Annotated in this window: 46 protein-coding genes (1 of these 46 running past the window's edge); 32 read left to right on the forward strand and 14 right to left on the reverse strand. The window is 37.9% G+C overall.

All coding sequences use genetic code 11. From position 1 onward, the window contains the following. Positions 1–533 precede the first annotated feature (533 nt). The 7 genes from ACST15_RS11970 to ACST15_RS12000 all read left to right on the forward strand — a co-directional run bounded on the left by ACST15_RS11970 (position 534) and on the right by ACST15_RS12000 (position 9,049). Positions 534–743, forward strand: a complete 210-nt coding sequence (locus ACST15_RS11970; protein ID WP_459454895.1) for a response regulator transcription factor — start codon at positions 534–536, stop codon at positions 741–743. A gap of 46 nt (positions 744–789) precedes the next feature. Continuing rightward, complete coding sequence (locus ACST15_RS11975; protein ID WP_459454896.1) at positions 790–1,170, forward strand: hypothetical protein; 381 nt, start codon at positions 790–792, stop codon at positions 1,168–1,170. Positions 1,171–1,260: 90 nt separating this feature from the next. Further along, complete coding sequence (locus ACST15_RS11980) at positions 1,261–2,019, forward strand: GLPGLI family protein (protein ID WP_459454897.1); 759 nt, start codon at positions 1,261–1,263, stop codon at positions 2,017–2,019. A gap of 41 nt (positions 2,020–2,060) precedes the next feature. Further along, positions 2,061–4,637, forward strand: a complete 2,577-nt coding sequence (locus tag ACST15_RS11985; RefSeq protein WP_459454898.1) for a hypothetical protein — start codon at positions 2,061–2,063, stop codon at positions 4,635–4,637. A 690-nt stretch (positions 4,638–5,327) separates the two neighbouring features. Further along, a complete protein-coding gene (locus tag ACST15_RS11990) occupies positions 5,328–6,341 on the forward strand; it encodes a hypothetical protein (RefSeq protein ID WP_459454899.1) in 1,014 nt (337 codons plus the stop codon). Beyond that, positions 6,304–6,744: a MauE/DoxX family redox-associated membrane protein gene (locus tag ACST15_RS11995; protein ID WP_459454900.1), complete on the forward strand. Its 441-nt coding sequence runs from the start codon at positions 6,304–6,306 to the stop codon at positions 6,742–6,744. Before ACST15_RS11990 ends, ACST15_RS11995 begins: the two co-directional genes overlap by 38 nt. After that, positions 6,716–9,049: an outer membrane beta-barrel protein gene (locus tag ACST15_RS12000; RefSeq protein WP_459454901.1), complete on the forward strand. Its 2,334-nt coding sequence runs from the start codon at positions 6,716–6,718 to the stop codon at positions 9,047–9,049. The genes ACST15_RS11995 and ACST15_RS12000 overlap by 29 nt, the downstream gene beginning before the upstream one ends. 130 nt (positions 9,050–9,179) lie before the next feature. Here the strand turns inward: ACST15_RS12000 and pruA are convergent, their stop codons facing one another. Then, positions 9,180–10,805 carry an L-glutamate gamma-semialdehyde dehydrogenase gene (gene pruA / locus ACST15_RS12005; RefSeq protein ID WP_459454902.1) on the reverse strand — a complete coding sequence of 542 codons (1,626 nt, stop codon included), beginning with the start codon at positions 10,803–10,805 and terminating at the stop codon, positions 9,180–9,182. A gap of 49 nt (positions 10,806–10,854) precedes the next feature. Beyond that, positions 10,855–11,571, reverse strand: a complete 717-nt coding sequence (locus ACST15_RS12010; protein ID WP_459454903.1) for a ComEA family DNA-binding protein — start codon at positions 11,569–11,571, stop codon at positions 10,855–10,857. Positions 11,572–11,858: 287 nt separating this feature from the next. Here ACST15_RS12010 and rpoB point away from each other — a divergent pair, with 287 nt between their 5' ends. Both rpoB and rpoC read left to right on the forward strand, forming a co-directional pair. Further along, positions 11,859–15,734 carry a DNA-directed RNA polymerase subunit beta gene (gene rpoB / locus ACST15_RS12015; RefSeq protein ID WP_459454904.1) on the forward strand — a complete coding sequence of 1,292 codons (3,876 nt, stop codon included), beginning with the start codon at positions 11,859–11,861 and terminating at the stop codon, positions 15,732–15,734. Between the two features lie 61 nt (positions 15,735–15,795). After that, positions 15,796–20,124: a DNA-directed RNA polymerase subunit beta' gene (rpoC, locus tag ACST15_RS12020; protein WP_459454905.1), complete on the forward strand. Its 4,329-nt coding sequence runs from the start codon at positions 15,796–15,798 to the stop codon at positions 20,122–20,124. Between the two features lie 240 nt (positions 20,125–20,364). Here rpoC and ACST15_RS12025 read toward each other — a convergent pair whose 3' ends face one another. Continuing rightward, complete coding sequence (locus ACST15_RS12025; RefSeq protein WP_459454906.1) at positions 20,365–20,544, reverse strand: hypothetical protein; 180 nt, start codon at positions 20,542–20,544, stop codon at positions 20,365–20,367. 714 nt (positions 20,545–21,258) lie between these two features. Here ACST15_RS12025 and ACST15_RS12030 point away from each other — a divergent pair. From ACST15_RS12030 to ACST15_RS12055, 6 genes are all read left to right on the forward strand, one after another. After that, on the forward strand, positions 21,259–21,582 hold the full coding sequence (locus ACST15_RS12030; protein WP_459454907.1) for a DUF3467 domain-containing protein: 324 nt from the start codon (positions 21,259–21,261) through the stop codon (positions 21,580–21,582). A 108-nt stretch (positions 21,583–21,690) separates the two neighbouring features. After that, positions 21,691–23,151: a tagaturonate reductase gene (locus ACST15_RS12035; protein ID WP_459454908.1), complete on the forward strand. Its 1,461-nt coding sequence runs from the start codon at positions 21,691–21,693 to the stop codon at positions 23,149–23,151. A gap of 224 nt (positions 23,152–23,375) precedes the next feature. Beyond that, on the forward strand, positions 23,376–24,779 hold the full coding sequence (gene uxaC, locus ACST15_RS12040; RefSeq protein ID WP_459454909.1) for a glucuronate isomerase: 1,404 nt from the start codon (positions 23,376–23,378) through the stop codon (positions 24,777–24,779). 3 nt (positions 24,780–24,782) lie between these two features. Then, positions 24,783–25,793, forward strand: a complete 1,011-nt coding sequence (locus ACST15_RS12045) for a PfkB family carbohydrate kinase (RefSeq protein WP_459454910.1) — start codon at positions 24,783–24,785, stop codon at positions 25,791–25,793. A 2-nt stretch (positions 25,794–25,795) separates the two neighbouring features. Then, a complete protein-coding gene (locus ACST15_RS12050; protein ID WP_459454911.1) occupies positions 25,796–26,458 on the forward strand; it encodes a bifunctional 4-hydroxy-2-oxoglutarate aldolase/2-dehydro-3-deoxy-phosphogluconate aldolase in 663 nt (220 codons plus the stop codon). 21 nt (positions 26,459–26,479) lie between these two features. Continuing rightward, positions 26,480–27,757, forward strand: a complete 1,278-nt coding sequence (locus ACST15_RS12055) for an MFS transporter (RefSeq protein ID WP_459454912.1) — start codon at positions 26,480–26,482, stop codon at positions 27,755–27,757. A gap of 48 nt (positions 27,758–27,805) precedes the next feature. On the opposite strand, the gene coaBC is transcribed toward ACST15_RS12055, so the two are convergent. Beyond that, entirely contained in the window at positions 27,806–29,035 is a 1,230-nt protein-coding gene (coaBC, locus tag ACST15_RS12060; RefSeq protein ID WP_459454913.1) for a bifunctional phosphopantothenoylcysteine decarboxylase/phosphopantothenate--cysteine ligase CoaBC, read from the reverse strand. A 30-nt stretch (positions 29,036–29,065) separates the two neighbouring features. Between coaBC and panC the strand changes: the two genes are divergently transcribed. Next, positions 29,066–29,944, forward strand: a complete 879-nt coding sequence (gene panC, locus ACST15_RS12065; RefSeq protein ID WP_459454914.1) for a pantoate--beta-alanine ligase — start codon at positions 29,066–29,068, stop codon at positions 29,942–29,944. Further along, positions 29,922–30,737, forward strand: a complete 816-nt coding sequence (panB, locus tag ACST15_RS12070; protein ID WP_459454915.1) for a 3-methyl-2-oxobutanoate hydroxymethyltransferase — start codon at positions 29,922–29,924, stop codon at positions 30,735–30,737. The genes panC and panB overlap by 23 nt, the downstream gene beginning before the upstream one ends. On the opposite strand, the gene panD is transcribed toward panB, so the two are convergent. After that, on the reverse strand, positions 30,734–31,084 hold the full coding sequence (gene panD, locus ACST15_RS12075) for an aspartate 1-decarboxylase (RefSeq protein ID WP_459454916.1): 351 nt from the start codon (positions 31,082–31,084) through the stop codon (positions 30,734–30,736). The two genes, panB and panD, sit on opposite strands and share 4 nt — an antisense overlap. Positions 31,085–31,153: 69 nt before the next feature. On the opposite strand from panD, the gene ACST15_RS12080 reads away from it, so the two are divergent. The 5 genes from ACST15_RS12080 to ACST15_RS12100 all read left to right on the forward strand — a co-directional run bounded on the left by ACST15_RS12080 (position 31,154) and on the right by ACST15_RS12100 (position 35,766). Beyond that, entirely contained in the window at positions 31,154–31,903 is a 750-nt protein-coding gene (locus ACST15_RS12080; RefSeq protein WP_459454917.1) for a type III pantothenate kinase, read from the forward strand. A 288-nt stretch (positions 31,904–32,191) separates the two neighbouring features. Next, on the forward strand, positions 32,192–32,992 hold the full coding sequence (locus tag ACST15_RS12085; protein ID WP_459454918.1) for a UDP-2,3-diacylglucosamine diphosphatase: 801 nt from the start codon (positions 32,192–32,194) through the stop codon (positions 32,990–32,992). A gap of 1 nt (position 32,993) precedes the next feature. Beyond that, a complete protein-coding gene (locus tag ACST15_RS12090) occupies positions 32,994–34,181 on the forward strand; it encodes a glycosyltransferase family protein (protein ID WP_459454919.1) in 1,188 nt (395 codons plus the stop codon). An 83-nt stretch (positions 34,182–34,264) separates the two neighbouring features. Beyond that, positions 34,265–34,657, forward strand: coding sequence for a DMT family transporter (locus ACST15_RS12095; RefSeq protein ID WP_459454920.1), 393 nt, complete (start codon positions 34,265–34,267; stop codon positions 34,655–34,657). Positions 34,658–34,698: 41 nt separating this feature from the next. After that, complete coding sequence (locus ACST15_RS12100) at positions 34,699–35,766, forward strand: alkaline phosphatase (protein ID WP_459454921.1); 1,068 nt, start codon at positions 34,699–34,701, stop codon at positions 35,764–35,766. On the opposite strand, the gene ACST15_RS12105 is transcribed toward ACST15_RS12100, so the two are convergent. The 3 genes from ACST15_RS12105 to ACST15_RS12115 form a co-directional block, all read right to left on the reverse strand. Next, positions 35,757–36,197 (reverse strand): GNAT family N-acetyltransferase, encoded by a 441-nt coding sequence (locus ACST15_RS12105; RefSeq protein WP_459454922.1) that lies wholly within the window; start codon positions 36,195–36,197, stop codon positions 35,757–35,759. The two genes, ACST15_RS12100 and ACST15_RS12105, sit on opposite strands and share 10 nt — an antisense overlap. 281 nt (positions 36,198–36,478) lie before the next feature. Next, entirely contained in the window at positions 36,479–37,810 is a 1,332-nt protein-coding gene (locus tag ACST15_RS12110) for a T9SS C-terminal target domain-containing protein (RefSeq protein ID WP_459454923.1), read from the reverse strand. A 59-nt stretch (positions 37,811–37,869) separates the two neighbouring features. Continuing rightward, on the reverse strand, positions 37,870–40,662 hold the full coding sequence (locus ACST15_RS12115; RefSeq protein WP_459454924.1) for a TonB-dependent receptor: 2,793 nt from the start codon (positions 40,660–40,662) through the stop codon (positions 37,870–37,872). 302 nt (positions 40,663–40,964) lie between these two features. Between ACST15_RS12115 and ACST15_RS12120 the strand changes: the two genes are divergently transcribed. Further along, positions 40,965–41,318: a hypothetical protein gene (locus ACST15_RS12120; protein ID WP_459454925.1), complete on the forward strand. Its 354-nt coding sequence runs from the start codon at positions 40,965–40,967 to the stop codon at positions 41,316–41,318. 151 nt (positions 41,319–41,469) lie between these two features. Further along, entirely contained in the window at positions 41,470–43,746 is a 2,277-nt protein-coding gene (locus ACST15_RS12125; protein ID WP_459454926.1) for an ATP-dependent helicase, read from the forward strand. Position 43,747: 1 nt separating this feature from the next. Here ACST15_RS12125 and ACST15_RS12130 read toward each other — a convergent pair whose 3' ends face one another. The 5 genes from ACST15_RS12130 to mutY form a co-directional block, all read right to left on the reverse strand. After that, positions 43,748–44,689, reverse strand: coding sequence for a hypothetical protein (locus ACST15_RS12130; protein WP_459454927.1), 942 nt, complete (start codon positions 44,687–44,689; stop codon positions 43,748–43,750). Further along, entirely contained in the window at positions 44,686–45,642 is a 957-nt protein-coding gene (locus ACST15_RS12135) for a hypothetical protein (RefSeq protein WP_459454928.1), read from the reverse strand. Before ACST15_RS12135 ends, ACST15_RS12130 begins: the two co-directional genes overlap by 4 nt. Further along, entirely contained in the window at positions 45,626–46,984 is a 1,359-nt protein-coding gene (gene gldE / locus ACST15_RS12140; RefSeq protein ID WP_459454929.1) for a gliding motility-associated protein GldE, read from the reverse strand. The genes ACST15_RS12135 and gldE overlap by 17 nt, the downstream gene beginning before the upstream one ends. 76 nt (positions 46,985–47,060) lie before the next feature. After that, positions 47,061–47,525 carry a single-stranded DNA-binding protein gene (gene ssb / locus ACST15_RS12145; protein ID WP_459454930.1) on the reverse strand — a complete coding sequence of 155 codons (465 nt, stop codon included), beginning with the start codon at positions 47,523–47,525 and terminating at the stop codon, positions 47,061–47,063. Between the two features lie 49 nt (positions 47,526–47,574). Continuing rightward, positions 47,575–48,672, reverse strand: coding sequence for an A/G-specific adenine glycosylase (mutY, locus tag ACST15_RS12150; protein WP_459454931.1), 1,098 nt, complete (start codon positions 48,670–48,672; stop codon positions 47,575–47,577). A gap of 176 nt (positions 48,673–48,848) precedes the next feature. On the opposite strand from mutY, the gene ACST15_RS12155 reads away from it, so the two are divergent. From ACST15_RS12155 to ACST15_RS12190, 8 genes are all read left to right on the forward strand, one after another. After that, positions 48,849–49,142, forward strand: coding sequence for an HU family DNA-binding protein (locus ACST15_RS12155; protein WP_109321911.1), 294 nt, complete (start codon positions 48,849–48,851; stop codon positions 49,140–49,142). 25 nt (positions 49,143–49,167) lie between these two features. Beyond that, positions 49,168–50,034: a tetratricopeptide repeat protein gene (locus ACST15_RS12160; protein ID WP_459454932.1), complete on the forward strand. Its 867-nt coding sequence runs from the start codon at positions 49,168–49,170 to the stop codon at positions 50,032–50,034. 280 nt (positions 50,035–50,314) lie between these two features. Further along, complete coding sequence (locus ACST15_RS12165; RefSeq protein ID WP_459454933.1) at positions 50,315–51,871, forward strand: Rne/Rng family ribonuclease; 1,557 nt, start codon at positions 50,315–50,317, stop codon at positions 51,869–51,871. After that, the gene (locus ACST15_RS12170; RefSeq protein ID WP_459454934.1) at positions 51,849–53,075 is read left to right on the forward strand and encodes a tetratricopeptide repeat protein; all 1,227 of its coding nucleotides are present in this window, start codon (positions 51,849–51,851) and stop codon (positions 53,073–53,075) included. The genes ACST15_RS12165 and ACST15_RS12170 overlap by 23 nt, the downstream gene beginning before the upstream one ends. Before the next feature lie 88 nt (positions 53,076–53,163). Further along, a complete protein-coding gene (locus ACST15_RS12175; protein ID WP_459454935.1) occupies positions 53,164–54,621 on the forward strand; it encodes an inorganic phosphate transporter in 1,458 nt (485 codons plus the stop codon). 167 nt (positions 54,622–54,788) lie between these two features. Continuing rightward, entirely contained in the window at positions 54,789–55,415 is a 627-nt protein-coding gene (gene rsmG, locus ACST15_RS12180; protein WP_459454936.1) for a 16S rRNA (guanine(527)-N(7))-methyltransferase RsmG, read from the forward strand. 40 nt (positions 55,416–55,455) lie between these two features. Next, positions 55,456–56,442, forward strand: coding sequence for a glycosyltransferase family 2 protein (locus ACST15_RS12185; RefSeq protein ID WP_459454937.1), 987 nt, complete (start codon positions 55,456–55,458; stop codon positions 56,440–56,442). 1 nt (position 56,443) lies between these two features. After that, positions 56,444–57,172, forward strand: coding sequence for a DUF5672 family protein (locus ACST15_RS12190; protein WP_459454938.1), 729 nt, complete (start codon positions 56,444–56,446; stop codon positions 57,170–57,172). Here the strand turns inward: ACST15_RS12190 and ACST15_RS12195 are convergent. After that, positions 57,169–57,671, reverse strand: the 3' portion of a protein-coding gene (locus tag ACST15_RS12195) for a sugar phosphate isomerase/epimerase family protein (RefSeq protein ID WP_459454939.1). Its footprint extends 358 nt past the window's final position; the window shows 503 of its 861 coding nt (coding positions 359–861); its start codon lies beyond the right edge, outside the window — the gene reads right to left on this strand; the stop codon is at positions 57,169–57,171. The genes ACST15_RS12190 and ACST15_RS12195 overlap by 4 nt on opposite strands.

The following is a 57,671-nucleotide window of genomic DNA, read 5'->3' on the forward strand; positions in this document are numbered from 1 at the left end:
TTAGGCCTGCCGCTAGCGTTCATCCTGAGCCAGGATCAAACTCTCCATTGTAAATAATCTTTGGATGTTTGACTTTGCTCTTACTATTAAAATAAGAATTGTCATTATCCTTGTCTTGAATGCTATTTTTCTCTTCATAACCACTTTAAATGATTATGAACTTTTTCCTTTTATCAACACGTCAAAGAACTCTTTGTACTCAAGTTACCTACTCGCTTAAAAAAACTTAGACAAAAAAATTTGAACTCTTTTAAGTTCGCCTCTTTTTTTATCATCTACTTTATAAGCCTTTGGCCTTTCATACTTCGAACGACTGCCGTTGTAGTCGCTAAATCGGAGTGCAAAGATGTAGGTTTATTTTCCTTATTCCAAATCTAGATTCAAAAAAAATTCACTTTTATTGTCAAAGCCCCGATAATTCACTGAAAATCAAGTCGAAAAAATCCAAAGAAAATTTATCCCTCTAGACCTATTCCGTAATTTTTAATAATATTGACTCCAGAAAATACACTAACCCTAATCTATCATTCATCATGTCAAAGAATATCCAACAAGAGATTTTTACTCTCCGTGAACAAGCTATTATTACCCTGATTCAACAAGGACTAACATCTCAAGAGATTGCTCAAGATCTAGACATCTCTCTTCATACCACTAAAAAACATCGAGAAAACATTGCCCGAAAGATCGGTAGTCATGGCAAAATAGAATTCAGAAAAATCATTCGAAATATCAAAATGTAGCTTGGCAGAGGTTCTACCCCAGGCCTTAAAGTAAATTATCAACTTCTTGATTAAAGTAGGACTTCTTTCCCTACTATTCTCTTTTATTTTTCCAGCAGCTTTACACCATGTTTGCAAACATTGGTATTGCCCGAAAAACCAGAAAAGAGTAGGGATTGAAAAATTTATATCCATTCAAATGAACTTGACAAGAAATTACACAAAACTTTCAAAAGTATTGGCTGCTACAATTCTTATTGGGCTTACAGGCATATCCGCCAAATCCAATGGTACTAGTTTACATTTTACTAAATGTTGTACTGCCACCATAAAGCTTGAAAATAGGGAGAGTACAATATCTGTTACAAAATGTAGAACTACACTTATTGATGCTTGTGATGCTGCTTATAGAGAAGCACGAAAAGCCGCAATAGCTCTGGGGGAATAATTTACGAAAATGATGATTATCAGGGTAATCCTTTTTGATGATTATCCTGATAATGTTAATGAACAAATAATATTTTAATTCTAAATGAAAATGAGAACATTAGTCATAACTCTATTTTTCACCATTCTAATTGGAATAAAATGTCTAGCACAAAATTCAGAAATAAATATAGTTTATCAACTATTCAAAAACGGTGATATTATCCATTTCGATGTAAAAATATTGGATGATTTTTCAACTTATAAAGTTCAAGAAACAAAAGAAAATACCCCAAATGATTTTGTAATGAAAGTCACGACTCCAGGAAGTTACATCTTTGAAAAAATTAAAAAAGAAAATAAACTCTATTATTCTGAGCCAATCATGACAAAACGCTTTTATGTAGTTGATTCATTACATCCGATGAAATGGAGAATAAATAAGGAAATAAAATCAATTCTTGGCTATCCTTGTCAAAAGGCTCAAACACATTTCAGAGGTAGAGACTACATTGCCTATTTTACAAAAAAAATACCCGTAAATAATGGTCCATATAAGTTTGGGGGATTACCTGGATTAATTCTTGAAGTATATTCAACAGATGGAGAAATTAAATTTTTGACGAAAAGCATCAATTTTTCGAAAAACACAATTACCCATGTTCCCTCATATACAAAGTATTATGGTAAATACATTTCTCACCAAGATTTTGTTTCAACATATATAACTACTTGGAAAAACATTATTGCCAAGCTCAAATCAAGGGCTGAAGAGCATGTTCCTGGAGATGAAGACTACATCAAAAGCCATGAAATTGAAATCAAATATCCCGCATTACAGTTGGGAAGGGGAATAAATTTAAACGAATAGGTCATTATAATCGGATAATCAACCTGACTAAAATGCCTAACATGGGTAATTCATCCACAACATTTTTGGGGTTCCTCGGAATTGTATTTATAGGTATATCATTCACTTGTCCTGCACAAAATCCGAAAATAAATGCTAAAGTTTTGGATGGTAGAACAGGTAAAATGATACATCAGGGTATCGCTATCGTTGAGGATTCACTTGAAAACCACATTACTTTCACTCAAATAGAAAATGGATTTCTTTCTATTGAAATTCCTAGGAATATAAGTATGTGGTTGACGGTTAATTCCATAGGATATCAAAGCTATCGACAATATTTCCAACCTACTGAGGTAATCATGAACACCCATGTGATTTACCTACAAGCAGACACTACGTATCTGTTGGAAGAGGTTTTTGTAAAAGCAAAACCTATTTATCAAAATCAAGACACATTAACATACAAGGTTCAAGCACTCAAACTTCCCGGTGATCAAAAAATTGAAGATTTACTTAAGAGGTTGCCTGGAATTACGGTGGATGAATATTCAGGCAAAATAAAATACAAAAACAAAAGAATACAGACGGTGCTATTAGATGGGGAAAACTTGTTAGATCAAAATTATAGCCTAGCCACTAAAAACATTGCCATTGATGATATTGATGAAGTTCAAGCCATTGAACATTTTACCGAGAATTCAATCATTAATAGCTTGGGGAGCTCTGAGGAGGTCGCCATAAATTTAAAATTTAAGAAAAAATTTACCTTTTCAAATTCCAGTAGTATGGATGCAGGAATCATGGAAAGCTCAGTCAATGCACTTCAAATTAAAAATAACACATTGATTAGTACCCCCAAAATCAAAAGTATCTTCAATGGCTCATTTAACAATATCGGAAATAATAACACTAGCATAGAATTTTCTAATGTTAATTCTGATAACCCCGCCTACTCTTTTCTACCTGAAAAATTAATTCCCTTTAGTTCATCCTTTTTAAATTCGGATTTACAAAAAACGAATCGAAATAATCAACTTCAATTAGACTTCAATTCAATCTTTAAACTTCATAATAAGTTTAAAATTAAGGTAAACAGCGCTAGGTTAAAAGATAAATATTCCATTATCCAAGAAAACGTTAGTTCGATTAACTTGCCAAATCAATCCTTTAGCATATCTGATAATCGCCTTGAAAAAACCTTATCGGATTATTGGTTAAATTCTATTTATTCCAAATATCAAGCTTCTACAAGTTTAATTATTGAGTGGAAATACCAATATACCGATGCAACACTTCTGAATTCAACGGAACAAGTGATTAATTCAGCTATAGACTTTAACTCAAATCAAAATTTTCAACAGAGGGACCAATTAGCTGATGTTATTATCACTTCCAAAATAGGCCAAAATTCTGCTTTCATATATACCTTTCAAAGCCTCATTAATACCAATGATTATGATTTGAATTACTTATATAAGTTATCAAACCCAGTAGATAAATTTCAACTTATCAATCATCGGAACCATTTGACAAAAAACACAATTCAGTTGATACACGTTTTTATTCCTAAAATTTTAATTGCTGAAACTAAATTAGATGTAAATCAACTTAAGCAGACTATACTCAATTTCAGACCATCCAATTATTTCGAAAAATCCATTAATCTGTCTCAAACCTTAAAAGGTAAGCTTTCCAATCTGGAATATAATTTCTCCGTCAATCATGAAGAAAATAGAATAGAAAATAATGAGCACGTAAATAATTCCTCAAGGTTCAACTACTCATTTAAAACAAGTTTTCCGTTTTTAGGTCAATTTATAGAATATAGAAACTCAAAATCTAATAAATCAAACTACCGTAATTACATTTTAACCGATAGTGTTTTTTTAAATAGTCGATTTATTCGGCTTGATTCAAATCTAACCAATATCCCAATTTTACATACTCAGTCCATTAGCTTAGGGAATAACATTCAACATAATCTATACTATAATTTCAGTTATAGTCATTCCAAGCTGAACGGAGATTATTACCAGTCACAAGAAATTTCTGATTTGAATATTATACAAAAAAACATTTGGCTAGATCTTGCAAATGAAATGACCAATACTAAGCTTGAGGTAAACTATTTTGTCCAACCTCTTACCATTAATTTGAAAAGTATAGTTGAGGTCTCCGCCTATCGATTTCCTAATATCATTAACAATTCCCAACCAAGAATCAATCAATCTTCAACTTTTCATCTTGGAATGGGGTTCTCCACTGGTTTTTTAAAAGGTTTTTCCATCCAAAATATTTTTCATTCCTATTATAATGTAATTGAGAACAATAGCTCTTTGTTTGAAAATTTTACTTACCGAAACCAATTCCAATTATTCTTTCGATTAAAAAAACTAGCCTATCGATTTGATTGGCAATCTTTGCAATACAGCACTAATGCAGATCCATTGCATTTTTTGGATTTTTCAATTCTCTACCGTCCAGAAAAATTACCTTGGTCAATCACGCTTAGAGGAAATAACTTATTGAACTATACTCAAAAAACATTCGTCACCTTGTCGGACTACGCCACTTCTTCATATAGTAATCCACTATTGGGCAGGTCGATTCTACTCTCGATAGCATACAGCCTATAAACTAGAAAAAAAATAAAGCAGGCTTAAGACATAAAGCTTATTTCAAAGTCAAATCAAGCCTAATTCAATAGATCATAATTATCAACTTCTTGGATAAAATAGGACTTCTTTCCCTATAAAATACTTTTTGAGGTCCATTAGCTTTACATCAAGTTTGCAAGCCTTGGTGTCTCCCGAAAAACCAGAAAAGAGTAGGGGAAAAATTAATTTTTTTAAAAAAATGGAAATACATGAAAAAAAAATCGTTGCCATTCTTTCCCTAATGACCCTGACATTAGGTATGTCAATAACACTAAAAGGCCACGAAGAGACCGTTGCAACATGCAAAAAGGCAAATCAAACTTGTATGATAACGATTAGCCATGGAGAAGAAACTAAATACCCTGGATTATTAACAATTTAAATTCTTCAAAAAATACCTAATCTTTTAAATCTTATAACAATGAACAATTCTAAATTTCTAAAACTATCACTTCCAATTCTGAGTGTAATTATTCTAGGATGCATATTTACAAATGATGTTCGAGGTAAAGAAACACCTAATGCTAGTTGCAAAAAAGCAAATCAAGTTTGCATGGATTTACCATTTCCATATCCTGACCCTAATGGGATACTTGTTATTGTACTAGATTAAATAAATAAGAATGCTAGTCTCAAATGAACTAGCATTCTTTTCCAAAATAAATCCCAATGAAGTTTAAACGAATTTTAGCCGCTATTGTATCTGTCATTGTAATTATATTAGGTTATAGTTTACATCATTATTTAAAAACTAAAAAAACAGACTTCCTGTCCAATGGAGGCTTCAATAGAAACTATTTGCCAATTCAATCTGAATTGAAATTAGTTGCACCATCATTAGAAACATTATACCGATTTAGCCATTCAAGCAATACTAACTTCGCTATTGGATATTGCGACAAATCATTAGTTAAAATCACTTTTGAAAATGGTCTTTTAAAATTCACTCCAATTAACAATCTTCCTATATTCTCCAATTGTGAATACTTTGGCGATGACATAAACGAGAATATATACGTTCAAAATGTAAATAATGTAATTACTACAAGTGTAAAACTATTCCATGGGTTTGATAAACGGATAATAAGTAAAAAAGAGCAACTTGAAAAAGGCATTGAACCGGTAATTTTCAGAAACAATGAAATAATATGTGCGAGATTTCCAAAAGGGAAATGGCAATTCCGATTTCAAAATATCAGAAATCCAGTCGAAAATAATTTGAACTTTTTTAAGCTAATTGATCAAGGATCAATTAAACATTTCCCCTCTAACAACACATTTATTTACGTTTCTTTATTCACAAATGAAATAATTGAATTTGATTCAACATTCAATCTAATTCGCCAAGCAAAAACAATTGATACTATTAAATTAAAACCCAAAGCTAAGGAGATCAACAATAGCTTGATATTTTCATCTCCTCCAAGAGTCACAAATTATGATTTCTTCATTTCGAAAAAACAGTTATTTGTTCGATCTATCGTCAAGTCAAACCAAGAATCAGATTTTAAGAAAAAAATAGTTTTTGATATTTATGATATCAATAAAAGATTCAAGTATATCGGCTCTTTTTTCCTTAAGCACGAGAATGAAGATTATCCAACAGACATGCATCTACTAAATAATAACAATTTACTACTTCTATATGAAAACAGAATCGAAGTATTTAACATCACGATATAGCTCTATATTCCAGACAATTACCATTTTTTTTGATTTTTCAATTTACTTCTATTCAGGAGTAGATAAACTTGTTCATTTTGATCAGTTTATTATAAATTTTGGAAGGTCTCCATTTGCACCAACCAAGTTCTTATCTGAAACTGGAGCCATTGTTGTCATAATTGAAATAGGATTATCAATGTTGCTATTTATAAAAAGAGCTCGAAAAATAACTTTATTTTTTTTAGCCGGCTTATCGTTGATATTCACCATCTACATCTTACTTATGATAACTTACTCTCCTTCCCTTCCCTGCTCATGTGGAGGAATTGTGAGTTTTCTAAATTGGAACGAACACCTAGTACTAACAATATACCTAACCGCTAGTTCATTTTATGCAGCAATTATCCACGAAAACAATTAAATGTATTTTTCTAACTCTTTGCTTTCTCCAATTAACTTGTCAAGAAATTTTTGGACAAATTTCAATTCAAAAAAAGCACCAAGAATTGGAGTTCCGAATACTTGACTCACTTAATATGCATCCGATTCCATTTATGCAGTTTTTGATTAAGGAATTTAACCCCATAGGAGATTCTTTACGAAAAACTGGCATAACAAATGAAGCCGGTTTTGCCCAAATATCAATTACAAATTCCTCGAAAATCTATTTTGAAAGCATTTTATATTCAAAACACAGTGTTTTAACTAATGACTTAAAGACTGGAATTGTAAATAATATCTTACTAATTCCACTTAAAAATGAACTTAAAGAAATTGTAGTTAACGATCGACCACTCTATGGTGTAAATAAAATAGAATTTCGTGTTAAGAAAATCCACAAATCGCAAGCTCCCATAATACAGAATTTTCTTAAAACAATAAATGGAATAAGCCTACAATCAAGCGATGATAAATATCTTGGTAAAATCATTGTCTTTTACTTAGATGGAATAAAAATCGAATCAAAAATAATTAAGGAATCTGCGATAGAATCTTTTGAAAAACTTGAAATAATTAGTGCTTCAGATGGAGAATATTGGATGAAACCTTCTGAAGTAATCTTTAATTTCATATCGAAAAAACCTAAAACCCCTACTTTAGGTATACAAACAAATACTGAATTAGCAATTCTTTTTCCTTATTCAAGTCAAAATCTAGGCATTTACTATTTGGGGAAAAGATCTAGTTTTAGAGTTTCTACACTCCTTTATTCCTATGGTCAAAATGTTCAGAATAACTTAAATCAAGAAATTAACCAAATTAAATCACATTCTAAACAACTGCTTGAGACTACAACTACTCCAAATTTCAATACATTCATTTTCAACTATAACCTTGATAGCTTGACTACCATTTCATTCCACTTTGGATATCAAAATATTCACAATTCCCAAAATAGTAATTTCACTTTCAGCCCTTTGATTTCAGAAAGCTTAGACCAATTACAATCCGAAAGCAATAGACTGTATAATAAATCAAAAATTAGTAATTTGATATTGTTAAAACGTCAAAATCATAAATTATTTATCAGATATGATTACGGCAATTCTAATATCAAAAATCAATATCTTGATCCTAATGAATTAAATCAGGCCACCTATGAAAAATCAAATTCAACCTATATCAATTATGCAAATAGATTACAATTATCTAAACTCACTAAACTAAATACGACACTTTCTTGGGAAAATAAGAATTCTAATACCCAGTATAATTTCCAAAATGACAATTCGGTAGCATCATATTTTAATTCAAATTTTATTGGCCTAAGATCCATATTCGCCACTTCACTTAAAAATATTTCAATATTAATAGGAGGGCGATTAGATTTGATTAACCAAGAATTTGAGTCAAATTCGGCTAAATACCGTCACAAAAATAAGGTGAGATTTTTGCCAACTTTATCACTTCAATATGAATCTGAAAAGATTGGAAACTTTAATTTCAGTATAAACTCTGACTATATTTTGCCAGATATCAGCCAACTGGCTAGCTTTTCTAGAAGAATAGATCCATTTAAAAGTATAATGGGCAATAATATGTTAGATACTGAGAATAATATTGATCTAAGTCTAACACATATGATCAATATAAATCAACTTGAACTGTCTACCGAATTAGGATATCAAGAATCTGATAACCAATTAGGCTATTCTCCTTACAGAATTGAAAAAAATCAACTCATTTATAGTTATACCAATCTAGGAAAATCTAAAAATATGTCTTTCCAAATAAGTTCAAGTCTAGCATTAAGCAAATCCATAACTTGTCAGGTAAATTTGGCACAAAAATTTGCTCAATTCTATTTGAATCCAATTTGGGATTATTCAAATTTTAATTCTAATTGGTTACCTATTTTTTCTATTTCAAATTCGTGGGACTATCAAATATCAAGTAGATTTAGTGCTTCGCTAAATATGTATTTTGATAATTATTCATATGAATTCTTTGAAACCAAACAATATTTTTTACCTAATGCAGGTTTGACATTTAATGGTTCAATGGGGAGAGATTGGAATTTTTCAATGGTTTGGAATACCATATTTGCGAATGCAAATTTAGAAAAAACACATACGTCTCAACAGAATTACATATCAAACTCAAGCATAATTACGAATTATCGTTATGTTTCTATTTCCATCCAAAAATCATTTGGAAAAAAACAGAACAATGTACCAGAAAGTAGTACAGCTGATGAAGTTAAACGAAAATTCAAGACCATTTAAAAACTGAATTTTCAATTCACTCATCTATCCATGTAAATCATCAACTAATTGATATTGAATCCTAAACAAAAAATCGAAGCCAAATAGATTTACCAATTTGACTTCGATTTTTATTTTGAACTAAAAACACCTACCCCAAAAACGGATATCGAAAATCCGTCGGGGAAGAAAACACTTCTTTCACTGTTCTTGGAGAAACCCAACGCAATAAGTTCAAATAAGAACCTGCTTTATCATTTGTTCCAGAGGCTCTAGCCCCACCAAACGGCTGCTGACCAACTACCGCTCCCGTACATTTATCATTCAAATATAAATTTCCTGCTGCATGCTCCAAGACTTTAGCTGCCTCTGACAAAGCATAGGCATCTTGCGAGAATATTGCACCTGTTAATGCATAAGCCGAAGTTTGATCAACCAACTCTAAGGTATCTTTCCATTTTTCATCTGGATAAACATAAATCGTCAATACTGGCCCGAAAATCTCCTCTTCCATGGTGCGATAACGTGGATTACTCGTCAATAGGACGGTCGGCTCCACAAAATACCCCCGACTAGCATCAAAGCCTCCTCCTGCAATCAATTCTACTTCCGATGATTTTTTAGCTTCAATGATATAGGATGTAATCTTATCAAATGCTTTTTGATCAATGACTGCATTCACAAAATTGCCAAAATCCTCTGTCCCTCCTACTTTAATCTGGGCTAGTTCAGATTGCAACTCGCTTTTCACGGCTGACCATAAGGATGCTGGCACATAAGCTCTAGAAGCAGCTGAGCATTTTTGACCTTGATATTCAAATGCTCCACGAATCAATCCTGTCACTAAGGCCTTTACATCTGCTGAAGGATGAGCCACTACAAAATCTTTGCCTCCCGTTTCTCCCACAATCCTCGGATATGATTTATATTTAGCGATATTATTTCCTATATTCTGCCAAATGGTCTGAAACACTTTCGTAGAACCTGTAAAGTGGATACCCGCAAATTCCCGGTGGGAAAATACAACCTCCCCTGCTTCGGGTCCATCGGCAAAAACTAAATTAATAACACCCGCCGGCAATCCTGCTTCTTCTAATATTTGCATCAATAAGGCTGCAGAATAAATTTGCTGAGGGGCTGGTTTCCAAACTACTGTATTCCCCATCATGGCTGGAGCTGCTGGTAAATTACCCGCAATAGCCGTAAAATTGAAGGGCGTCAAGGCATATACAAAACCCTCTAAAGGTCTATATTCTAATCGGTTCCAAACTCCTGGTGAAGAAATCGGTTGATCTGCATAAATTTGAGCTGCATAATGGGCATTAAAGCGTAGAAAATCTACCCATTCACAAGCAGCATCTATTTCTGCCTGGTAAGCATTTTTTGATTGACCCAACATGGTTCTGGCATTCAATTCCATGCGGTATTTGTTGGCCGACAAATCAGCGGCCTTTAAAAAGATGGAAACGCGCTCTTGCCAAGTCAATGCTGCCCATGCTTTTTTAGCAGATAAAGCTGATTCAATGGCATCTGAAATTTCCTTTTTTCCTCCTTCGTAAAAATATCCTAAAATATGCTGGTGATCATGTGGACAAGTCATGGCTACTTTCTTAGCTCCTTGAACCGACTTCCCATGAATACGCATCGGAACCTCAACTTGCGTATTACGCAGATTTTGAAGCGTATCTTGTAATCTTTGACGCTCAGCACTACCTACTGCGTAGGCGTATATGGGCTCATTTGTAGGCTGGGGGACTCTAAAAAAACCAGTTGACATATCTTTATATAGTGAAGTGTAAATTTCAAACAAAAGTACAGCATATTTTTCAAGGTTCAAATGAAAGATAAGGACTAAGCTTTTGCCATACGACTTCATCTAGTTGTTGAACCTTTTTCAAATCTGCCCAATTTTGAAAAGGTCCATGTTGCTTGCGGTAGTTCAAAACCAAATTCGCTTGCCGGTACGGTAAATAAGGATGTCTAAATTCCTTCCATTCCGCCCTATTAATCAGCAAATATCGATAAACACCTTTCCCTAGTTGAAAGTGCTTTTGATGCTCATTGACCCAGCTACTATCCAAGCCATAAATTTCCTTCAATTGGGAAACTTGATAAAATCCCCCCAATTTTTCCCGGTAAGCAATGATTCTTTTGGCAAAGGCCGGACCTATCCCTGGCAAGGCAATCCATGCTAAAGAATCCGCTTCGTTGATATCGATTTGCCAATTTTGTTTTTTTTCTTTTTTGAATTCATGAGGGTAATCCATATTTGAAAAGCTAGAAAATTTATTTATTGGAAAAGTGGAGAATTGCTTCTTTTTAGAATAGGATACTTGATTTGCTTTTTCCATTTCAATCAAGGTTTTTGTCCAATAGGTCGGTTGAAAGGTTGCCATGACTTGTTGCCGACTAGCATATTCAATCCAGCGAGCGGTCAAATCCGCCAGGACTAAACAAATGAATAGACATAGCGTTCCTAGCATTTCGGACCTAGTCATGCCTAATATGAAGCGTAGGTAGTAATGAACTTTATTTTTCCACATGAAACTGATCATCATTTTGGCAAGAATAGTATTTTTTTGTGGAGGCTTCTAGCTAAGCTATTGTTTATTAGAAAATTATCAGTAATTTTGCAGGCTATTTTAGGATTAAAGCCCTCTGGGCAAATCCGAAGAGTGGTTCCGAAACAACTTTTCTTTTCGTAGGGAAATGGTCAAGGGACACCACTTCTTTTCATCTACGAGGCGTTCAGCTTGATTAATCTCTTCCAAATGGAGGAGAATTTGTGCCCCTAGGGCCATTATTCACATTAATTAAAACGTATAAAGCCTTGAGTAACATCACTGCCACCGGAAGACACAGCTTTGCGAAAACGCAGAGTGTGATCAATTATCCAGATTTTCTGGATATCCAAATCCAATCCTTCCAAGATTTCTTCCAGCTTGAAACTGCAGCTGAAAATCGCACGGACGAGGGTTTATTTAAAGTATTTGCTGAAAATTTTCCAATCGCGGATTCGCGTGAAAATTTCGTTCTTTCCTTTGTTGATTACTCAGTAGATCCACCGAAATATTCGGTAGATGAGTGTATTGACCGTGGATTAACCTATTCAGTGCCTTTAAAAGCCAAGTTGCGATTGATCTGTAATGACACAGACAACGAAGATTTCCAAACCATCGAACAAGAGGTTTTCTTGGGAAATATTCCGTACATGACAGAACGTGGGTCCTTTGTGATCAACGGAGCTGAGCGTGTTATTGTATCGCAATTACACCGTTCACCAGGGGTATTCTTCGCGCAATCGAAGCATACGAATGGAACGAAGTTGTATTCGGCTCGTATTATTCCATTCAAGGGTTCTTGGATTGAATTTGCTACGGACGTAAACAACGTCATGTATGCTTACATTGACCGTAAGAAAAAGTTTCCTGTAACAGTATTGCTTCGTGCCATTGGTTACGGAAATGACAAAGACATCTTAGATTTATTTGGTTTAGCTGAAGAAATCAAAGTTGATAAAAAAATCATCAAAGGTATCGTCGGTCGTCGTTTGGCTGCAAGGGTTCTAAAAACTTGGCAAGAAGACTTCGTAGATGAGGATACAGGTGAAGTAGTTTCAATTGACCGTAATGAAATCTTGATCGAGCGTGATACGGTTATTACGGAGAATGAAGTAGAAACGATTTTAGAATCAGGTTCTTCTACCGTTATTCTACATAAAGATGATGTGAACGTTTCAGACTATAACATCATTTATAACACATTACAAAAAGATACTTCCAACTCTGAAAAAGAGGCTGTAGAGGTTATTTATAAGCAATTACGTAACACGGATGCACCGGATGAGCAAACTGCTCGTGACATCATCCAAAACTTATTCTTCTCTGACAAGCGTTATGATTTAGGAGAGGTTGGTCGTTACCGTATCAATAAAAAGTTAGGCCATGACATCCCAATGGATGTGAAGGTATTAACGAAGGAAGATATTATTTCTATCGTGAAGTATTTGATCGGATTGATCAACTCTCGTGCGGTAGTCGATGATATTGACCACTTATCAAACCGTCGTGTTCGTACCGTAGGTGAGCAATTATATGCTCAGTTCGGAGTGGGTCTTGCTCGTATGGCTCGTACCATCAAGGAGCGTATGAACGTACGTGATAACGAAGATTTCAAACCTGTTGATTTGATCAACGCTCGTACTTTATCTTCGGTTATCAACTCATTCTTTGGAACCAATCAGCTTTCTCAGTTCATGGATCAAACAAATCCATTGGCTGAGATTACGCACAAAAGACGTATGTCTGCCCTAGGGCCAGGCGGTCTTTCTCGTGAAAGAGCTGGTTTTGAGGTTCGTGACGTTCACTACACGCACTACGGTCGTTTGTGTACCATTGAAACTCCCGAGGGACCTAACATTGGTTTGATTTCCTCACTTTGCGTTCACGCTAAAGTGAATTCCATGGGCTTTATTGAAACTCCTTACCGTGTCATTGATGGCGGAAAAGTGGATGTAAGTAGCCATGTTCAGTATTTGACTGCTGAGGAGGAAGATGGCAAGAACATTGTTCAAGCTAATGCTCCTATTGATATTAAGTCAGGTAAATTCTTATCTGATCGTGTTAAGGCTCGTTTTGAGGGTGACTTCCCATTGGTTAATCCATCCGAAGCACAATTCATGGACGTAGCTCCTAACCAGATTGTTTCGGTAGCTGCTTCTATGATTCCATTCTTGGAGCATGATGATGCTAACCGTGCCTTGATGGGATCTAACATGCAACGTCAAGCGGTACCTTTATTAAGACCAGAAGCTCCGATTGTAGGAACTGGTTTAGAGCACCGTGTGGCCATTGACTCAAGAACTTTAGTAGTAGCTGAAGGAGATGGTGTTATTGAATATGTAGATGCATTGAAGATTGTAGTAAATTATGATCAAACGGAAGATGAAAAAGTCATCAGTTTTGATGGTTCTTCTAAAACCTACAAATTGATCAAGTTCCGTAGAACGAACCAAGATACCACGATCAACTTGAAGCCAATTGTTTTCAAAGGAGAGCGCGTTACGAAAGGACAAGCACTTTGCGAAGGATATGCGACTCAAGGAGGAGAATTAGCTTTAGGACGTAACATGAAAGTGGCATTTATGCCATGGCAAGGTTACAACTTTGAAGATGCGATCGTAATCTCAGAGAAAGTAGTTCGTGATGATATCTTTACTTCGATTCACATTGAAGAGTTTGAATTAGAGGTACGTGATACAAAACGTGGTGAAGAAGAATTAACTTCTGAAATCCCGAACGTATCGGAAGAGACTGTTCGTAACTTGGATGAAAACGGCGTTGTTCGTGTAGGATCTGAAGTTAAAGAAGGTGATATTTTAATTGGTAAGATTACTCCTAAAGGAGAATCAGACCCAACTCCAGAGGAAAAATTATTACGTGCCATCTTTGGTGACAAAGCAGGTGATGTGAAAGATGCTTCTAAGAAAGCACCTCCATCATTAAAAGGTGTGGTAATCGACACGAAGTTATTCTCTCGTCCTAAGAAGGATAAAGAAGAGCGTGAGAAGTCGAAAGCGGAGTTGAAAAAAGTGATGAAGCAGTACGGCAAAGATTTATTAGACATTCGTCGTATCATGATTGACAAGACAGTAGCCTTGTTAAATGGTAAAACATCTAATGGAATCAAGCACAAATTCGGAACAGTGATTGTTGAGAAGGGTGTTAAATTCAGTGCTAAAAACATTGAAGAATTATTATTCCCTGACAAGAACTTGTATCGCGATGAGAGCACATATGCAGTACCAGAGGAAGCTAATTTACTGTCTGATTTGATCGTAGAAGAAGCTACTGCTGATGCAGAATTAAATGCTCGCTTCTTACAATTGATCAAGAACTATAACATTCGTCGTAATGAAATCGCTGGTCGATTCAAGCGTGAGCGTTTCGTGTTAGAAGTAGGTGATGAATTACCTGCAGGTATCGTGAAATTGGCGAAAGTATATGTAGCTAAGAAACGTAAGTTGAAAGTAGGAGATAAAATGGCGGGTCGTCACGGTAATAAGGGTGTTGTAGCTCGTATTGTACGTGAGGAAGACATGCCATTCTTGGAAGATGGAACGCCAGTAGATATCGTATTGAATCCACTAGGAGTACCTTCTCGTATGAACTTAGGTCAGATTTACGAAACGGTATTAGGTTGGGCTGGACAAAAATTAGGTAAGCGCTATGCGACACCAATCTTTGACGGTGGAACTGAGGCTGAAGTAGCTGCTGAGTTGACTCTAGCTGGTTTACCAGATTGGGGCCGTACGTATTTATACAATGGTTTGACGGGTGATAAATTTGATCAACCAGTAACAGTAGGTATCATTTACATGCTGAAATTGGGCCACTTAGTGGATGATAAGATGCACGCTCGTTCGATTGGACCATACTCATTGATTACGCAACAACCATTGGGTGGTAAAGCTCAATTCGGAGGTCAGCGTTTCGGTGAGATGGAGGTATGGGCGCTTGAGGCCTTCGGAGCAGCGAATATCTTGCAAGAGATTTTGACTGTTAAATCCGATGACGTTATCGGCCGTGCTAAAGCATACGAAGCCATCGTAAAAGGTGAAAATATGCCAAAACCAAATATTCCAGAGTCATTCAATGTATTGATTCATGAATTACGTGGTTTAGCATTAGAAATCACCCTAGAGTAAACATACATAGGGCTGACAACAGCCCTTAACTAACATCATTTTCCAAAAAAATTAAACGAAAATGTCATTTAAAAAGACTAGAAAGCTGAATAGCGACTTCCAAAAGGTGACCATTTCATTGGCCTCCCCTGAGTCGATCTTAGAAGGTTCAAATGGTGAAGTAACCCAACCGGAAACCATCAACTATAGAACGTACAAGCCTGAAATGGGTGGATTGTTCTGTGAGAGAATCTTTGGACCTACCAAAGATTGGGAATGTCACTGTGGAAAATATAAGCGTATTCGTTACAAGGGCATCATTTGCGACCGCTGTGGTGTTGAGGTAACTGAGAAAAAAGTACGTCGTGAGCGTATGGGCCACATCGAATTGGTGGTTCCAGTAGCGCATATTTGGTACTTCCGTAGCTTACCCAACAAAATTGGTTACATGCTTGGATTATCAACTAAGAAATTAGATCAAGTTATCTATTATGAAAGATACGTGGTTGTTCAAGCCGGTATGTATGCTGAAGAAGGAAAGATAGGTTCTCAATACCTTGATTTCTTAACTGAAGACGAATACCTGGATATCTTGGATAAGTTACCTCGTGAGAATCAACATTTGCCGGATGAAGATCCGCAGAAATTCATCGCGAAGATGGGTGCTGATGCCTTGAACATGTTGTTATCACGCATCAACTTAGACGAATTATCAGCAGACTTACGTCACTCGGCAGATACTGAATCTTCACAACAGCGTAAGGCGGAAGCTTTAAAGCGTTTGAAGGTTGTTGAAGCATTCCGTGAATCAGTTGGCCGTATTGATAACCGTCCAGAATGGATGATCATCAAAATGGTTCCAGTTATTCCACCAGAATTGCGTCCATTAGTGCCATTGGATGGAGGTCGTTTCGCGACTTCAGATTTGAACGATTTATACCGTCGTGTAATCATCCGTAATAACCGTTTGAAGCGTTTGATCGAGATCAAAGCTCCAGAAGTTATTTTACGTAATGAGAAGCGTATGTTACAAGAGGCTGTTGACTCCTTGTTTGACAACTCTCGTAAAGTCAATGCGGTTCGTTCAGAAGGTAACCGTGCTTTGAAATCCCTTTCAGATATGTTGAAAGGAAAGCAAGGTCGTTTCCGTCAAAACTTATTAGGAAAGCGTGTTGACTACTCAGGTCGTTCGGTAATTGTGGTTGGACCAGAATTAAAAATGCATGAGTGTGGTCTTCCAAAAGACATGGCAGCTGAGTTATTCAAGCCATTTGTTATCCGTAAGTTGATCGAACGTGGTATTGTTAAAACAGTTAAATCTGCGAAGAAAATCGTTGATCGCAAAGATCCAGTGGTTTGGGATATTTTGGAAAATGTCATGAAGGGTCACCCGGTATTATTAAACCGTGCTCCTACTTTGCACCGTTTGGGTATCCAAGCGTTCCAACCTAAATTAATTGAAGGAAAAGCGATTCAATTACACCCATTGACCTGTACGGCATTTAACGCCGACTTTGATGGTGACCAGATGGCGGTTCACGTTCCACTAGGACATGAAGCGATTTTGGAAGCCTCTTTGTTGATGTTAGCCTCTCATAACATCCTTAACCCTGCGAATGGAGCACCTATCACGGTACCTTCACAAGATATGGTTCTTGGATTATATTATGTAACGAAGGGAAGAAAATCGACCGAAACGCATAAAGTAGATGGTGAAGGCCGTCGTTTCTATGGTTTTGAAGAAGTGGTGATTGCTTTGAACGAAAAGAAATTATCTAAACATGCGAACATCGTGGTAAAAGCGAATGTACGTAAGGAAGATGGTTCTTTAGTAAGTGAAATGGTTGAGACAGTAGCGGGTCGCGTATTGTTCAACCTTTGCGTACCAGAGCAAGTAGGTTACATTAATGAATTGTTGACTAAGAAGAAATTGCAGCAAATCATTTCTCAAGTTCACAAGATTTGTGGAATGGCTCGTACTGCGCAGTTCTTGGATGATATCAAAGATTTAGGATTCCAACAAGCCTTCCACGGCGGATTGTCGATGGGTATTGGTGACGTTCAAATTCCAGAGGAGAAAGCACATTTAGTGAAGAAAGCTCAGGAAGATGTACAAGCAGTTTGGGATAACTACTTAATGGGTTTAATCACGGATAACGAGCGTTACAATGCTGTTATTGATATCTGGACAAAAGTGAACTCGAAAATTACCGAGACATTGATGAAGCAGATGGAAGAGGATAACCAAGGATTCAATGCGATCTATATGATGATGCACTCTGGAGCCCGTGGTTCTCGTGAGCAAATCCGTCAGTTGGGTGGTATGCGTGGTTTGATGGCTAAGCCACAGAAGAACTTACAAGGTTCGGTAGGTGAAATCATCGAAAACCCAATCCTTTCTAACTTTAAAGAAGGTCTAGACGTATTAGAGTACTTCATTTCAACTCACGGTGCGCGTAAAGGTTTGGCAGATACTGCCTTGAAAACAGCCGATGCGGGTTATTTGACTCGTCGTTTACATGACGTAGCACAAGATGTGATTGTGAATGAAGAAGATTGCGGTACCTTACGTGGTATTCAGGTATTCCCATTGAAAGATAATGAGGAGATCATTGAGCCATTATCAGAGCGTATCTTGGGTCGTGTGTCAGTACATGATGTATATGATCCTATCAGCAATGAATTGATTGTAGCTTCTGGTGATGAAATCACGGAAATTGCAGCTAACAAAATAGATGAAACAGCGATTGAATCCGTTGAGATTCGTTCGGTATTAACTTGTGAAACTAGAAATGGGGTTTGTGCGAAATGTTACGGACGTAACTTAGCTACAGGCCACATGGTGGGTCAAGGTGAAGCTGTTGGTGTGATTGCATCTCAGTCGATCGGTGAGCCAGGTACACAATTAACATTACGTACATTCCACGTGGGTGGTACTGCTCAAAACGTTTCCTTAGATGCTAGCGTAAAAGCTAAGTTTGACGGGGTGATTAATTTTGAAGAGGTTCGTACAGTAAGTTCAACTGATTCAGAAGGAAATCCAGTAGAAATCGTTATGGGTCGTTCAGGTGAGGTTCAGATTATCAACCCGGCTAACAAGCAGTTGTTGATTTCTAGCAATATCCCTTACGGTTCTGTGATTCGCGTGAAAGATGGTCAAACCATCAAGAAAGGTGAAGAGATTTGTGCATGGGATCCTTACAATGCGGTAATCTTATCTGAAGCTGAAGGTAAAGTGGTGTTTGAATCGATTGAGGAGAACAATACGTACAAAGAAGAAGCTGATGAGCAAACAGGCTTACGTGAGAAGGTAATTATCGAATCGAAAGATAAGACGAAGAACCCATCCGTATTGGTTGTGGCTAAAGGCAAAGAAGACTTGGTATATAACGTTCCAGTAGGTGCTCGTTTGGCGATTGATGAAGGAGACAAAATCAAAGCTGGACAGATCATCGCGAAGATTCCACGTGCAGCGGGTAAAACTCGTGACATTACGGGAGGTCTTCCACGTGTTACTGAGTTATTTGAGGCGCGTAACCCATCTAACCCGGCGGTAGTTTCGGAGATTGACGGTGTTATTTCATATGGTATCATCAAGCGTGGTAACCGTGAGATTATTGTTACTCCAAAAGAAGGAACAGAGCGTAAGTACTTGGTGCCATTGACTAAGTTTATCTTGGTACAAAACAATGACTTCGTACGTGCTGGAACGCCATTATCTGACGGAGCTATAACGCCATCGGATATCTTATCAATCAAAGGACCAACAGCGGTACAAGAATACTTAGTAAATGAAATCCAAGATGTATACCGCTTACAAGGGGTAAAAATCAACGATAAGCATATTGAGTGTATCGTTCGTCAAATGATGCAGAAAGTTGAAATTCTTGATCCAGGTGATACCCAGTTCTTACAGGGCCAAAACGTAGATCGTTTTGCATTCCGTGAGGAGAATGACCAGATTATGGACAAGAAAGTCATTACGGATGCAGGTGATTCAGATAAGTATAAGCCAGGTATGATTATCTCTGCTCGTGCTTTACGCGATGAAAACTCTTCATTGAAGCGTAGAGACATGAAAGTGATGAAAGTACGTGATGCTCACGCGGCAGTATCTTCTGCTAATTTGCAAGGTATTACGCAAGCATCCTTGGGAACTGAATCATTCATCTCGGCGGCTTCCTTCCAGGAAACTACGAAGGTATTGTCTGAGGCTTCGATTCGTGCGAAACAAGATACATTGGATGGCTTGAAGGAGAATGTGATTGTTGGACACTTGATTCCTGCGGGAACGGGAGTTCGCAGATACAAGGACTTCATTGTTACTCCAGTAGATGAGTTAAAACAATTAGAAGCCAAAGTAGCAGCTAGCGAAGCGGAAGTTGCCACTAAGGTTTCAGTTGAAAACTAGTCTAATTTAGAATTAATCAAAAGCCCCTTCAGGAAACTGAGGGGGCTTTTTTTATGATAATGAAATTTTAGTGGGAGAAAATTTAATTTTCTATAGTAAAATATAAAAAATACCACCACAAAAACCCAAATGGCCTTGAAAACCAAAGAAATATCCCATAGCATATAATCACTACCGTAGCCCAGCGGGACTTTTGAAAAATCAGCGGGTAGCGATCATTTTCTACCACCATGATGATAATTAAATGGAGAATAAAATCGCCAAGGCTACTAAGACATAGCGCGTATCTACCCAAAAATAAGTGAAGGGTATCCAATCCAAAGTCTTGATAAAATCTACTAAGGTGCCCATGCAAGACACCAACACGATAAAGAAATTCATGTACCAAGAGGTCCAACGAAAGCGAAGTAAATTTTCCATAAGTTTTCCTTTTAAAGTAAACTCAGCACTATTCCCGCCAAGTGTAATGAATTCTTTTCCATCGCTTCTGTTCATTTCCTTTAACCTTATTGGATTTTTTACCAATAATTAAATATCCAGACTGGTGTATGATTGGATTAATAAAATCAAGTCTTTCCTCCCTTTTATTGATTTTAAAATTCATCAAGGGGCTTGGGAGCAGCAACTTTCTTGAATGAGCTGTACTATCCGAAAAATAAAAAAACAGGACTAGCGTAATGATGATTATATCCAAAACCCCAAAAGTATTCTTTCCCATTATCTGTTGCTTGTAAACACGTAAATCTTACCTTCCATCAACTCTTTTTTTATCTCTTTGTATTTGAGGGCAATCAAGAGTGCCATGCACGTAAATGCGACGATAAGTAATTTTCCAATGAAATTTTTCATGTGATTAAAGGTTAGGCTGTAAATCAAAAAACTGCTTAAAAAAATTCTGCATTAAATAGTTGAACAAATTTGTCTATTTGCTGATGAAAGTTTCTTGCGAAAAAGCAAGAAATGAGATTTACATGAACGAATATCAATTATATGATATAAATAGGAAGGCACTTGCTTAGCTTTTTAAACTTAAATTACATTGGCATATATCAATCAAATTATACTAGGTAAAAGATGCTTATACGCACATTATTCCTAATAATTCTTTAAATTTAAGCTTCCTATTTTAATGCTATGAAAAATCCCAATCCAGAAGAAAATCAGTTGAACATTGAATTACCAGAAGAAATTGCTGAAGGAGCTTATGTTAACCTGGCGCTGATAGCTCATTCTCCTTCAGAATTTGTCATGGACTTTATTCGTATTTTGCCTGGTATTCCGAAAGGAAAGGTGAAGTCCCGGATCGTCATGTCCCCTGATCATGCTCAACGTTTATTGATGGCTCTTCAGGAAAATATTCAACGCTATGAAGAGGCATTTGGTCCCATTGCTAAGGATTTAGATAACCCTGGTTTTCAATTTCCGATGAACTATAATGGCCCCATAGGCGAAGCGTAAACGTTTGCGGAATCATTCCTTTAAAATAGAGCTTAAATTTTCTACATCTATTGGGTAAATACCCCTACTTTTCTGCTTTAGAAAGGTATATTAACCTTTTTTATATTAATGGCCATGCCCATTCTCAACCAACAATTAGTCAGTCAAGGAGCAATTAGTACACAGCTTCCCCTGCAATATCCCTCTCCGGAAGTATTTAGCTATCCAGAGAAAATTCTTCAATTTGGAACAGGTGTTCTGTTGCGTGGTCTATGCGATTACTTCGTTGATAAAGCCAATCGAAATGGCGTTTTTAAAGGGCGTGTTGTTTTGGTAAAATCAACCTCAAAAGGAGGAGCGGATGCTTTCGAAGCACAAGATGGATTGTTTACACATTGTATCAAAGGAATTGATGAAGGGAAAGAAGTGGAAGAATATTTGATTAATTCTTCTATTTCCCGAACATTGACCGCCTCTAAAGAATGGGATGCCATTGTGGCCTGCGCTAGCAGTCCTGATATGCAAATTATCATTTCCAATACCACGGAAGTTGGTATACAATATGTTGCCGGTGATGCTATCTCAGGTGGCTGTCCTAGCTCTTTCCCTGCTAAATTATTAGCCTTCCTTTATGCTCGTTGGCAGCATTTTGGCGGCACTAAAGAATCAGGCATGGTGATTATTCCCACTGAATTAATCATCAACAATGGTGATGTATTGAAAGATATTGTCCTAAAACTAGCCCAGGACCATCAGCTTCCTGAAGAATTCATGCAATGGATTCAAAGTGCCAACCATTTTTGTAATTCATTAGTCGATCGCATTGTGCCTGGAGCTCCTGATGCAGCTACAAGCTCAGCTATCTGTGAACAATTAGGCTATCAAGATTCCTTAGTTATTATCTCTGAGGTGTATCGTTTATGGGCTATTCAAGGTGGAGCAGAAGTTAAAAAAATCTTAGGTTTTGCTTCGGCAGATGCAGGAGTGGTAATTGCTGAGGACATAGAAATTTACCGCGAATTAAAACTTCGCCTGTTGAACGGTACCCATACCCTCATGTGTGGAATGTCTTACCTCTTAGGATTCCGTTTGGTGAAAGATGTAATGAGCAATTCCTATTTGAGCAAATTGGTCATGAACCTAATGCTGACCGAATTGGCACACTCCATTCCCTACAAAATGGATTTTAAAATAGCCGATCGCTTTGGGCGTTCTGTTTTGGACCGTTTTAAGAATCCGTTCATCAACCATAAGTTGATTGATATTACGGTTCAGTATACCACCAAAATGAGAATGCGTAATATTCCATTATTGGTCAATTATTACCAAATATTTGGCAAAGCACCTGAACTTTTTGCCATGGGTTTTGCTGCCTATTTACAGTTCATGCATGCAGTAAAAGTAGAGGATGGTAAATATTTTGGAGAATGTAATGGGGAGTTTTATCCGATCCAATGCGACTATGCCGCTTATTTTTTCGAGGCATGGAAGGACTTAAATCTAACAACATTATTGGCAGATGAGAAAATCTGGGGGCATAATTTAAGTGCTTTGCCAGGCTTTGAAGATGCGGTGAAGAAATATTTATAAGGAAGAATGTAGAATGAAGAATGAAGAATGAAGAATGTAGAATGTAGAATGAAGAATGTAGAATGTAGAATGTAGAATGTAGAATGTAGAATGTAGAATGAAGGATTAAGGTATCTGGGATTGGGGAATTCGGTTGGGTTACTAGAAAAATGCTTCTACGAAAGTAAAGTTCCACCCAAAAAATTCTACATTCTACATTCTACATTCTACCATAATTAATTAGTATGAAAGCTTTTTTAAACGAAGATTTTTTATTGCAGTCGAGCACGGCGCAAACATTATACCATCAATATGCGGCACAAATGCCCATCATTGATTACCATAACCATTTGGTTCCGCAGCAAATAGCAGAAGACAAGCAATTTGATAATATCACGCAAATCTGGCTATATGGTGACCATTATAAATGGAGAGCCATGCGGGCACATGGGGTAAATGAACGCTACATCACGGGAGACGCAAGTGATGAAGAAAAATTCATGAAATGGGCTGAAACAGTTCCCTATACCATGCGTAACCCTCTATATCATTGGACTCACTTGGAACTACAACGCTATTTTGGTGTGACGGAAGTCTTGAATGCTGAATCGGGAAAGCGTATTTATGATCATTGTTCTGCCCTGTTACGCAGTAAAGAATATTCGGTTCGCAATCTCTTGAGAAAAATGAATGTGAAGGCACTTTGTACGACTGATGATCCCATCGATAATTTAGCCTATCATCAAGCCATTGCGGCGAGTGGTTTCGAAATTAAAGTATTACCTACTTTCCGCCCAGATAAAGCCATGGCAGTGGATGATGAATTAAGTTTCATTGAATACATCAATGCCCTAAGTGAGGTCACCGGCAAAGCAATTAATCACCTACAAGATTTCAAAGATGCAATTCAAGAACGCCACGATTTCTTCCATTCAGTAGGCTGCCGTTTGAGTGATCATGGCCTAGAACATATCTATGCAGAAGACTATACAGAAGAAGAAATAGAATTGATATTTACCCGCCTGCATTCGGGTAAAACCATCAATAAAAAAGAGAAATGGCAGTTTAAGTCAGCCATGCTGGTGTTTTTTGCACATTTAGATCATGCCAAAGGATGGACACAGCAGTTTCATTTGGGTGCCTTACGAAATAATAATAACCGACTTTTAAGTAGTTTAGGGCCTGATACAGGTTTTGATTCCATCGGGGATTTTGAACAAGCTAAATCTTTGTCGAAATTTTTAAATACCCTGGATACCACCAATCAACTGGCCAAAACTATTTTATACAACTTGAATCCAAGAGATAATGAATTGTTTGCGACCATGACGGGGAATTTCCAAGATGGAACGATTGTCGGGAAGATCCAATTCGGTTCAGGTTGGTGGTTTTTAGATCAAAAAGACGGCATGGAAAAGCAAATCAATGCTTTGTCGAATATGGGATTGTTAAGTCATTTTGTAGGTATGCTTACGGATTCTCGCAGTTTCCTTTCATTCCCAAGACATGAGTATTTTAGAAGAATACTTTGTAATTTGTTAGGTCAAGATGTAGAAAATGGCGAATTGCCAGCAGATATGGATTGGTTAGGCAAATTGGTGAAAGACATTTCTTATATCAATGCCTCCCAGTTTTTTAATTTTGAATAAAGCATGAAAAAAGTAGTTACGTTTGGAGAAATCATGGGGCGACTAAGTCCTCCAGGATATGGGAGAATAGTACAGGCGCAATCGCTGAACTTAACCTTTGGCGGTGGAGAGGCAAATGTTTCTGCGGCTTTGGCGCATTTGGGAATACCCGCTGCCCATGTGACCAGATTTCCAGATCACGAAATGGGCCACGCTGCCACTTCCTATTTCAGAAAAGTAGGGGTTGATATGCAGTATGTTCAATATGGTGGTAATCGTTTGGGATTGTATTTCACGGAATTTGGAGCAGCGATGCGCCCAAGTAAAGTGGTTTATGACCGAGCAGATTCCTCCTTCGCTCACCTTGATCCTAAAGAATTTAATTGGAAAGAAATACTAAAAGAAGCCCAATGGTTCCATTGGACGGGCATTAGTCCTGCTATATCTGAATCAGCTGCACAGGCTTGTCGGGAAGCTATCAAGACGGCAAACGATTTAGGTATTACGGTTTCTGCCGACGTCAATTACCGTAAAAACTTATGGCAATATGGCAAAACAGTACAAGAAGTGATGCCTGATTTAATTGCAGGATGTGATATCATTGTTTGTGGAAAAGGGGATGCCGAAGACATTTTGAACATTGTTCCGGATGGCAGTACCAAAAGTGGTTGGGAGTCCATTTGTAAGCAAATCATGGCCAATTTTCCTCGAATTAAAAAGATTATCAATACAAAAAGAGGTCAAATTTCTGCCTCTCAAAATACCTTGTCGGCCGCTTCATACAACGGGAAACAAGTATTAAAATCAGAAACAGTAGAAATTAGTCAAATTGTAGATAGAATTGGCGGGGGAGATGCTTTTATGGCTGGGTACATTTATGGGAATTTAATCCTAAAAGATGAAGCTAAGTCATTGTCCTTTGCCGTAGCTGCTTCCGCATTAAAACACACCATTGAGGGGGATATTAATTTAGCCAACCTAGATGAAATAGAAACCGTCATGAAGGGAGACCTGACAGGACGACTAAAACGATAACCATGGCAAGAAATTCTTCCGAAGTTGTATACCAACGCATTCAAGAGACACCCATTGTCCCATTATTTTTTAATGCTGATTTATCCATCGCAACTAGCGTATTAAAGGCTTGTTATGATGGAGGAATCCGTGTTTTTGAATTTACCAATCGTGGTAAAGAGGCTCCTTATATTTTTGCGAAAGCCATGGAATATGTGGAAAAGGAATGCCCTGATTTAGTCTTGGGAATTGGAACAATTTACGATGCCAAGCAGGCGAATGAATTCATTCAAATGGGAGCTGATTTTATGTTACAGCCTTTCACGACAGAAGCGGTTGGTGAGGTTTGTGGTAAACATGATATTCCATGGATGCCTGGAGCTATGACCCTAACTGAAATTCGTCAAGCTGAAATATGGGGAGCCAAAATTGTTAAAATATTCCCAGGTAATGTGGTGGGTCCAGCTTTTGTGAAGGCGTTGAAAGGCCCTATGCCTAATACCCAAATCATGGTAACTGGTGGAGTAGAGCCAAATAAAGAGAGCTTGAGCACGTGGTTTAATGCAGGTGCTGCTGCGGTAGGTATGGGATCTCAATTATTCCCGGCAGATTTGATTGCTAAAAAAGATTATCAAGCTATAGAACAAATGATTGCCCAATTAATAACAACTTACCGGGAACTGTAACCCAAACAAAACCTCATACTTATGGAAATAGGAAAATACCGTTGGAAAATTTGCGCATTGCTTTTCTTTGCCACGACCATCAACTACCTCGATAGGCAGGTGATTGGTTTATTAAAGCCGGTTCTGGAAGATCAATTCAATTGGTCAGAGACCGATTATTCCAACATTGTCATTACATTCCAAGCGGCTTATGCTATCAGCTTACTCGGTTTTGGTGGTATTATTGACCGTATCGGAACAAAATTAGGCTATTCGATTTCCATTGTAGTTTGGAGTATAGCGGCCATGTTACATGCATTGGCAACTGGGACCATGAGCTTTGCCTTCATGCGCGGATTATTAGGTTTGGGAGAAGCAGGTAACTTTCCTGCCGCAATCAAAACCGTAGCGGAATGGTTTCCTAAAAATGAAAGAGCTTTGGCCACGGGAATATTTAATTCGGGTGCCAACATCGGTGCAGTAGCAGCCCCCATTTTAGTGCCTTGGATTTTAGGCGTTTATGGTTGGGAGATGGCATTTATCGCGACAGGAGCAATTGGATTTATCTGGTTGATTTTTTGGTGGTTATACTATGAAGTTCCGTCCAAGCACAAAGAATTATCAAAAGCAGAATTTGATTATATACACGCAGATAAAGAAGAGAAAGACGAGAATCAAGAGCCAGTTAAATGGGCAAGGTTATTTGGCTTCCGCCAAACTTGGGCATTTTTCTTTGGGAAAATGTTAACAGATCCAATCTGGTGGTTTTTCCTTTTCTGGTTACCTTCTTATTTCTCCGAGCGTTTCCAATTAGACTTAAAAAAACCAAGTTTGGAATTGATCATCGTTTATACAGCTACCACGGTAGGTAGTATTGGGGGTGGATGGTTATCCGGAAAATTAATTAACCTAGGCTGGCCTTCATTTCGTGCAAGAAAAATCACCATGCTTGGTTTTGCCTTAGCCGTAGTACCTATTATGTTAGCCCGCTATTGCGATAATATTTGGCAGGCCGTGGCCTTAATATCCTTGGCTGCAGCTTCTCATCAGGCTTGGAGTGCCAATATTTATTCGATCGCCACAGACATGTTCCCAAAGAAAGCTGTTAGCTCAGTGATTGGAATAGGTGGAATGGCTGGATCCGTGGGGGGTATTTTCTTCCCAATGATTGTCGGATCCTTATTAGATAAATATAAGTTATTAGGTAATATCAATGATGGTTATAATATCATCTTCTTACTTTGTGGAAGCGCCTATGTATTGGCTTGGTTAATCATTTATTCATTGGCCCCTAAATTGGAAACGGCTAATATAGACTAATCCAAAATAAATTTCATCAAGCGTGCTGAGCTTATCGGCACGCTTTTTTTATGTCCATTTTTGGAACAAATCCACTAGGTCATGAGCCAGTTCATCCTTGTGTTTTAAGCCAAAGGAATAGGTCTCTCCTAAGGCTGTATAAACAGTAACTTGATTCGTATTTGTGCCAAATCCTGCACCAGGCACCTTTAAGGAATTTAATACGATGGCATCTATTTTTTTACGATGAAGTTTTTCTAGGGCGTTTGCCTCCTCATTTTCTGTTTCCAGAGCAAAACCTATCAAATGCTGATCGGGCCGTTTTTGGGATCCCAAAGTTGCCAAAATATCATGGGTCTTTTCTAAATTTATCGTTAAGGTATTTTCCTTTTTCTTGATTTTCTCCTCAGCCCTGTTTGCTGGTCGATAGTCTGCTACCGCAGCTGCCATGACAGTCCAATCAGAAGAAGGAAATTCTCGTAAGCAAGCCTCTTCCATTTCCTTGGCAGAAGTAACAGGAATCCATTGAATACCTGAAAAGGTTGGTTTCAAAGCCATTGGACCCGCAATGACGGTCACCTCCGCGCCTTGTAAATAAAAAGCCTCCGCCAAGGCAATACCCATTTTCCCAGAAGAGTGGTTGGATATATACCGAACAGGATCAATGGCCTCTTGGGTAGGCCCTGCACTTATCAATACCTTTTTCCCTTGCCATCCCCTACCCCTACCTATATTTTCAATTAAAGCAGCTACTATCTCTTCCGGTTCAGCCATTCGACCTTCTCCATGTAAACCACTGGCTAAAAAACCTGTATTTACAGATAGAATTTGATTCCCAAAGGATTGTAGCTTCGCCAGATTTTGCTGGGTGGAAGGATGTTTATACATGTCCTCATCCATGGCAGGCGCAATGAAGATAGGACAACGGGCAGATAAATAAGTAGCCAAAACGATGTTGTCACAAAGGCCATTGGCCATTTTACCTATGGTATGACATGTAGCAGGGGCAATGACATAAGCATCTGCCCAAAGGCCTAATTCCACATGATTATTCCAAACATTATTTTCATGAAAATCAATCCAAACGGGATGATTGGAAAAGGTAGATAAGACCAAAGGTGAAACAAAATCTTTAGCAGATTGCGACATTACTACACGTACCTCAGCCCCATTTTTTTTCAAAAGACGAACTAACAGTATGGCTTTATAGGCAGCAATACTGGCACTAATTCCTACAATGATTTTTTTACCCTGTAACATAGCATTGGAAAAGGTCGGCAAGTAACGAAATTTGCTCAAAATAAGGTAATTTTAAGCCCAAATTTGACCATGAAGATATTTGAAACAAAACTAGCCCTGCAAGATTTCATCGATGAATGTCGGTCGAAAAACGCTAGCATTGGATTCGTTCCTACCATGGGAGCATTGCATGAGGGGCATATGTCACTTATCAAAAAATCCAAAGAAAGCGGAGCTATTACGGTGTGCAGTATTTTTGTAAATCCAACCCAATTCAATGACCCAAAGGATTTTGAAAAATATCCCAAAACGATTCAAGAAGACTTAGAAAAGCTTGAAATAGCGGGTTGTGAGCTTGTTTTTCTCCCTAGCGTAGCCGAGATGTATCCACAAGGAATGAATCAATTGCCCCAATATCCATTAGGTCGATTGGAGGAACTGTGGGAAGGAGCTCATCGTCCAGGACATTTTCAAGGAGTTTGTGTGATTGTTCATCGCCTGTTAGAAGCGGTTCGTCCGGATATTCTGTTTATGGGAAGTAAGGATTTTCAACAAGTAGCAGTCATCCAACACTTAATAGCAAACTATTCATTTGAACCGCCAATAAAATTGATCTCCTGCGAAACCATTCGTGAGGCCAGTGGATTAGCCATGAGTAGTAGAAATGTCCGACTTAGTGAGGAACAAAAAAAACAGGCACTAGCTATTTATCAAGGCTTTGATATTATTCGAACCGCTTTGGCAAAGCAAGCGCAAGTAAGTATCGCTACCTTGGAGAAAAACTTTGAGCAACAACTACTTGATGCGGGATTTGACTCGGTAGATTATATTGCTTTTGCTGACCCTAACACATTAGAACCAATTACTGATCTCTCTCAAACCTTTGTTGTTTTAGTAGCTGCCTTTATCGGGGGTGTTCGCCTAATCGACAATCAACTATTTACTCATGAGCTATTTAAAAGAGTTTAAAAAAATCACCACACAAAGTCTTCAAATCATGAAAAAGCAAGGAGAGAAAATCTCCATGCTGACCTGTTATGATTTTTCTATGGCCAAACTTTTGGATCAATCAGGGGTGGATGTTTTACTGGTGGGCGACAGTGCCAGCAATGTAATGGCTGGACATGAAACAACTTTACCCATTACATTGGAACAAATGATTTATCATGCTCAATGTGTAGTTAGAGGTACAGATAGGGCATTGGTGTTGGTGGATTTGCCCTTTGGTTCCTATCAATCCAATAGTGAAATTGCATTGTCCTCAGCTATTCGAATCATGAAAGAAACGGGAGCACATGCCATAAAGTTAGAAGGGGGTCAAGAAGTGATTGAAAGCATCAAAAAAATTGTGAAGGCCGGAATACCTGTCATGGGGCACCTTGGTTTAACGCCACAAAGTATCTATCAATTTGGTTCTTATGGGGTTAGGGCCAAGGAAGAAGATGAAGCAAATTTATTAATAGAAGAAGCCAAAATGCTAGAAGAAGCAGGTTGTTTTGGCCTTGTATTAGAAAAAATACCAGCTGCATTAGCGAGGCAAGTGAGTGAAAGTTTACATATCCCCACCATAGGCATAGGGGCTGGAAAACATTGCGATGGGCAAGTATTGGTTATGCATGATATGTTGGGAATCAACACCGAGTTTAAACCCAGGTTTTTGCGCCGTTATTTAAATTTGGGAGAATTAATCCCCCAAGCTGTGAAAAACTATGTCGCGGATGTAAAAAACCAAGATTTCCCGAATGAGGCAGAGTCCTATTAAGCTAAACGATTTTGGGCGTTAGGAAACACAACGGTTGGCTGAAAGGTTTTTGCGGCTTCAAAGTCCATCAAGGCATATGAAATAATGATGACTATATCCCCCACAACCGCTTTTCTGGCTGCAGGACCATTAAGGCAAATGATACCGGAGCCTCGTTCCCCTTTTATCAAATAGGTTTCAATTCGTTCTCCATTATTGACATTGACTACTTGAATTTTTTCATGTTCCAGCATGTTAGCAGCATCCATTAGGTCTGCATCCATGGTTAAACTTCCTACATAGTCAATATTGGCTTCTGTAACGGTGGCACGATGCACCTTTGATTTTAATATTTGTATTTGATACACCTTGTTGGTTTTTGAGAGTGTGCAAATTTACGAAAAAGAAATATTTAACTTTGTTAACTAATCAAATGAATGATGGTACTTTGCTTGGATTTCGGTAATTCTTCTTTAAAATATGTGTGGTTTGAGGCTGAGAAAATAAGGCACACGGGAACCATAGCAGTAGCTAATAAGGAATCAATATCAAATATTTGCCAAGGCCACAAAATCGAGTCCATCATTTTAAGTAGCGTCATAGATGTTCCTGCTGACCTAGTTAATTTCTTAAAGAGGATCGCTCCATTTCACCAGCTTAATGCTTCTTCATCTAGTTTGGTTAATTATTCTAAATATGATAAGTCGACCTTGGGGGTGGACCGTATAGCATTGGCAGAAGGGGCCCACATGCTTTATCCAGATCAGGCACATATGACAATTTGTTTGGGAACCTGCATCACTTATAATTGGGTCCTTGATGGTTTTTTTACATCAGGGGCAATAAGTCCTGGGCTGATGATGAGGGCAAAATCCATGCATGATTATACGGCTCATTTACCTATGATTAGCCCTCAAATGGACTTCCCCCTATTGGCTAACTCGACCTACGGGAATTTATTGGCTGGTACGATGTTTGGGATGTTATTAGAAATTCAAGGTTATATTACAGAAATAAGAAAAATCAAACCTTCCGCTAAAATTCTCCTTTGTGGCGGCGATGCCCCTTACTTTATTGAACGACTTAAAGGATTAGGTGTTCAATATGAGGCTAACCTAATTTGGAAAGGTTTAGCGGGATTGGGGAAATTAAATTTAGGGCTTTCCAGCAACGCTGTCAAGGTTTAAAACCTTGACAGCGTTAGGCAAATCTACTATTTTTCAATTCATATTCACTCCAGTTTGTTGATAAAATCAACTATTAAACCGGTAGTTTATTTTATTAAAAAATTACCAATAAACAGATTGGATTAGATGTTTAAAAAAGCAAAATTGGCTTGAGGGAACCAACGCTGTCAAGGTTTAAAACCTTGACAGCGTTAAGAATTTTAAGCTAACATTTAACCAAAGCTTAACTCCCTCCTAACATAAGCCTCTGCCAATCCACGTAGTTTTGATACAGAAAAACTACGCAATATGAGCGTTTCCTACCAACCCACTTACAAGACCATCGTTATTTCCGATTTACATTTAGGAAGTAAGGGTGCCAAGGCCAAAGAGGTTAACGAATTCTTAAAGGCCTATTCCTGCCACCAACTCATTCTTAATGGGGATATCATAGATGGCTGGCAATTAAAAAAAGGAGGCGAATGGAAGAAAAAACATACCGGGTTCTTCCGGGCCGTATTGAAAATGATGGATAAGTGGGATACGGAGGTAATATATCTTAGAGGTAATCATGATGATTTTTTAGACCAAATAATTCCCTTAAAAATTGGAAAACAGTTTTCCATTCGCCGAGACTATACCCTAAAATCATTTGGGAAAAAATACTTTATCACACATGGCGACATATTTGATAGTATCACTAGCCAAATGAAGTGGCTTGCCTATTTAGGAGACATTGGATATACTTTTTTATTATGGGTAAATAAATGGTACAATTACCACCGTCAAAGACAAGGCAAGCCCTATTATTCATTGTCACAGACCATCAAACAAAAGGTTAAAGCAGCCGTCAATTTCATCTCCGATTTTGAGGAAAAACTCGTCGAACTAGCCATTGCCCAAGAGGCAGATGGTATTATCTGTGGGCATATTCATAAAGCAGAAATCAAACAAATCAACGGGATTTCCTATATGAATTCCGGGGATTGGGTTGAATCATTAAGCGCCTTGGTAGAGACACATCAAGGAGAATGGCTTCTACTTCAGTATCCTGATTTTGATTTAAAATCAGAATTAAAAGAAATCTTACATGATCAAATGACCCTCTAATATGGGAAAGTTTATATTTACGGTTCAAGGGGAAGGAAGAGGTCATCTGACCCAAGCCATTTCACTAAGTCAAATCGCTCAAGAGGCGGGTCACGAAATCATTGCTTACGCGGTGGGATCTACTAACATGCGTACTATCCCCCGTTTTTTTACGGATTTCATTGGGGACAAACCCCTTTTGCAATATGAAAGCCCTTCGCTTTGTTATGGAAATGGGAAAGCGGTTCAAGTGGGAAAAACAGCCCTACAAGCATTTCTTAAATTTAGAACTTATTGGAAAAGTGCCAGTGAATTAGCCGCATTTATTGAGCAATACCAACCAGATGGCATTGTCAACTTTTACGAATCCATTACCGGATTATATCAATGGAGAAACAGGTCTAAAATGCCCTGTATGTCCATTGGGCATCAATATTTATTATTAAATCGCCATTTTGAGAGTATCCCTGAAAAAAAATTAGACCAATTTTTCCTGAATTTAAATACTCAAATTACAGCGATTGGTTCCAAGAAAAAACTAGGTCTTTCCTTTCTTCCTTTAGAAAATGACCCACAAAGAAATATCGAAGTTATACCCCCACTGCTAAGGAAAGAAGTAAAAGATTTGCAGGCAAAACAAGGGGGAAATTGGTTAGCATATCTGACACACTATCGATTAGCCGAAGATATCATGTCTTGGTCTATACAAAATCCAGCTATTAGGTTAGATTGTTTTTGGGATCATCCAAAACACAAAGAAGTATATCAATTTTCGGAAAATTTAACCTTTCATCCCATCAATGCGGAAAAGTATCTAGAAAAAATGTCCGAATGCGCTGGTCTAATTTCTACTGCGGGCTTCGAATCGATTGCTGAGGCTATGTATTTAACCAAACCAACCATGATGGTTCCTGTTCCCAACCATATCGAACAGATGATCAATGCCTTTGACGCATCTAATGCAGGAGCTGGAATAGCCACTAAAACATTCGACTTAAATCAATTCAAAAATTATCAACAAAAGCATCATACCGATTACACCAACTATCAAAATTGGATTCAAGAATCTCCCCGATTAATGGACTTTCATTTGAGAGAACTTATTCAATCTAGCCCAGTTCAAAAAGGTGATTGGAAGTCTATTTTTTCGAAGCGAATCAATTGGACTTTGCCTAAAAATAATGGTGGGCTTTCCTTTCCTAGGGCCTAAAATCAGGCAACTCTTCTGCTTAAAAATAGAATTTCTAGGCTAAAGCTTAGTTATTGGTATTCGATTTTAGGAACTTTACCCTATTGTCTACATCCCATATGATTAAACCTTGGATTTACCTATTAATCGCTTCCATTTTTGAAACAGGATGGACTTTTTCATTAAAGTACATGAGCTTTGGAAGGTTGAAAGATGCTTTTCAACAGTATCCCCTTTGGTCTAAAGGCTTTGGAGTTGAGTTCTTCCCTTTACTTGGTTATATATTTTTTGGTGTAGCCAACATTTATTGCTTGTCGGTAGCATTTAAAGATATTCCAACCGCAACTGCCTTAGCCGTTTGGACGGCATGTTCCCTGATTTTAGTCAAGCTGTTTGATGTGTTTTATTTTAAAACTCCTACCAACCTCACGGAGGTATTTTTCATGAGTTTAATTGTAATAGGCATCATTGGCTTAAAAAAATTTGCGGCCAGTTGATCTACATTTAAATTATTTTAAATTTTTACCCTATTTAGCGTATGAAAAAAATATATTTCCTTTTCTCCTTAATTTTTCTCTCAACTACATTATTGGGGCAAAAACCTCGTATTAAAAACATTATTTTTTTAATTGGAGATGGAATGGGCGTTAGTCAAATTTATGCTGGCCTAACCGCTAATAAAGGTCATCTGGCATTAGAAAGAATTCGACATATTGGATTTCATAAAAACCAAGCTAGTGATAATTATGTGACGGATTCAGCAGCTGGAGCATCGGCCTTTTCAACGGGAAAAAAAACCTATAATGGCGCTATTGGTGTGGATGCCACTCAAACTCCTCAGGTAACGCTTTTGGAATTGGCAGAGAAAAAAGGGCTCGCCACCGGTTTGGTCAGTACGGCAGATATTACCGATGCTACCCCAGCCGCCTTCATAGCACATCAAATCAAGCGGAACATGCATGATGAAATTGCCAAAGATTTTCTAAAAACCGATGTGGAAATAGTCGTAGGAGGCGGTAGAAAAAGCTTTGACCAAAGAAAAGATGGACAAAATTTACTGGATTCACTCAAAGCTAAAAAATACCAAATCGTGGAAACTATAGCTGAAATGAATCAGATTAAAAAAGGGAAGTTTTACTACCTCTATGCACCTGGAGATCCTATTAAATTCAGTGAAGGTAGAGGTGAGGTCTTATTGGATGCGACTAAAAAATCCTTGGAATTGCTTTCTAAGAACAAAAAAGGATTTTTTGTGATGATTGAAGGTGGGCAAATTGATTGGGGTGGCCATGCCAATGATGCCAATTATGCTGTCACAGAAATGGTCGATTTCAATAAGAGTATTGCAGCAGCCTTAGATTTTGCGGAAAAAGATAAAGAAACCTTGGTAGTCATAACTGCGGATCATGAAACTGGAGGCATGGCACTACTCGGTGGGGACATGACAACTGGCGAGGTAAAAGCCTCTTTTATTACGAAAGGACATACCGGACAAATGGTGCCAGTATTTGCTTTTGGTCCAGGTTCAGAGGTTTTTCAAGGTATTTACCAGAATACAGCCATTTTTGACAAAATGAAAGCCGCTTTACGCCTATCTCAAAAATAGATCGTAAACTTTTCATGTGAATTTTTAAAGCCCATTGCTTCATAAAAAGCATGGGCTTTTTTTCTTCGTTTATTCGAGGTCACTTCAATCGATTTCACGTCCTTGTCCTTCAGCTCAGATTGAAGCGCCTCAATTAACAAGCTCCCCAATCCTCTACCTTGATAACTGGCAGTAACTATCAATTCTTGAATTTCATACACCATTCCCTCATGATGCAATAGGTTTTGTCCTATTGCGCTTAAAAATCCTAAAACAGATTTAGTTGAATTTTCAATAACTAATAAAATAATATTACTGTTGATTAAATATCCTTCTAAAATTTGTTGAAATACAATTGGATTAAATTGCCTATTCTCTAATTCCTCTAACAATGATAAAATTTCCCTCGCATCCTCCAATGTACCTCTCCTAATTAGAAATTCTCCTTTCATATGTTTACAATTTTTGTAAACATACTAATCTTCAATTAATTAAGACTTTTAATTTTCAGAATCCCCACTCAGAAAGGTACAGTTTACCAAGAAATTGATACAATAGTCTAAATAATAAATCGTTCTGTCTGCGCCCAGCTACGCAACGCTGTCAAGGTTCCAAACCTTGCCAGCGTTAAGAAAGCGCAGGCAGTTTTTCTATAATTCCCTATTACTCCAATAAACAAGAAATGCCGAAAGGAATCCTTTCGGCATTTTCTGAATTACACCAATATAAAATCTTAGTAATCTGTATTTTGTGGATCCCAATTTGTCCAACCCTCAGTCCAATCTGTAGTTCCAAAGGCTCCAATATTAGTATTTGCCTCAAAACCAGCAGGTAAGCTAACTCCCGCTCCCAATAATTTAGAAGTGGATGTCAAGGCTAAACTTGGCTTTCCTTGTAGACGATTATAGCCCGCTGTTAAACCTAAGGTTTCTGCTGCTACACCAAACTGGTTTTTGCGTGATGCATCTTTCAACAAAGTTTCATCACCAGTTACGATAGGCTTCAACATGCCTGTTACTACTAATCCTGAAAGAACATTCTTACCAGTTACAAAATTATTTTGAGACGCAGTACCCTCTAACTCTAAACCACCTTTAGCTACCCATCCACCTACAAACAAACTATTAATAACTGAAATAGCTGAATTTCTTCTAATTCGCATAGCTGAACGATATTTTTTATCAACCGTTCCATCAGCAATAAACGCACTCACATTGGCAAACTTGGCACTTGTCTGAGGCGTAGCATCTGATCCTGCCGCATCATTATCTGATTCAAATGCATTACTATCTGAGCAAGAACATTGATCCGCTACTTGTGGGTCACGAATGGATAAAGCATATTGAACATTACCACTATATCCCCAGTCCGTATCAAAATCATCATCTAAATTTCTATAGGACACCAAGTGCTTTGCGTTTACATTACCGCCAAACCACTCAAATGCATCATCTCCATTGTATGAAACCTGTACATAATCTATCTCCGTTCCTGATCCTACTCCGCCTAAAGTCAATCCATTGATTTCCTTATCTGTTTCAAAGGCAATTCCAGCAAATTCAATACGTACATATTTTAAAACACCTGAATTATCCGTATCAACTGTTCCTCCAAATGTAGACACGTTTTCTCCCTCAATCGTTGCTGGCGTTTTATTCACACGTGCATTGCCCAACATAATTAAACCACCCCAATCACCATAATTTCTAGAACCTTTTGCCTGTGCCGAAGTAAATACGATAGGCTTAGCTGCCGTTCCTCTAGCAATTAATTTAGCTCCTGGTTTAATAATTAAGGTACCTTTAGTGATTTTATCCCCCAAGATAATGGTACCTGGCTCTACCGTTAAAATCGCACCAGATTCTACATATACGAATCCTTTTAACAAATATTTTTCAGACTCTTTCCAAGTAGTATTAGCTGTGATTTTTCCTGTAACCTCCACTACCTTGCGGTTTGTAGGGGCAGGGACTGTAATTTCTACCTCTGAATCGTTTTTTGTACAAGCCGACAATCCTATGGCAGCTGTAAGCAAACAAGCGAAAATGACACGTAATTTTTGCATGAATTTGTTTATTATATGTTTTTAATTGTTACTACTTATCATTTTTCCTTGTGCCCTCACTAAAACTTCATGGTAATTCCCATGGTAAAATAGCTACCACGGTGATACTCTTGGTATACACCATCCTTGTCAGAAATTTCACCATCGCGGTTAGTATCCTGCACTAAAGAAAACTTCTGGTTTAATAAATCTTGAATCGCCAATTTAAAATCAATCTTTTGTGTCAATGCTTTCGTAATATTGATATCAACCACATTTCTAGGCATTTCATAAATGTCCGCCGACAATTGACTATCACCAATGACGAAGATTCGCTTACCAATCACATTATATAATACATTGGCCTGCCATCCTTTATCCGCATTCTCATAAAATATACCTGCATTAATTAAATAAGGCGACTGGCCCTGAAGATTACGGTTCAACATATTGTCAGACTGTCCCGCACGAACATTACTATTGATCAATGCTGCGTTGAATAATGCTACCCAATTCGGTGCTAATTGCTTTCTAATTTCTAATTCCACTCCAGTACTAGTAGCCTCTGTCGCATTATCTACTGTAAAGGCCACTGTACTACCATTGTAGAATACCTTTGACTCAATAGGATTCAAGAACTTTTTGTAAAATACCGCTACTGAAATCAGTTCTGATTTAGACGGATATAGTTCATATCTTACATCAAAATTATTGATAGTCGCATTTAATAATTTTGTCTTATCAGCTCTTGGGATAAATCCAGTACGAGTAACATCGTACACGAAGTCATAGTAAGTAAATGGCGCTAACTCGCGAAATTCCGGGCGGTTTACCGTAGAGCTATAAGCAAAACGTAATAAGTTTTTTGTAGTAAAGTTATAGGCCACGTTCAACGATGGAAGTGGACTAAATACCGGATTTGTTACTTTAATTGGCACCCCTGAACCTCTTTCTTTACTTTGCAATTCTTGGTTATTATACTCTCCTCTTAAACCGATAGTTGCATTTAATTTATCCCCAATCGGTAAATACAATTGAGTATAAGCAGCTCCAAAAGTATTTTGCGCAGTATATTTATCTTCAAAGTTAGTTCCTACTCCATAGTAGATGGAGTTCCCTCCTAAATTACTTGGGTTAAAGAAGCTAGCAGGATCTTGTTTCAATAATGAATTATCTGAGGACAAACGATTGGGATTAGTAATACCATACCAACGGTTTGAAAATGCTCTCTCTTTGTATTCGGTATAAATACCCGCACGGAAAGTCGTTCTTAATTTTTCGTCTTCATTTTCCTTCAGAATACGTTCAAAATCTACCCTTGTGGTGTAAATAAACTCCTCTACCTGAGAGAATGAACGAGCTGATTGCTGTAAAGTAGGGCTGTCTGATTGCTGTAAATCAAAGGTAAATGGACCCGTAGAATTTCTCTCTCTACTTCTCGTATATCTTCTGTAATCAGGCTCTGTTCTATAAGTATATCCTAAACCTGTGATCCATTTCAATTTACTAGTTGCCGACAATTCATGTGTTCCACTCAACTGGCCAGAATAGATGGATCGTTGCTCGTAGCGGAATGAGGCATTATTCAAATCAACGTTCTCATTATAACCATTACGGAAAACTGTTTCTTTAATTCCTATTTGGTTGAATAAATTGCGGAACTCTAACTTATTGTTCGGATTTAAAATCAAGGCCCAATTGGACATCATACCAATTCGAACATTTTGCGACAAAGATTGATCCTGGTAATATTTCTCTGTATCTCCCAAGAAAGTAAATCTTCTCTGCTGCATCTGGAAGGCCTGATTGGTATTGGAATAATTCACATACGAAAAGTTCGTCAGCTCCTTATCTCCCATAAACCAGCGGTGAGCAAAATTTAAATTTCCCCTAAAATCAGGTAATACGTTTTTATCTTCTACTTGATAAAAGGCAGGTAAATTTCTAAAGTGCGAAATAACGGCTTCCGTATTTCCCGCTGTAGCAATACTATTTCTGGATGGGAATCCCGCTGGCAACTGACGTCCGCCATCATCATATCCTAACCAATCTGTTTTACCTCCTACATAAGACATGGCCTTTTGTGCTGTTGTTCCTGAGCGATAACTCGTAGAAAAGCTAGCCGAAAATGAATTACCATCTGGAACCGTTTTGGTATAAATCTTGATGGCTCCTCCACCTAAATCACCCGGCAAATCAGAAGATGCTGATTTAAAAATCAACATACGATCGATGATTGAACTAGGAATTAAATCAAATGAAAAAGCCTTCGAATCTACCTCCGTGGATGGAGTAATGATATCATTTACCAGTACCGTGTTATAACGTTCATTTAAACCTCTAACCACCACAAATCTTTCATCGAATATTGAAACACCAGGAATTCTACGAACCACCGCAGAGGCATCTCTATCTTGTGTTTTTTGAATCTGCTGTCCTGAAATACCCACCGCAATTTGCTGCAATTGTCTCGTTTCAGTTAATACTGCTACTTCCGATGTAGTAATTTTTTGAGCCTTAACCACGACGTTGGCTAGGGTTTTATTGTCCTCTTGTAAGGAAACCGTAATGATGGTCTCTTTTCCTGACTCAACACGAACATTAGGAATTTGTTGAGATTGGTATCCCACCGAACTAACCACCAATTTATAAATTCCCGCAGGAACTGATGTTAATTCAAAATTTCCTTCAATACCCGTACTAGCTCCTATGGTCAACCCTTCTAGACGAATGGTTGCTCCAATAACCGGCTCCTTAGAAACAGGGTCTGAAATAGTCCCTTTAATCTTTCCTACTTGGCCAAAAGTATGGCCAAAAGACGCCAACGATACAAAAACGATTAATAAACTTCTAAATAATTGGTGCGTATTCATTTGCATTTATATTGATTACGGCACAAAATTACCTGCATTCAATAGGCTCATGGTTAACACGGTATTATCTATATGTTTCCTTATTGTTAAATAATTCCAAAAAATTTAACGATTTCGTAACATTGAAAATAAAATATAACTATTCAGAGAAATATAATTTTTTTAATAGGAATTTTCTAAAAAAAGTGAAATTTTTTGCCCTATTAATTTGGAGTTAACATGAAAAGTCTAGTTTTGACCCAACAAACGGAAATACTCCGCCTAAGAATTTATTAATCAAGCATTTAACATTAATCAACATTATGAAAAATTTCATCACCAAAAACGCCTTAGCCGCTTTCGTCGTAGCCGCGATTCTGTCTGTTTCGTCTGCCAATGCCGCAGAATTTGCACTTCCTGTCAGTATTGACCAAGTAGGTAAATTAAAATTCCTAGTTAGTTCAGAAAATAATTCGCCCTTGTTCGTTGTCATCTATGATGAGGACAATAACCAAATAAGCCGAGAATCACTTAGTGCCAAGAAATTATTTAATTTTTCCAACCTAAATGACGGCCTCTATAAAATGGTTATTCTTGATTCACGTAAAAACATCATCAAATCCAAGACCTTCAATATTTTAACTGAAACCCGAAGAGATTTGATTGCCATCCAGTAAGCAAAATCATCCCAAACCGAAAAAGGCGCTGCGGCGCCTTTTTTTGTTTTCATCCAAAATACCCTCCCAAAAAATAAGTTATAATACCAAGGCCCTGCTCAAAAATTCGTAAATTTAATTTCTGTTTTTTCCCATCAATTAAATTTCCCTTATGGATTATTTGGCTGGCTTGAATGAGCCCCAACGACAAGCTGTTTTACACACGGAAGGCCCATTAATGATAATCGCTGGAGCTGGCTCTGGTAAAACCCGCGTATTAACCTACCGCACGGCTCACCTGATTCAACAAGGGGTAGATCCATTCCAAATATTACTCCTAACCTTTACGAATAAGGCCGCTGGCGAAATGCGCCATCGTATTGAAACTGTGATTGGTAAAGATGCCAAAAATATTTGGATGGGAACTTTTCACTCCGTATTTGCCAAAATCTTACGTTTTGAAGGGGAAAAATTGGGCTATACCTCCAATTTCTCCATTTACGATACCGATGATTCCAAATCCTTATTGCGCACTATCATCAAAGAACAAAATCTAGACGACAAGGTATATAAAGTCAATTTAGTTTTGAATCGTATTTCTGGGGCTAAAAACAGATTAATTAGCCCTGAACAATACTTAAACAGTGCCATCCTGAATGAGGAGGATCGCATGGCTAGAATCCCCAAAATGGGCGAAATTTATCGAACCTATTGCATTCGTTGCTTTCAAGCCAATGCCATGGATTTTGATGATTTATTATATCAAACCAATATTCTTTTTAGGGATCATTTAGATGTATTAAATAAATACCAGCATAAATTCAAACATGTGATGGTAGATGAGTTTCAAGATACCAACGTTTCTCAGTACCTATTAACGAAGAAACTAGCTGCCGTACACCGTAATATTTGCGTGGTGGGTGATGATGCTCAAAGCATATATGCATTTCGTGGAGCCAATATCCAAAATATCTTGAATTTTGAAAGGGACTATTCAGACCTAACTACCATTAAATTGGAGGAGAATTACCGATCAACCAAAAATATTGTGGCTGTCGCAAATTCCATTATTTCTCGAAATAAAAACCAACTTGAAAAGAATGTTTTTACTTCCAATGAGATTGGGGATCAAATAGAAATTATCCGAGCCGGAAGCGATAATGAAGAAGGTCGAATGATTGCCTCCACCATTTTTGAAACTAAACAAAAAGAAGGTTTACATTGGTCTGATTTTGCCATTTTATACCGTACAAACGCTCAATCACGTTCTTTTGAGGAATCCCTGCGTCGGCTAAATATCAAATACCGCATTGTAGGAGGTCTTTCTTTCTACCAAAGAAAGGAAATCAAGGATGTGCTTGGATACCTACGTTTTGTTGTCAATCAACAAGATGAAGAGGCTTTCAAACGCATTATCAATCTTCCTAAAAGAGGGATTGGTGATACCACCATAGCCAAAATTGCTGTGACTGCCGCAGAAAACAGTTGCTCCATTTGGGACGTCATTTCAAATATCCAAACGTTCCAAGGTGCTAGAGGTACTGCCGCCATTGAAAACTTCGCGGATTTGATTAAATCATTTAAAATAATGGCGGAAGTAGAGCATAAAGATGCCTATGAAATAGCCAATCACGTGGCCAAGGCATCTGGACTCCTTCGTGAACTTTATGAAGATAAAACCGTAGAAGGCCTAGCTCGATATCAAAACTTACAAGAATTACTCAATGCCATCAAACAGTTTGTCGATGACCCTGAAAATGAGGATAAATCATTGGCTACTTTTCTTCAATCTGTGTCATTATTAACGAATGCCGACACGCAAGAAGACCCCAATGACCGCGATAAGGTGACTTTGATGACAGTACACTCTGCCAAAGGCCTAGAATTTAAACACGTTTTTTTGGTGGGTTTAGAAGAGGATTTGTTCCCCAGCCAAATGATGTTACAAAGTCAAGCTGATTTGGAAGAGGAACGTCGACTTTTCTATGTAGCTGTTACCCGAGCAGAAAAGAAATTGATGATTTCCTATGCAGAATCGCGGTATCAATTTGGTCGACTAAAATCCTGTGAGCCGAGTAGATTCCTAGATGAGATCGATAGCGCCTATTTGAAAATGGCTAAAACGCCAGGCAAAAAGGAAGTTCAGGCTTTCAGACCCGTTCAAAAAACAGGATTTGTTTCCAGTTCAACTAGCCCATCAGCAGCCCAATTGATTCAAAAGCCTAAGCAAAACTCCAATTACCAGCATGTGGCTTCTAGTAATTTCGTGCCCACTGACCCTTTAAAATTAGAGGCGGGCCAACAAGTAGAGCATCAAAAATTTGGCTTTGGGCTAATCAAAAAAATCGAAATAAATGGCGCCGAAAGAAAGGCGATTATTAATTTTGAAAAAGGGGTAGGAGAAAAGACCTTACTGTTAAGTTTCGCCAAATTAATGGTGAAAGCCTAACTTATTTCTTGGGGGTGAAATACACATGTACAGGTCCTGGAGAGCTAGCAACCTCAGAAATGGTGTAAAAACCATCGGCTTGATGGGAAAAAGCCAGGGCTTCCCCTTGAGGTTCTAATTTGCTTGGAACAATTTTTGGTGGACGCTTTAAGGCTTCGCCTAAACTTTCATGCTTTCCCTTTTTCCAATAGTAAACCTCCAAATAATTACGGATAATTACCTCCTGATTATTGCTAGCCACATCTCCAGCGGTGATATTATACAATTGTTTCAAGATAGCAAGGTCTGAACTTGGTTCCGAAAAGTTCAACTTTCTAACAAAATCTGCCTCCACAATCCCAGAACTTTTAAAACTATTGGCACGGATACGAAACAAGCTTTTACGATCCTCTTGCTTGCTAATTAAATACATATCTCCATTCAACTGATCCACCAAAAGGCACTCCATATCCTTAGATCCATCAGGTAATTTAAATTCCAATTTCTCTACTTTCTTAATGATTCTTGTCACCATATTGGAGCCTCGAATATCAAATTCCTTGAACCGATAAATAAAATAAGAGTCGTACTCCTGCTTATTGTCGCCCGTATCGGCTACATAGATGTATGATTCACGCGGATTTTTATACCAATAAGCCAAATCTTCCCAATCACGGTTATGGGCTCCTTGCAGTAGAAATTCAACCTTACCCGTACCGTATCTGTCAATTAAGAAAATCCGATTTAAATCTTGGGAATCATTGACTACCCAGAATAATTCTAGATTCAGACGACTAGCAACCATTCCAGATGCCTCATCAATTTCGATATTCTCTAATACCCCCTCATCGACAGTCGCTGAAAAATTGGTTTTAGCCATTTGCGCATCGATGATATAGAGCGACTGGCATGCCCAAACGATTAAGGCAAGAACCACTAAACGAATCCAGTTAATTAATTTCACTTTCGTTTATAAAAATAAAGACGAACAGGTGAACTTCCTTTTTCTGAAATGGTATAATACCCTCCTCCATCTGCAGCAAAAGCTATTCCTTCTCCTTGATATTCCGTAGGGTTTCCTACATAAGGAACAGTTTTATGAGCTCTAGCTAAAGCTTCTGGGATCGTTTCATTGGCTTTTCTTTTCCAATAATAGCATTCAATGTAATTTTTAATTAAAATCTCCGAGTTATCGGGAGAAACATCCCCTGCGGTAATGTAATAGGCTGTTACGATTTTATCTATGGTGGAAAAGGGTACCGAAACGCCCAGTTCCTGAACAAATTCTGCCTTGACATTCGCTTGATTGGTAAAACTACCCGCCGGAATTTTATAGAGTCTTTTTCTATTTTCTCTTTTTGATATGATAAAAACATCCTTGGATTTTTGATCTACCAACAAACATTCCATATCTCGAGAGCCATCGGGCAAGGTGAATGTCAATTTCTGAACGCCCGTTATGCTGGCATTATTGATGGAGGAAACATTTGGTTCATTAAACCAATAAATTGCATAGGAAGCTTGATTGGCATTATTATCTCCAAAATCGGCTATATAGACCACCGCACTACCATTACTATCAGAGATCAAAGCAATATCCTCCCAATCCCTATTTTCTGCTCCTTGAATCACAAATTGTTTCATCCCCTTTCCAAAGGTATCAATCAAAAACAAGCGATTACTGTCTCCAGAATCATTATGTGCCCATAAAAAACCTTCATTTTTCTTACTAGCCACCAAGCCTGATGCCTCATCTAATTCCGGATTTTCAATGATTCCGCGATCTACACCTTCCTCATAACTAGACTCAGTCAAGCCAGGTTCTGGCGTGGGTGCTGGACCAGGACATGCCGTCAGCAAAAAGCTTAATGGAATTAAAAAAAGAAATCGTTTATAATTACTAGGCAGTTTTTTCATCAGATTCTGTGGGCATAGGCGTGGCATTCAAGCTAACCTTAATTTTTTTAATTCGGCGGGTATCTACCGACTGTATTTTGAACACAAATGGGTCGCAAACAATCTCCTCTCCAGCATGTGGAATACGTGAAAATAATTCAATACAAAGACCCGCTAATGTTTCGCTTTCACCTTTTACCTTTTCAAAAATGGAAACATCAACATCAAAAACACGGCAAAAATCGTTTAAAGAAATTTTAGCCTCAAACAAATAGGTATGCTCATCTAGTTTTTTGTAGTCTAATTCTTCTTCATCAAATTCGTCGTTGATATCCCCGACAATTTCTTCAATGATATCTTCCATGGTCACTAAGCCTTCTGTCTCACCATATTCATTGACCACAATAGCCATGTGAACCCGTTTTTCTTGAAAATCATACAGTAAATCATCAATTTTCTTATTCTCTGGGACAAAGAATGGTTGATGCAATAAGGACAACCAATCAAAATTTTCATCGTTATCTATATGTTCCAAGAGGTCTTTTATGTATAAAATACCTTCTATTTTGTCAATTGTCTCGGCATATACAGGTACACGGGAGTATCCATTTTTATTGATTTTATCCATTAATTCATGGAAGTCCATTTCCGTATCAAATGCCACGATATCTCTCCTGGCTTTCATGACCCCTTTGACAGAGGTATTTCCAAAATTCAAAATCCCACGTAAAATATCCTTTTCCCTTTCAGAGGTATTTTCATCCGTGGTAATCTCCAAAGCCTGGTTTAATTCATGGGTAGTTAAATAATAGGATTTCTTTTCAATCCTACTTTCAATCAAATTAGAAATCCCCAATAAAACACGAGAAAGTGGCTTAAATACCAAGGTAAAGAAGTCAATCAATGGAGCTGTATACCTTGCAAAAATCAAGTTATTCTGTTGGGCCCAAACTTTTGGAATCAATTCCCCGAAAAAAGCAATGATGAAGGTGACGCCAAACAAGAGGAATAAGGTAACCAGCAAAGAGTTAACGGACTCCTCCCCGATCAATAATTGGGTTAGGTAATTTGCTAGTGTAATGAAAATAATATTGACAAAATTGATGGCAATGAGAAGCGTGGCCAGTAAAAGTTGAGGTTGATCCAATAATTTACTTAATGTTTTCTCCCTTTTAATGACACTTTCTTTTAGCGATATTCTTTGCTCTGCATTGAGCGAAAAAAAGGCAACTTCTGAGCCGGAAAGCAAAGCAGAAAGTAATATTAGAGCAAATAAAATAAGGCTAATAAAAATGATGGAGGGCGCGCTGATGTTGGGTTCAAAAGCAATCAATAAGACATTCGAAAAGGGATCGGCCTCCATAGGGTAAAATCAAAATTTATACAAATTTATAAAAAAGGGAATAGCTTTTTTAACTATTCCCTTCTAGCCCAGAATATTAAAATGGAAGATCATCATCTCCAGAGTCTACTACTTGTGGAAAACTTGGTGCAGGAGATGCCGATTTCTCTGCTGTTGGCAATGCCTCAGGACGGGGTCTTGCTTCTGGAGATTCATTGGCTGGTCGATCATTTCTTCCTCCAATCAAATTGATGGATGTGGCCCGAATTCGATACCCACGTACCGTAGCACCATTTTTATCTTGCCATTCTTCTGACTTGATTTTACCTTCGATGTACACTTGGTTTCCTTTTCGCAAATATTGCTCTGCAATATTGGCCAAATTATCCCAAAGTTCTACGCGATGCCATTCCGTTTGCTCTACGCGTTGTCCGTCTTTTCCTGGATAGGATTCTGAAGTAGCAATATTGATATTGGCTACTTTAATCCCGCTTGGTAAGGCTCTTACTTCTGGGTCTCCCCCCAAATTGCCTAATAAAATCACTTTGTTTACTCCTGCCATAATGTGTTTGTTTTATTTGATTATCGGCAAACCCTTTGCCAAAACAAAATTATCGTGGCATTGAATCATTAAAAATCTGCATCTGCAAATTATCAGTTATCAGATTCAAAAGCAAGACCGATTTTCCCAGCTTTTCGAAGTCCACAGGTCGCATCCATTGAAATCCCTCCTGAACCTTAATATCAAGATTATCAGGAACTTGGATATGCCAAGCCCGGCAATGAATCTTTTGGTGACTAAGCAAGTGTATTTTAGGTGATTTCAAGCTCTGAACAGAACTCCCTTGCAGGAATAGACTAAGGTTTTCATCTATTTCCAATAGGTTTTCTAAGTCTTCCTCCTGTTGAGATTCGACCAAATAAAACTCCCACAAACCAGACCAAATATCCTTTTCTTTTCTTTCTCTAACTAAAATTTTGTTTCCCTGCTCAATAATAAAATAGTTAAAGTAGCGATTCCGTTGCTTAACTTTCTTTTGTTTGACAGGAAAATCTTGAACACGTTTTTCTTGAAATGCAAAACAGGTCACACTCAGTGGGCAGCTAGCACATAAGGGGGCCGGACTGCATTGCAAGGAACCAAAATCCATGATGGCCTGATTGAATTCTGCGGCTTGATCGGGTGGAATTAATTCTTGGGCCACTTCGGTAAATTCTTTCCTAGCTGAACTGTGTAAAATATCCGTTTCAATCCCAAAATACCGAGCCAAAATTCGAAAAACATTTCCATCCACCACTGGCTTGGCTTCCCCAAAAGCAAAAGAAGCAATGGCGGCAGCTGTATATGGCCCAACACCCGGCAATTGAATTAAAGAATCATAGGTAGTGGGGAAATTCCCTTGATATTTTGAAACTACTAATTTGGCCGTTTTATGTAAATTTCTGGCTCTGGAATAATACCCTAAACCTTGCCAATGTCGAAACAGAACTGACTCATCTGAATCAGCCAAGGATTTTACCGTAGGGAAAACCTCCAGCAATTTTAAATAATATGGCAGCCCTTGGGCTACTCGAGTTTGCTGTAAGACTATTTCTGATAACCATATAGCATAAGGATCTTGGGTTTGTCGCCAAGGTAATTCACGAGCATGTTGTCGATACCAGCTTAAAAGGCCTTCAGTAAAAGGGTGATGATTTTTAGATTGCATGGGATGAATCAAAGATACGAAGAAAGAAGGGAGCTATTTGACAAGCAATTGCTAAAAAAATCAATTAAATCATTGAGAAGCATTTCTATTCTTCGAGAAAAACATTACTTTTGTGTCCCTTTTAAAGAAAGGGAAAGCGATTAGAACAAAATAGATCATTTAAAGCATTAATTACCGTGACCAAGGCAGATGTAATTGCTGAGATTTCCAGCAAAACAGGGATTGACAAAAAAGATGTTTCTGAAACGTTAGAAAAGTTTTTCGAAGTTGTAAAAGATAATTTGTCCAAACAAGAGAACATTTATGTTCGTGGTTTTGGAAGTTTTATTAACAAAAAGAGAGCTAAAAAAATTGCTAGAAATATTTCAAAAAACACGGCAATTACGATTGACGAGCACTATGTGCCAAGCTTTAAGCCTGCCAAAGTGTTCATTGAACAAGTTAAAACGAGCACTGACCCTGCTAAATAAGGTATAATACCTCAGGTCTAGAAAGATGAAGAAATCCTATGTGATCATTCTTGTTATTGGCCTTGGGTTAACAGCCCTCATATTTCAATTACCTAAAGGAAATGTGAGTAATACCACGAGTAACGCTCCTGCTGGAGGTGCCAATCGCGATGCGAAAGGCGATGATCACCAGGATGAGCATAAAGAAGAAAGCGCGACAAAATCAGAAGAAATGCATGCCGCACCGTTGACAAAAGCTCAACAAGCAGCCGTTTCAAAATTAAAAGTTGAATTGAGTCAAGCTAAAACAGAGGTTTCTCAATCCGGTGTGTTAGATAAATTAATCAACACATTTGTGGGAGCTAATCATTACGATAGTGCTGCATATTATGCAGGGCAATTCGCAGAGCAGCACCCCGGTATGAATAATCTCTTACGTGCAGGCCAATTGTATTTTGAGGCCCAAACTTATGCGCTGAACCCAAGTAAAGGTAAAGCCATGGGAGAAAAAGCACGTGTATATTTTGAACAAGTATTATCGAAAGATCCGTCTAACCTATTGGTGAAAACGAATTTAGCGATGACTTACGTGGATACGCCCACTCCCATGAAAGGTATTACCTTACTGAGGGAAGTGATTGAACAAGAGCCGACATTCGTGCCTGCTTTATTCAACTTAGGAATTTTATCCATTAAATCGAATCAATATGGCAAAGGCCAGGAACGATTCACACAGATATTGAAGCTGGAACCAAACAATTACAAAGCTGCCTTAAACCTCGGCTTTTGCTTGGCCCAGTTAGATAAATTAGATGAGGCAAAGAAAGTGCTTCGGATGGTGCTTGACAAGAGCAAAGATCCAGAAGAAACCAAAGCTGCCCAAGAGTTGCTCGCAGAAATGCAAAAACATTGAGGTTGAAAATCAACTTCTTACATTATTTAAAAATTTAAACGCTAACAGGTATGCCTTGCGGAAAGAAAAGAAAACGTCACAAGATTTCAACACACAAAAGAAAGAAACGTCTTCGTAAGAATCGTCATAAGAAGAAATAGTTAGTATAATTACCTCCTTTTGGTAGCGTAATTAGGTAACCCAAAAACAGACCATCACAAATGGCCTGTTTTTGGTGTTTGTTATATATATTAGCATAGGGATAAGTCTGTCCCGTCTAACATTCTTCTCGTAATATATTGTGAGTAATGAATTAATCATCAATTCTACCCCCAAAGGGGATAGAATTGCCCTTTTGCAAGACAAAAGGATTGTAGAATATCATATCGAACAGTCGGAACCTCAATTCTCTGTGGGTGATATCTATCTCGGTACTGTCAAAAAATTAGTCTCTGGTCTAAACGCTGCCTTCATTGATATTGGTTATGAAAAGGATGCATTCCTTCACTACCATGATCTAGGCCCTAACTTGAACTCGCTCCAGAAATTCTCACGAGATGTGATGAATAAAAAGGGTAAGAACATTAAGTTAGAGAACTTCAAAATAGAAGAAGAAATTGATAAGCTAGGTAAAATCGACAAGGTTTTAACCCGCAATCAACTCATCTTAGTGCAAGTAGTTAAAGAACCTATTTCTACTAAAGGCCCTCGTTTATCCTGTGACATTTCCATAGCAGGCAGATTCTTGGTATTGGTTCCTTTTTCTAATGGGGTCAATATTTCTAAGAAAATTACGTCCAAAGCCGAAAGAAGTCGATTGATGAAATTGATGTCATCCATCAAACCAAAAAACTTTGGGGTCATTGTTAGGACAGTAGCGGAAGGTAAGGCAGTAGAAGAAATGGAGCGCGACCTTCGCGATTCCATATCCAAATGGGAAGATGGTATCGCTAAGTTGATAGATGCCAAGCCTAGAGATCGGGTTATCGGTGAAATGAGCCGAGCTACATCGATGTTGAGGGATTTATTGAACAATGACTTCGATAATGTCATTGTCGATAACCAAGATTTATACAATGAGGCTAAAGGTTATGTGCACCAGGTAGCTCCGGAAAAAGAAAAAATTGTCAAATTACATACGGGTAAAACCAAGTTGTTTGAACAGGTGGGCATCGAAAAGCAGTTAAAAATGCTATTCGGAAGATCCGTTTCTTTACCAGCGGGTGGTTACCTGATTATTGAGCATACAGAAGCATTGCACGTCATTGACGTAAACTCTGGAAATAAATCCAATTCCGAAGATGATCAAGAAGCTACGGCATTAAGTGTAAACCGAGAAGCCGCTAAGGAAATTGCTCGTCAATTACGCCTTCGTGATATGGGTGGTATCATCGTGATCGATTTCATCGACATGAAAAAAGCGGATAACCGTAAGTTGATTCAGGACATCATGCGTGATGAAATGAGAACGGACCGCTCCAAGTATACCATCTTGCCGCTGACCAAATTCGGTTTAATGCAAATCACCCGTCAGCGTGTTCGACCAGAAATGAACGTGGCTACGCATGAAACATGCCCAAGTTGTGGAGGTACAGGTACCATCACGGCTAGTATTGCTGTTTCAGAGATTATTGCCCAGCATGTAGAACATTTGGTTACCAAACAAAATGAGAAAAAGCTCACTTTATTGGTTCATCCATTCTTAAGTGCTTACTTTACTAAGGGATTCCCTTCCATACGAATGAAGTGGTTTATGACGTTTAAGTCTTGGATTCACATCACAGAAGATTCCTCCCTAGGTATTACTGACTTTAAGTTTTTGAACCATAATGGAGATGAGATCGAGATATCGTCTTAGATCATATATATTACTTCTAAGTTTTCTTTCACTGTCTTTCCTAAGCTTAGGTCAATGGTGGAAGAAAACCGAAGAAGCAGAAAAAGAGCGTTCCAAAGGGATGCTTTTGTTCACATCAGAAGTACAGATTGAGGCCACCAATGCCATCAATCAAATGTACAACTTCAAATTCCCGGAAGCCGAGCGGGAATTTAACTACCTCAAAGTCAAACATCCAGATCATCCACTACCCGACTTCCTTTTGGGCCTTGTTCAATGGTGGAAAATGGTTCCCAATACGCAAAACGAAGTCTATGACGACCGATTGTTGGAATACATGGATCGGAGTATTTCGAAAGCAGAGAAAATTTGGGATGAAACAGAAAATCCAGAAGCCGCCTTTTTTATGGCAGCCGCTTATGGTTTTAAAGGGCGTTTACATGCTGAGCGTAAACATTGGGCAAGGGCTACTTTAGCCGCTAAAAATGCGCTTAAATACTTAGAAAACTCCCGAGAATTTGCCGATTTTAGTCCTGAACTGATGTTTGGAGATGGTTTATACAATTACTATTACCACTTCATTAAACAAAATTTCAAACTATTGCGACCGGTATTATGGCTTTTCCCAAAAGCTAATAAACAACAAGGAATAGAACAATTGGAAAAGGTTAGCTACCAAGCTTTCTACACGCGTACGGAAGCACGGTATTTCCTATTGCAAATCTATGCCATGGAAAATATGTCGGACAAGAGCTACGAACTGGCCAAATATACCCACCAAAATTATCCTGATAATCCATTTTTTGAACGTTACCATGCCCGATCTGCTTTTATGTTAGGCAAATTGGATGAAGCCATGGAAATTTCTAAGAGTATTCTCCAAAAAATAGATAACCATCAGGTGGGTTATGAAGGAGTATCCGGCCGATATGCCAGTTATATTTTGGGCTATTATCAATTATATATTTTTAAAAACCCCTCTGAGGCTAAAATATATTTCCAAAAATGCATGGATTTCTCCATTCAAACTGGTTCCTTAGAGTCAGGATATTATTGGGCCTCTGTTTTAGGATTAGCGCGAATTGCCTTTCAAGCAAGCGATTTCGATAAGGCCGTTGACCTTTGTAAAGAGGTGATGGACAAAGCAGATAAAAAAACAAGCCAATATACCGAAGCTAAAAAACTACTTTCTGAGGCAAAAAAAGCTAGAAGAAAAAAGAAATAAAGAATTTAACAATTACTTAATATTGGCATCGTAGGTATCATGTACTTTTGCATCCATATTTGCACCAATATACCTTAAATAACATCCTATGTTTGGGTTAGATCCTACCTTATTTTTCTTACTTTTTTTCTGTCTGTTTGCTGCTTGTGCATTTGAATTCGTGAATGGTTTTCACGATACTGCCAATGCCGTAGCAACTGTCATCTATACCCATTCATTAAAACCAACTCAAGCTGTTGTTTGGTCTGGATTCATGAATTTTGTTGGCCTTTTAACTGGTGGAGTAGGTGTAACCATGAGTATCATCGGCTTACTTCCGACCGAGTTGCTCATTGACACCAATGTCTACCATTCCATGGCCATGGCACTCTCCTTATTATTTTCCGCTATTTTGTGGAATCTTGGTACTTGGTATTTTGGTATTCCGGCATCCAGTTCACATACCTTAATCGGTTCCATTATTGGTATTGGCGTGGGACACGCCATTTTACCAGAAAATCAAACAAATGTCAGTGCGGTAAACTGGGATAAAGCTCAGGAAATTGGGCAAGCCTTATTGCTTTCGCCGCTATTTGGTTTTGCATTAGCTATTGTATTGATGTATATCTTAAAAAAAACCATTAAGAATAAAGAAATATTTAAGGAGCCTAAAAAGAATTCCCCTCCTCCCCTTTGGATTCGTGCTATACTGATTACTACCTGTACTTTAGTTTCTTTTTTCCATGGACGTAACGATGGTCAAAAGGGAATCGGTTTAGTAATGGTTATTCTAATCGCCTTTTTACCAGGCTATTTTGCCATCAATTCTACCTTGGATTTACAGCGATTACAAAAAGATTTGAATCAAGTTGAAATTATTTCAGCCAAAATCGATACCACTACCTTATCCATCAAAGAGCAGGAAAGTTACCGCACCGTAATGGTCTCTTCTAAAGCATTGCACGAACTACTTTTAACAAAAAACATTCAAACTAGTAATTTAAGTACCAAGCAGAAATTTGAAATCAGAAAAGCCGCCTTGAACATCAATAAGCATGCCAAAAAGCTGATTGAAAGTGAGGCTGTAGCGTTATCGGAAGCTGATAAAAAAGCATTCAAAAAAGCTACCGCAGGGGATAAGGCTGCATTTTTTGCATTTGGTGCTACTTCGGGTACAGGGATTGCCGCCGTAACAGACTTTGCTCCAAACTGGGTGATGTGGATGGTAGCTTTATCCTTAGGATTAGGAACCATGGTAGGCTGGAAGCGAATCGTAGTAACCATTGGAGAAAAAATCGGTAAACACCATTTAACCTATGCTCAGGGTGCTTCTGCCGAATTAATTGCCTCGGTAACCATCGGACTAGCCACTGCTTACAAATGGCCCGTTAGTACTACGCATGTATTGAGTTCGGGTATTGCAGGAACCATGGTAGCCTCGAAAGGAATCAAAAATTTACAAGGCGGAACCGTCAAAAATATTGTGATGGCTTGGGTATTAACCCTACCAGTTACCATCATATTGGCCGCAGGTTTATTTGTCTTTTTCCGCTGGATAACGGGCTAAACATACTCCATGAAAGGGAAGCAAATATGGCTTCCCTTTTTTTTATCTAATTCTTGGGAATAGATTTTATAGAAATCCATCTCCCGATCCCAGTGAATCTCCACATATCAAATCTGGAAACATTCTTTTAAACAAGGCATTTGCGTATCTTTGCACTTTGAAAAAAAATGAAATCAGATATCATCAAAAATTACTTTCCAGAATTGAATCCAAAACAATTGGAACAATTGGAAATGCTGTATCCATTGTATCAAGAATGGAATGAAAAAATCAATGTAATTTCTAGGAAGGATATCGATAATCTGATGCTACATCATGTGCTTCATTCTTTAGGAATAGCCAAAATTATTAACTTTAGACCTGGTACGGAGATTCTAGATGTAGGTACAGGGGGAGGATTCCCTGGTATCCCATTGGCCATATTATTTCCGCAGTGTACTTTTACTTTGGTAGATAGTATAGGTAAAAAAATCAAAGTAGTAGAAGGTGTAGCTAGTGCTTTAGGGCTAGAAAATGTAACTGCCTTACATACCCGGGCCGAAGATTTAGATCAAGACTTTGAGTTCGTTGTTAGTAGAGCTGTGACACGCATTACACCCTTTTATTATTGGGTCAAAAATAAGATTAGTCCAAACCACTTTCACACCCAAAGAAACGGTATTCTTTGCCTAAAAGGCGGAGATTTAACGGAAGAATTAGCCGAGTTTGGGAAAAAGCATAAAATATTTGAGTTGGGAGAAATCTTCCAAGAAGAATTTTTTGAAACTAAAAAAGTGGTTTACGTTCCTATGTAAACAAGGTTTATTCCATATATTGAATTTTTAATCTGTTTGAATGCCCCATATTTCAGTTGCTCTTTGTACCTATAACGGCGAAAAATACCTACCATATCAACTGGAGAGTATAGCTTCACAAACTCAAGCCATTGATGAACTTGTGGTCTTTGACGATGGCTCCAGCGACAAAAGCATTGAAATTTTAGAAGCTTTCAAACAAAAAGTCCCTTTTGACGTCCACATACATCAGAATGAAAAGAATGTGGGAAGTAGTAAGAACTTTGAACTTTGCGTTCAAGCATGCCAAGGTGATTTAATCTTTTTTAGTGATCAAGATGACCTTTGGCTTCCTCATAAGGTAGAAACCTTGGTTCGATATTTCAAAAACTATCCTGAAATAGATGCTGTTTTTTCCAATGCCATCATGATTGACCGATCTGGAAAGCCTACCGGCAAAACCAGTTTTGAACAAATTGAATTCATAGAACCTTTACAGGAACTTTGGAAATCGGGGCATGCTTTTGATATTTTATTGAAAGGCTACGTAGTCACTGGAGCAACCTTGGCTATTCGTTCCCAGGTAAAAGCTGAAGTTTTCCCTACACCACACATTATTCCAGAACTCATTCACGATGGCTGGATAGCCTTGTATTTGGCCATGACGAATCGGATTGCCTTTGTAAAAGAAGCCTTGATTCAATACCGTGAACATGAAAGCCAGCAGGTGGGGCTTAAAAGCGAGAAAAAAGCCGTATCTCTTCTGGATAGACTTAAGCGCTCTAGGAAGACCAAATTGGCACAAATAGAAAAAAAAGCCACAGATTCTGCTGCCCTATTCACCTATTTGTCATCTCATGGGAAAGCACCTGAGGGTGCCTTAAAAAAAGTAGCCAGCCGAATGTCTCATTACCAAATGCGCGCTAGTCTAGCTGATAACCGATTACTAAGAATTTGGCCAGTCATGAAAGGAGTTTTGCAAGGAGATTATAAATTGCATGACGGAGGCAAGTGGTGGCATCCTGTATTAGGAGATATCGTTGAATAAGATGCAAACATTAGTGGGAATCGTTATTCCTATTTACAAAGAATCCATTTCTGAATTGGAGCAAAAGTCTTTGCTTCAATGTAAAAAAATTTTAGGTCATTACCCCATTCATTTTGTATTACCTGAAGGCCTACATGCTCCTTATGTTAAGGAATATTTCCCAACAGCTAGTATAGAATATTTTGCGCCGACATTCTTTACAAGTACCAAATCATACAATCATCTATTGATAGATCCAGCTTTCTACGAGCGATTTATTCAGCATGAGTTCATTTTAATCTACCAATTGGATGCCTATGTATTCCAAGACGATTTAATCGCTTGGTGCCAAAAAGACTTTGACTATATAGGTGCCCCCAAACTGAAAAAAAAGCATTGGGAGAACAAGAATGCCTTTCAATGGCCCTTGATTGAGCCTATTATGATGAATGGGGGCCTATCCTTACGAAAAGTGGCCCCCATCATTAAATTCTTGAATTGGTATCATCGACTATTTGGCACTTGGCCTGCCAATGAAGATTCGCTTTTTTCTGTTTACCATAAAAGAGCTTTCCCCCTTCGATTTTTACTCAAATTACCTAATTGGAAAGAGGCCCTAGCCTTTGCCTTTGAACAAAACCCCCAAATTAGCCTTCAACTCAATGAGGGAAAATTACCATTTGGTTGTCATGCTTGGGAAAAATACAATCCCCAATTTTGGAAACCTTACATGGAAGAAAAAGAATCTTAGAAATTTTTCTTCGCTAAATAATCACGACTGATCTTTAAACTTTCAAATGGATCGCGCTTACTAACGTCTTGCTCTACAAACCAGTATTTCAAGCCTGCAGCTTTTCTAGCAGCAAAAATTCGATCAAAATCAATGGTGCCATTTCCTACTTCGGTAAACACTTTAGTTCCTGCTTCCATGTCTTTTACATGCCAAAGTGGGAAACGACCTGGATGCTTTTCAAAATAAGCTACAGGATCTACTCCAGCCCGACCAAACCAATATAAATCAGCTTCCATTTTTACCAAGTCTGCTGATGTATTTTGTAAAATGAAGTCATAAGGCACAAAATCTGCCGACTTCACAAATTCAAAATCATGGTTATGGTAGGCAAATTGAATACCTGCCGATTTTGTTGCTTCGCCTGAACTCGTCAATAAACTAGGAAGGGCTTTATAATGATCAGCGCTACGCTCATTGGGGAATAAGAAAGCACAAACCATGTACTCTGCACCTACAT

The sequence above is a fragment of the Aquirufa sp. Wall-65K1 genome (assembly GCF_054558475.1).

What these genes read in the sequence shown, in the direction of transcription:
- rpoC (WP_459454905.1), top strand. Translation starts at nt 15,796, where the DNA reads ATGTCATTTAAAAAGACTAGAAAGCTGAATAGCGACTTCCAAAAGGTG.
- pruA (WP_459454902.1), bottom strand. Translation starts at nt 10,805, where the DNA reads ATGTCAACTGGTTTTTTTAGAGTCCCCCAGCCTACAAATGAGCCCATA.
- ssb (WP_459454930.1), bottom strand. Translation starts at nt 47,525, where the DNA reads ATGGCAGGAGTAAACAAAGTGATTTTATTAGGCAATTTGGGGGGAGAC.
- ACST15_RS12120 (WP_459454925.1), top strand. Translation starts at nt 40,965, where the DNA reads ATGAAAAATTTCATCACCAAAAACGCCTTAGCCGCTTTCGTCGTAGCC.
- ACST15_RS12000 (WP_459454901.1), top strand. Translation starts at nt 6,716, where the DNA reads ATGCAGCAATTATCCACGAAAACAATTAAATGTATTTTTCTAACTCTT.
- ACST15_RS12110 (WP_459454923.1), bottom strand. Translation starts at nt 37,810, where the DNA reads ATGCAAAAATTACGTGTCATTTTCGCTTGTTTGCTTACAGCTGCCATA.
- ACST15_RS12080 (WP_459454917.1), top strand. Translation starts at nt 31,154, where the DNA reads ATGATGGTACTTTGCTTGGATTTCGGTAATTCTTCTTTAAAATATGTG.
- ACST15_RS12010 (WP_459454903.1), bottom strand. Translation starts at nt 11,571, where the DNA reads ATGTGGAAAAATAAAGTTCATTACTACCTACGCTTCATATTAGGCATG.
- ACST15_RS12035 (WP_459454908.1), top strand. Translation starts at nt 21,691, where the DNA reads ATGGCCATGCCCATTCTCAACCAACAATTAGTCAGTCAAGGAGCAATT.
- ACST15_RS12190 (WP_459454938.1), top strand. Translation starts at nt 56,444, where the DNA reads ATGCAAACATTAGTGGGAATCGTTATTCCTATTTACAAAGAATCCATT.
- ACST15_RS12160 (WP_459454932.1), top strand. Translation starts at nt 49,168, where the DNA reads ATGAAGAAATCCTATGTGATCATTCTTGTTATTGGCCTTGGGTTAACA.
- panB (WP_459454915.1), top strand. Translation starts at nt 29,922, where the DNA reads ATGAGCTATTTAAAAGAGTTTAAAAAAATCACCACACAAAGTCTTCAA.
- ACST15_RS12050 (WP_459454911.1), top strand. Translation starts at nt 25,796, where the DNA reads ATGGCAAGAAATTCTTCCGAAGTTGTATACCAACGCATTCAAGAGACA.
- ACST15_RS11970 (WP_459454895.1), top strand. Translation starts at nt 534, where the DNA reads ATGTCAAAGAATATCCAACAAGAGATTTTTACTCTCCGTGAACAAGCT.
- ACST15_RS12090 (WP_459454919.1), top strand. Translation starts at nt 32,994, where the DNA reads ATGGGAAAGTTTATATTTACGGTTCAAGGGGAAGGAAGAGGTCATCTG.
- panC (WP_459454914.1), top strand. Translation starts at nt 29,066, where the DNA reads ATGAAGATATTTGAAACAAAACTAGCCCTGCAAGATTTCATCGATGAA.
- ACST15_RS12135 (WP_459454928.1), bottom strand. Translation starts at nt 45,642, where the DNA reads ATGAAAAAACTGCCTAGTAATTATAAACGATTTCTTTTTTTAATTCCA.
- ACST15_RS12185 (WP_459454937.1), top strand. Translation starts at nt 55,456, where the DNA reads ATGCCCCATATTTCAGTTGCTCTTTGTACCTATAACGGCGAAAAATAC.
- ACST15_RS12115 (WP_459454924.1), bottom strand. Translation starts at nt 40,662, where the DNA reads ATGAATACGCACCAATTATTTAGAAGTTTATTAATCGTTTTTGTATCG.
- uxaC (WP_459454909.1), top strand. Translation starts at nt 23,376, where the DNA reads ATGAAAGCTTTTTTAAACGAAGATTTTTTATTGCAGTCGAGCACGGCG.
- ACST15_RS11985 (WP_459454898.1), top strand. Translation starts at nt 2,061, where the DNA reads ATGGGTAATTCATCCACAACATTTTTGGGGTTCCTCGGAATTGTATTT.
- ACST15_RS12100 (WP_459454921.1), top strand. Translation starts at nt 34,699, where the DNA reads ATGAAAAAAATATATTTCCTTTTCTCCTTAATTTTTCTCTCAACTACA.
- ACST15_RS12085 (WP_459454918.1), top strand. Translation starts at nt 32,192, where the DNA reads ATGAGCGTTTCCTACCAACCCACTTACAAGACCATCGTTATTTCCGAT.
- ACST15_RS11995 (WP_459454900.1), top strand. Translation starts at nt 6,304, where the DNA reads ATGAAAACAGAATCGAAGTATTTAACATCACGATATAGCTCTATATTC.
- ACST15_RS12170 (WP_459454934.1), top strand. Translation starts at nt 51,849, where the DNA reads ATGAGATCGAGATATCGTCTTAGATCATATATATTACTTCTAAGTTTT.
- ACST15_RS12025 (WP_459454906.1), bottom strand. Translation starts at nt 20,544, where the DNA reads ATGGAAAATTTACTTCGCTTTCGTTGGACCTCTTGGTACATGAATTTC.
- ACST15_RS12125 (WP_459454926.1), top strand. Translation starts at nt 41,470, where the DNA reads ATGGATTATTTGGCTGGCTTGAATGAGCCCCAACGACAAGCTGTTTTA.
- gldE (WP_459454929.1), bottom strand. Translation starts at nt 46,984, where the DNA reads ATGGAGGCCGATCCCTTTTCGAATGTCTTATTGATTGCTTTTGAACCC.
- mutY (WP_459454931.1), bottom strand. Translation starts at nt 48,672, where the DNA reads ATGCAATCTAAAAATCATCACCCTTTTACTGAAGGCCTTTTAAGCTGG.
- ACST15_RS12045 (WP_459454910.1), top strand. Translation starts at nt 24,783, where the DNA reads ATGAAAAAAGTAGTTACGTTTGGAGAAATCATGGGGCGACTAAGTCCT.
- ACST15_RS11980 (WP_459454897.1), top strand. Translation starts at nt 1,261, where the DNA reads ATGAGAACATTAGTCATAACTCTATTTTTCACCATTCTAATTGGAATA.
- ACST15_RS12105 (WP_459454922.1), bottom strand. Translation starts at nt 36,197, where the DNA reads ATGAAAGGAGAATTTCTAATTAGGAGAGGTACATTGGAGGATGCGAGG.
- ACST15_RS11990 (WP_459454899.1), top strand. Translation starts at nt 5,328, where the DNA reads ATGAAGTTTAAACGAATTTTAGCCGCTATTGTATCTGTCATTGTAATT.
- ACST15_RS12030 (WP_459454907.1), top strand. Translation starts at nt 21,259, where the DNA reads ATGAAAAATCCCAATCCAGAAGAAAATCAGTTGAACATTGAATTACCA.
- rsmG (WP_459454936.1), top strand. Translation starts at nt 54,789, where the DNA reads ATGAAATCAGATATCATCAAAAATTACTTTCCAGAATTGAATCCAAAA.
- ACST15_RS12055 (WP_459454912.1), top strand. Translation starts at nt 26,480, where the DNA reads ATGGAAATAGGAAAATACCGTTGGAAAATTTGCGCATTGCTTTTCTTT.
- ACST15_RS12175 (WP_459454935.1), top strand. Translation starts at nt 53,164, where the DNA reads ATGTTTGGGTTAGATCCTACCTTATTTTTCTTACTTTTTTTCTGTCTG.